The organism is Exiguobacterium sp. (assembly GCF_020832205.1).
Taxonomy (GTDB): Bacteria; Bacillota; Bacilli; order Exiguobacteriales; family Exiguobacteriaceae; genus Exiguobacterium.
Genome location: NZ_JAFIFD010000049.1, coordinates 1 through 52273 on the forward strand (window position 1 = coordinate 1; position 52273 = coordinate 52273).

At 50.7% G+C, this 52273-nt stretch carries 72 protein-coding genes, 2 tRNA genes and 2 rRNA genes; 52 read left to right on the forward strand and 24 right to left on the reverse strand.

Features of this window, described 5'->3' with window-relative positions; all coding sequences use genetic code 11:
* Positions 1 to 25 precede the first annotated feature (25 nt).
* The 3 genes from rrf (JJU47_RS13060) to JJU47_RS13070 all read left to right on the forward strand — a co-directional run bounded on the left by rrf (JJU47_RS13060) (position 26) and on the right by JJU47_RS13070 (position 1438).
* Positions 26 to 141: ribosomal RNA gene (gene rrf, locus JJU47_RS13060) — 5S ribosomal RNA — on the forward strand.
* Between the two features lie 108 nt (positions 142 to 249).
* Positions 250 to 365: ribosomal RNA gene (gene rrf, locus JJU47_RS13065) — 5S ribosomal RNA — on the forward strand.
* 134 nt (positions 366 to 499) lie between these two features.
* Positions 500 to 1438 (forward strand): hypothetical protein, encoded by a 939-nt coding sequence (locus JJU47_RS13070; protein WP_228620240.1) that lies wholly within the window; start codon positions 500 to 502, stop codon positions 1436 to 1438.
* Positions 1439 to 1447: 9 nt separating this feature from the next.
* On the opposite strand, the gene JJU47_RS13075 is transcribed toward JJU47_RS13070, so the two are convergent.
* Positions 1448 to 1825 (reverse strand): HIT family protein, encoded by a 378-nt coding sequence (locus tag JJU47_RS13075; protein WP_228620242.1) that lies wholly within the window; start codon positions 1823 to 1825, stop codon positions 1448 to 1450.
* 51 nt (positions 1826 to 1876) lie between these two features.
* Here JJU47_RS13075 and JJU47_RS13080 point away from each other — a divergent pair, with 51 nt between their 5' ends.
* Positions 1877 to 2506: a uridine kinase family protein gene (locus JJU47_RS13080; RefSeq protein ID WP_228620244.1), complete on the forward strand. Its 630-nt coding sequence runs from the start codon at positions 1877 to 1879 to the stop codon at positions 2504 to 2506.
* Between the two features lie 221 nt (positions 2507 to 2727).
* On the opposite strand, the gene JJU47_RS13085 is transcribed toward JJU47_RS13080, so the two are convergent.
* A complete protein-coding gene (locus JJU47_RS13085) occupies positions 2728 to 3510 on the reverse strand; it encodes a sporulation protein (RefSeq protein WP_228620246.1) in 783 nt (260 codons plus the stop codon).
* 139 nt (positions 3511 to 3649) lie between these two features.
* On the opposite strand from JJU47_RS13085, the gene JJU47_RS13090 reads away from it, so the two are divergent.
* From JJU47_RS13090 to JJU47_RS13120, 7 genes are all read left to right on the forward strand, one after another.
* Positions 3650 to 3726, forward strand: a tRNA-Met gene (locus tag JJU47_RS13090).
* Positions 3727 to 3751: 25 nt separating this feature from the next.
* A tRNA-Met gene (locus JJU47_RS13095) sits at positions 3752 to 3828 on the forward strand.
* 105 nt (positions 3829 to 3933) lie between these two features.
* Entirely contained in the window at positions 3934 to 4383 is a 450-nt protein-coding gene (gene tsaE / locus JJU47_RS13100; RefSeq protein ID WP_228620248.1) for a tRNA (adenosine(37)-N6)-threonylcarbamoyltransferase complex ATPase subunit type 1 TsaE, read from the forward strand.
* A complete protein-coding gene (tsaB, locus tag JJU47_RS13105; protein WP_228620250.1) occupies positions 4380 to 5036 on the forward strand; it encodes a tRNA (adenosine(37)-N6)-threonylcarbamoyltransferase complex dimerization subunit type 1 TsaB in 657 nt (218 codons plus the stop codon). Before tsaE ends, tsaB begins: the two co-directional genes overlap by 4 nt.
* Complete coding sequence (gene rimI, locus JJU47_RS13110; protein WP_228620252.1) at positions 5029 to 5490, forward strand: ribosomal protein S18-alanine N-acetyltransferase; 462 nt, start codon at positions 5029 to 5031, stop codon at positions 5488 to 5490. The genes tsaB and rimI overlap by 8 nt, the downstream gene beginning before the upstream one ends.
* Entirely contained in the window at positions 5487 to 6509 is a 1023-nt protein-coding gene (gene tsaD / locus JJU47_RS13115; RefSeq protein ID WP_228620254.1) for a tRNA (adenosine(37)-N6)-threonylcarbamoyltransferase complex transferase subunit TsaD, read from the forward strand. Before rimI ends, tsaD begins: the two co-directional genes overlap by 4 nt.
* A gap of 14 nt (positions 6510 to 6523) precedes the next feature.
* Positions 6524 to 7090 (forward strand): hypothetical protein, encoded by a 567-nt coding sequence (locus tag JJU47_RS13120; protein ID WP_228620256.1) that lies wholly within the window; start codon positions 6524 to 6526, stop codon positions 7088 to 7090.
* Positions 7091 to 7101: 11 nt separating this feature from the next.
* On the opposite strand, the gene JJU47_RS13125 is transcribed toward JJU47_RS13120, so the two are convergent.
* The 3 genes from JJU47_RS13125 to JJU47_RS13135 form a co-directional block, all read right to left on the reverse strand.
* Positions 7102 to 7575, reverse strand: a complete 474-nt coding sequence (locus tag JJU47_RS13125) for a flavodoxin (RefSeq protein WP_228620259.1) — start codon at positions 7573 to 7575, stop codon at positions 7102 to 7104.
* 78 nt (positions 7576 to 7653) lie between these two features.
* Positions 7654 to 8079, reverse strand: coding sequence for a hypothetical protein (locus tag JJU47_RS13130; RefSeq protein WP_228620261.1), 426 nt, complete (start codon positions 8077 to 8079; stop codon positions 7654 to 7656).
* Positions 8076 to 9977 carry an ABC-F family ATP-binding cassette domain-containing protein gene (locus JJU47_RS13135; RefSeq protein WP_228620263.1) on the reverse strand — a complete coding sequence of 634 codons (1902 nt, stop codon included), beginning with the start codon at positions 9975 to 9977 and terminating at the stop codon, positions 8076 to 8078. The genes JJU47_RS13130 and JJU47_RS13135 overlap by 4 nt, the downstream gene beginning before the upstream one ends.
* A 149-nt stretch (positions 9978 to 10126) precedes the next feature.
* Between JJU47_RS13135 and JJU47_RS13140 the strand changes: the two genes are divergently transcribed.
* The 5 genes from JJU47_RS13140 (at position 10127) to JJU47_RS13160 (ending at position 13712) form a co-directional block, all read left to right on the forward strand.
* The gene (locus JJU47_RS13140; protein WP_029596207.1) at positions 10127 to 10783 is read left to right on the forward strand and encodes a redox-sensing transcriptional repressor Rex; all 657 of its coding nucleotides are present in this window, start codon (positions 10127 to 10129) and stop codon (positions 10781 to 10783) included.
* Positions 10783 to 11001 (forward strand): twin-arginine translocase TatA/TatE family subunit, encoded by a 219-nt coding sequence (locus tag JJU47_RS13145; RefSeq protein ID WP_300997935.1) that lies wholly within the window; start codon positions 10783 to 10785, stop codon positions 10999 to 11001. The genes JJU47_RS13140 and JJU47_RS13145 overlap by 1 nt, the downstream gene beginning before the upstream one ends.
* A gap of 2 nt (positions 11002 to 11003) precedes the next feature.
* Positions 11004 to 11792 (forward strand): twin-arginine translocase subunit TatC, encoded by a 789-nt coding sequence (gene tatC / locus JJU47_RS13150; protein WP_228620265.1) that lies wholly within the window; start codon positions 11004 to 11006, stop codon positions 11790 to 11792.
* A gap of 98 nt (positions 11793 to 11890) precedes the next feature.
* Positions 11891 to 12178, forward strand: coding sequence for a YesK family protein (locus JJU47_RS13155; protein WP_228620267.1), 288 nt, complete (start codon positions 11891 to 11893; stop codon positions 12176 to 12178).
* A 187-nt stretch (positions 12179 to 12365) separates the two neighbouring features.
* Positions 12366 to 13712, forward strand: coding sequence for an FAD-dependent oxidoreductase (locus tag JJU47_RS13160; RefSeq protein WP_228620269.1), 1347 nt, complete (start codon positions 12366 to 12368; stop codon positions 13710 to 13712).
* Between the two features lie 32 nt (positions 13713 to 13744).
* Here JJU47_RS13160 and JJU47_RS13165 read toward each other — a convergent pair whose 3' ends face one another.
* Positions 13745 to 13927 (reverse strand): PspC domain-containing protein, encoded by a 183-nt coding sequence (locus JJU47_RS13165; protein WP_029333745.1) that lies wholly within the window; start codon positions 13925 to 13927, stop codon positions 13745 to 13747.
* A 160-nt stretch (positions 13928 to 14087) separates the two neighbouring features.
* Between JJU47_RS13165 and JJU47_RS13170 the strand changes: the two genes are divergently transcribed.
* Together JJU47_RS13170 and JJU47_RS13175 are read left to right on the forward strand one after the other, a co-directional pair.
* A complete protein-coding gene (locus JJU47_RS13170; protein ID WP_228620271.1) occupies positions 14088 to 14561 on the forward strand; it encodes a hypothetical protein in 474 nt (157 codons plus the stop codon).
* 13 nt (positions 14562 to 14574) lie between these two features.
* A complete protein-coding gene (locus JJU47_RS13175; RefSeq protein WP_228620273.1) occupies positions 14575 to 15159 on the forward strand; it encodes an NADPH-dependent F420 reductase in 585 nt (194 codons plus the stop codon).
* A 39-nt stretch (positions 15160 to 15198) separates the two neighbouring features.
* On the opposite strand, the gene JJU47_RS13180 is transcribed toward JJU47_RS13175, so the two are convergent.
* On the reverse strand, positions 15199 to 15558 hold the full coding sequence (locus JJU47_RS13180) for a TM2 domain-containing protein (RefSeq protein ID WP_228620275.1): 360 nt from the start codon (positions 15556 to 15558) through the stop codon (positions 15199 to 15201).
* Positions 15559 to 15675: 117 nt separating this feature from the next.
* Between JJU47_RS13180 and JJU47_RS13185 the strand changes: the two genes are divergently transcribed.
* Entirely contained in the window at positions 15676 to 15834 is a 159-nt protein-coding gene (locus tag JJU47_RS13185) for a hypothetical protein (RefSeq protein ID WP_024372064.1), read from the forward strand.
* 143 nt (positions 15835 to 15977) lie between these two features.
* The gene (bsh, locus tag JJU47_RS13190; RefSeq protein WP_228620277.1) at positions 15978 to 16952 is read left to right on the forward strand and encodes a choloylglycine hydrolase; all 975 of its coding nucleotides are present in this window, start codon (positions 15978 to 15980) and stop codon (positions 16950 to 16952) included.
* Positions 16953 to 16985: 33 nt separating this feature from the next.
* On the opposite strand, the gene JJU47_RS13195 is transcribed toward bsh, so the two are convergent.
* Positions 16986 to 17264 (reverse strand): hypothetical protein, encoded by a 279-nt coding sequence (locus JJU47_RS13195; protein ID WP_228620280.1) that lies wholly within the window; start codon positions 17262 to 17264, stop codon positions 16986 to 16988.
* 118 nt (positions 17265 to 17382) lie between these two features.
* Here JJU47_RS13195 and JJU47_RS13200 point away from each other — a divergent pair, with 118 nt between their 5' ends.
* Both JJU47_RS13200 and JJU47_RS13205 read left to right on the forward strand, forming a co-directional pair.
* The gene (locus JJU47_RS13200; RefSeq protein WP_228620282.1) at positions 17383 to 17748 is read left to right on the forward strand and encodes a hypothetical protein; all 366 of its coding nucleotides are present in this window, start codon (positions 17383 to 17385) and stop codon (positions 17746 to 17748) included.
* Positions 17741 to 18097 carry a hypothetical protein gene (locus tag JJU47_RS13205; RefSeq protein ID WP_228620284.1) on the forward strand — a complete coding sequence of 119 codons (357 nt, stop codon included), beginning with the start codon at positions 17741 to 17743 and terminating at the stop codon, positions 18095 to 18097. Before JJU47_RS13200 ends, JJU47_RS13205 begins: the two co-directional genes overlap by 8 nt.
* Before the next feature lie 52 nt (positions 18098 to 18149).
* Here JJU47_RS13205 and JJU47_RS13210 read toward each other — a convergent pair whose 3' ends face one another.
* The gene (locus JJU47_RS13210; protein ID WP_228620286.1) at positions 18150 to 18359 is read right to left on the reverse strand and encodes a YdiK family protein; all 210 of its coding nucleotides are present in this window, start codon (positions 18357 to 18359) and stop codon (positions 18150 to 18152) included.
* 16 nt (positions 18360 to 18375) lie between these two features.
* On the reverse strand, positions 18376 to 19071 hold the full coding sequence (locus JJU47_RS13215; RefSeq protein WP_228620288.1) for a CPBP family intramembrane glutamic endopeptidase: 696 nt from the start codon (positions 19069 to 19071) through the stop codon (positions 18376 to 18378).
* 214 nt (positions 19072 to 19285) lie between these two features.
* Here JJU47_RS13215 and groES point away from each other — a divergent pair, with 214 nt between their 5' ends.
* Positions 19286 to 19570 carry a co-chaperone GroES gene (gene groES / locus JJU47_RS13220; RefSeq protein ID WP_047374210.1) on the forward strand — a complete coding sequence of 95 codons (285 nt, stop codon included), beginning with the start codon at positions 19286 to 19288 and terminating at the stop codon, positions 19568 to 19570.
* 39 nt (positions 19571 to 19609) lie between these two features.
* Positions 19610 to 21250, forward strand: a complete 1641-nt coding sequence (gene groL, locus JJU47_RS13225) for a chaperonin GroEL (RefSeq protein WP_228620290.1) — start codon at positions 19610 to 19612, stop codon at positions 21248 to 21250.
* A gap of 123 nt (positions 21251 to 21373) precedes the next feature.
* Here groL and JJU47_RS13230 read toward each other — a convergent pair whose 3' ends face one another.
* Positions 21374 to 22876 carry an RNA-directed DNA polymerase gene (locus JJU47_RS13230; RefSeq protein ID WP_228620292.1) on the reverse strand — a complete coding sequence of 501 codons (1503 nt, stop codon included), beginning with the start codon at positions 22874 to 22876 and terminating at the stop codon, positions 21374 to 21376.
* Between the two features lie 79 nt (positions 22877 to 22955).
* On the opposite strand from JJU47_RS13230, the gene JJU47_RS13235 reads away from it, so the two are divergent.
* Positions 22956 to 23321, forward strand: coding sequence for a DUF3775 domain-containing protein (locus JJU47_RS13235; RefSeq protein WP_228620294.1), 366 nt, complete (start codon positions 22956 to 22958; stop codon positions 23319 to 23321).
* 61 nt (positions 23322 to 23382) lie between these two features.
* On the opposite strand, the gene JJU47_RS13240 is transcribed toward JJU47_RS13235, so the two are convergent.
* From JJU47_RS13240 to JJU47_RS14715, 3 genes are all read right to left on the reverse strand, one after another.
* On the reverse strand, positions 23383 to 24090 hold the full coding sequence (locus JJU47_RS13240) for an ABC transporter permease (protein ID WP_228620296.1): 708 nt from the start codon (positions 24088 to 24090) through the stop codon (positions 23383 to 23385).
* The gene (locus JJU47_RS13245; RefSeq protein ID WP_228620299.1) at positions 24087 to 24935 is read right to left on the reverse strand and encodes an ABC transporter ATP-binding protein; all 849 of its coding nucleotides are present in this window, start codon (positions 24933 to 24935) and stop codon (positions 24087 to 24089) included. The genes JJU47_RS13240 and JJU47_RS13245 overlap by 4 nt, the downstream gene beginning before the upstream one ends.
* A 130-nt stretch (positions 24936 to 25065) precedes the next feature.
* The gene (locus JJU47_RS14715) at positions 25066 to 26052 is read right to left on the reverse strand and encodes a LytTR family transcriptional regulator DNA-binding domain-containing protein (protein ID WP_228620301.1); all 987 of its coding nucleotides are present in this window, start codon (positions 26050 to 26052) and stop codon (positions 25066 to 25068) included.
* A 133-nt stretch (positions 26053 to 26185) separates the two neighbouring features.
* On the opposite strand from JJU47_RS14715, the gene JJU47_RS13255 reads away from it, so the two are divergent.
* The 3 genes from JJU47_RS13255 to JJU47_RS13265 are packed head-to-tail and all read left to right on the forward strand — an operon-like array spanning position 26186 to position 27131.
* Complete coding sequence (locus JJU47_RS13255) at positions 26186 to 26494, forward strand: nucleotide pyrophosphohydrolase (RefSeq protein ID WP_228620303.1); 309 nt, start codon at positions 26186 to 26188, stop codon at positions 26492 to 26494.
* On the forward strand, positions 26491 to 26922 hold the full coding sequence (locus JJU47_RS13260) for a hypothetical protein (protein ID WP_228620305.1): 432 nt from the start codon (positions 26491 to 26493) through the stop codon (positions 26920 to 26922). The genes JJU47_RS13255 and JJU47_RS13260 overlap by 4 nt, the downstream gene beginning before the upstream one ends.
* Entirely contained in the window at positions 26919 to 27131 is a 213-nt protein-coding gene (locus JJU47_RS13265) for a hypothetical protein (RefSeq protein ID WP_228620307.1), read from the forward strand. The genes JJU47_RS13260 and JJU47_RS13265 overlap by 4 nt, the downstream gene beginning before the upstream one ends.
* A 158-nt stretch (positions 27132 to 27289) precedes the next feature.
* Here JJU47_RS13265 and JJU47_RS13270 read toward each other — a convergent pair whose 3' ends face one another.
* Positions 27290 to 27718: a DUF4279 domain-containing protein gene (locus JJU47_RS13270; protein WP_228620309.1), complete on the reverse strand. Its 429-nt coding sequence runs from the start codon at positions 27716 to 27718 to the stop codon at positions 27290 to 27292.
* 72 nt (positions 27719 to 27790) lie between these two features.
* Here JJU47_RS13270 and JJU47_RS13275 point away from each other — a divergent pair, with 72 nt between their 5' ends.
* On the forward strand, positions 27791 to 28255 hold the full coding sequence (locus JJU47_RS13275) for a hypothetical protein (protein WP_228620311.1): 465 nt from the start codon (positions 27791 to 27793) through the stop codon (positions 28253 to 28255).
* A 43-nt stretch (positions 28256 to 28298) separates the two neighbouring features.
* Here JJU47_RS13275 and JJU47_RS13280 read toward each other — a convergent pair whose 3' ends face one another.
* The gene (locus tag JJU47_RS13280; RefSeq protein WP_228620313.1) at positions 28299 to 28577 is read right to left on the reverse strand and encodes a two-component system regulatory protein YycI; all 279 of its coding nucleotides are present in this window, start codon (positions 28575 to 28577) and stop codon (positions 28299 to 28301) included.
* A gap of 233 nt (positions 28578 to 28810) precedes the next feature.
* Entirely contained in the window at positions 28811 to 29038 is a 228-nt protein-coding gene (locus tag JJU47_RS13285; protein WP_228620315.1) for a hypothetical protein, read from the reverse strand.
* A 133-nt stretch (positions 29039 to 29171) separates the two neighbouring features.
* Here JJU47_RS13285 and JJU47_RS13290 point away from each other — a divergent pair, with 133 nt between their 5' ends.
* The 3 genes from JJU47_RS13290 (at position 29172) to JJU47_RS13300 (ending at position 32162) form a co-directional block, all read left to right on the forward strand.
* Positions 29172 to 29705, forward strand: coding sequence for a DUF3841 domain-containing protein (locus JJU47_RS13290; RefSeq protein ID WP_228620317.1), 534 nt, complete (start codon positions 29172 to 29174; stop codon positions 29703 to 29705).
* On the forward strand, positions 29705 to 30457 hold the full coding sequence (locus tag JJU47_RS13295; protein WP_228620319.1) for a nucleotidyltransferase domain-containing protein: 753 nt from the start codon (positions 29705 to 29707) through the stop codon (positions 30455 to 30457). Before JJU47_RS13290 ends, JJU47_RS13295 begins: the two co-directional genes overlap by 1 nt.
* A gap of 664 nt (positions 30458 to 31121) precedes the next feature.
* Entirely contained in the window at positions 31122 to 32162 is a 1041-nt protein-coding gene (locus JJU47_RS13300; RefSeq protein ID WP_300997936.1) for a flavin monoamine oxidase family protein, read from the forward strand.
* A 43-nt stretch (positions 32163 to 32205) separates the two neighbouring features.
* Here JJU47_RS13300 and JJU47_RS13305 read toward each other — a convergent pair whose 3' ends face one another.
* Together JJU47_RS13305 and JJU47_RS13310 are read right to left on the reverse strand one after the other, a co-directional pair.
* Entirely contained in the window at positions 32206 to 32637 is a 432-nt protein-coding gene (locus JJU47_RS13305) for a MarR family winged helix-turn-helix transcriptional regulator (protein ID WP_228620321.1), read from the reverse strand.
* 14 nt (positions 32638 to 32651) lie between these two features.
* Entirely contained in the window at positions 32652 to 33857 is a 1206-nt protein-coding gene (locus tag JJU47_RS13310) for an MFS transporter (RefSeq protein ID WP_228620323.1), read from the reverse strand.
* A 182-nt stretch (positions 33858 to 34039) separates the two neighbouring features.
* Between JJU47_RS13310 and JJU47_RS13315 the strand changes: the two genes are divergently transcribed.
* The 13 genes from JJU47_RS13315 (at position 34040) to JJU47_RS13375 (ending at position 41160) form a co-directional block, all read left to right on the forward strand.
* On the forward strand, positions 34040 to 34489 hold the full coding sequence (locus JJU47_RS13315; protein WP_228620325.1) for a hypothetical protein: 450 nt from the start codon (positions 34040 to 34042) through the stop codon (positions 34487 to 34489).
* A gap of 9 nt (positions 34490 to 34498) precedes the next feature.
* On the forward strand, positions 34499 to 34960 hold the full coding sequence (locus JJU47_RS13320) for a hypothetical protein (RefSeq protein WP_228620327.1): 462 nt from the start codon (positions 34499 to 34501) through the stop codon (positions 34958 to 34960).
* Positions 34961 to 34970: 10 nt separating this feature from the next.
* A complete protein-coding gene (locus JJU47_RS13325) occupies positions 34971 to 35468 on the forward strand; it encodes a hypothetical protein (protein WP_228620330.1) in 498 nt (165 codons plus the stop codon).
* 2 nt (positions 35469 to 35470) lie between these two features.
* Positions 35471 to 35959, forward strand: coding sequence for a hypothetical protein (locus JJU47_RS13330; protein ID WP_228620332.1), 489 nt, complete (start codon positions 35471 to 35473; stop codon positions 35957 to 35959).
* Entirely contained in the window at positions 35934 to 36416 is a 483-nt protein-coding gene (locus tag JJU47_RS13335; RefSeq protein ID WP_228620334.1) for a hypothetical protein, read from the forward strand. Before JJU47_RS13330 ends, JJU47_RS13335 begins: the two co-directional genes overlap by 26 nt.
* 92 nt (positions 36417 to 36508) lie before the next feature.
* Positions 36509 to 36934: a DMT family transporter gene (locus JJU47_RS13340; RefSeq protein ID WP_228620336.1), complete on the forward strand. Its 426-nt coding sequence runs from the start codon at positions 36509 to 36511 to the stop codon at positions 36932 to 36934.
* An 11-nt stretch (positions 36935 to 36945) separates the two neighbouring features.
* Positions 36946 to 37605, forward strand: coding sequence for a Crp/Fnr family transcriptional regulator (locus JJU47_RS13345; RefSeq protein ID WP_228620338.1), 660 nt, complete (start codon positions 36946 to 36948; stop codon positions 37603 to 37605).
* 12 nt (positions 37606 to 37617) lie between these two features.
* Positions 37618 to 38091 (forward strand): DMT family transporter, encoded by a 474-nt coding sequence (locus JJU47_RS13350; protein WP_228620340.1) that lies wholly within the window; start codon positions 37618 to 37620, stop codon positions 38089 to 38091.
* Between the two features lie 286 nt (positions 38092 to 38377).
* Positions 38378 to 38866 (forward strand): hypothetical protein, encoded by a 489-nt coding sequence (locus tag JJU47_RS13355; RefSeq protein WP_228620342.1) that lies wholly within the window; start codon positions 38378 to 38380, stop codon positions 38864 to 38866.
* A gap of 55 nt (positions 38867 to 38921) precedes the next feature.
* A complete protein-coding gene (locus JJU47_RS13360) occupies positions 38922 to 39716 on the forward strand; it encodes an SMI1/KNR4 family protein (RefSeq protein ID WP_228620344.1) in 795 nt (264 codons plus the stop codon).
* 58 nt (positions 39717 to 39774) lie between these two features.
* Entirely contained in the window at positions 39775 to 40254 is a 480-nt protein-coding gene (locus JJU47_RS13365; protein WP_228620346.1) for a hypothetical protein, read from the forward strand.
* A 15-nt stretch (positions 40255 to 40269) separates the two neighbouring features.
* Positions 40270 to 40755 carry a hypothetical protein gene (locus JJU47_RS13370; RefSeq protein WP_228620347.1) on the forward strand — a complete coding sequence of 162 codons (486 nt, stop codon included), beginning with the start codon at positions 40270 to 40272 and terminating at the stop codon, positions 40753 to 40755.
* 15 nt (positions 40756 to 40770) lie between these two features.
* A complete protein-coding gene (locus JJU47_RS13375; RefSeq protein ID WP_228620349.1) occupies positions 40771 to 41160 on the forward strand; it encodes a hypothetical protein in 390 nt (129 codons plus the stop codon).
* A 137-nt stretch (positions 41161 to 41297) separates the two neighbouring features.
* Here JJU47_RS13375 and JJU47_RS13380 read toward each other — a convergent pair whose 3' ends face one another.
* The 3 genes from JJU47_RS13380 to JJU47_RS13390 all read right to left on the reverse strand — a co-directional run bounded on the left by JJU47_RS13380 (position 41298) and on the right by JJU47_RS13390 (position 44380).
* A complete protein-coding gene (locus tag JJU47_RS13380; RefSeq protein WP_228620352.1) occupies positions 41298 to 42026 on the reverse strand; it encodes an ATP-binding cassette domain-containing protein in 729 nt (242 codons plus the stop codon).
* Between the two features lie 9 nt (positions 42027 to 42035).
* Complete coding sequence (locus JJU47_RS13385; protein ID WP_228620354.1) at positions 42036 to 42761, reverse strand: hypothetical protein; 726 nt, start codon at positions 42759 to 42761, stop codon at positions 42036 to 42038.
* Positions 42762 to 42877: 116 nt separating this feature from the next.
* Positions 42878 to 44380: a phytoene desaturase family protein gene (locus JJU47_RS13390; RefSeq protein WP_228620356.1), complete on the reverse strand. Its 1503-nt coding sequence runs from the start codon at positions 44378 to 44380 to the stop codon at positions 42878 to 42880.
* Between the two features lie 209 nt (positions 44381 to 44589).
* Between JJU47_RS13390 and JJU47_RS13395 the strand changes: the two genes are divergently transcribed.
* The 5 genes from JJU47_RS13395 to JJU47_RS13415 are packed head-to-tail and all read left to right on the forward strand — an operon-like array spanning position 44590 to position 49051.
* Positions 44590 to 45228, forward strand: a complete 639-nt coding sequence (locus JJU47_RS13395; protein ID WP_228620358.1) for an efflux RND transporter periplasmic adaptor subunit — start codon at positions 44590 to 44592, stop codon at positions 45226 to 45228.
* Positions 45225 to 45911 (forward strand): ABC transporter ATP-binding protein, encoded by a 687-nt coding sequence (locus tag JJU47_RS13400; protein ID WP_228620360.1) that lies wholly within the window; start codon positions 45225 to 45227, stop codon positions 45909 to 45911. Before JJU47_RS13395 ends, JJU47_RS13400 begins: the two co-directional genes overlap by 4 nt.
* Positions 45908 to 47059, forward strand: a complete 1152-nt coding sequence (locus JJU47_RS13405; RefSeq protein WP_228620362.1) for an ABC transporter permease — start codon at positions 45908 to 45910, stop codon at positions 47057 to 47059. Before JJU47_RS13400 ends, JJU47_RS13405 begins: the two co-directional genes overlap by 4 nt.
* A 16-nt stretch (positions 47060 to 47075) precedes the next feature.
* Positions 47076 to 47750: a response regulator transcription factor gene (locus JJU47_RS13410; RefSeq protein WP_047374236.1), complete on the forward strand. Its 675-nt coding sequence runs from the start codon at positions 47076 to 47078 to the stop codon at positions 47748 to 47750.
* Positions 47747 to 49051: a HAMP domain-containing sensor histidine kinase gene (locus JJU47_RS13415; RefSeq protein WP_228620364.1), complete on the forward strand. Its 1305-nt coding sequence runs from the start codon at positions 47747 to 47749 to the stop codon at positions 49049 to 49051. Before JJU47_RS13410 ends, JJU47_RS13415 begins: the two co-directional genes overlap by 4 nt.
* 12 nt (positions 49052 to 49063) lie before the next feature.
* Here the strand turns inward: JJU47_RS13415 and JJU47_RS13420 are convergent, their stop codons facing one another.
* Positions 49064 to 49663 (reverse strand): TetR/AcrR family transcriptional regulator, encoded by a 600-nt coding sequence (locus tag JJU47_RS13420; RefSeq protein ID WP_228620366.1) that lies wholly within the window; start codon positions 49661 to 49663, stop codon positions 49064 to 49066.
* A 171-nt stretch (positions 49664 to 49834) separates the two neighbouring features.
* Between JJU47_RS13420 and JJU47_RS13425 the strand changes: the two genes are divergently transcribed.
* Complete coding sequence (locus JJU47_RS13425; RefSeq protein ID WP_228620368.1) at positions 49835 to 50563, forward strand: ABC transporter ATP-binding protein; 729 nt, start codon at positions 49835 to 49837, stop codon at positions 50561 to 50563.
* Entirely contained in the window at positions 50556 to 51569 is a 1014-nt protein-coding gene (locus JJU47_RS13430; RefSeq protein ID WP_228620370.1) for an ABC transporter permease, read from the forward strand. Before JJU47_RS13425 ends, JJU47_RS13430 begins: the two co-directional genes overlap by 8 nt.
* Positions 51570 to 51584: 15 nt before the next feature.
* On the opposite strand, the gene JJU47_RS13435 is transcribed toward JJU47_RS13430, so the two are convergent.
* On the reverse strand, positions 51585 to 52196 hold the full coding sequence (locus JJU47_RS13435; RefSeq protein ID WP_228620372.1) for an SAM-dependent methyltransferase: 612 nt from the start codon (positions 52194 to 52196) through the stop codon (positions 51585 to 51587).
* Positions 52197 to 52273 lie beyond the last annotated feature (77 nt).

Below are 52273 nucleotides of genomic sequence, written 5' to 3' on the forward strand. Positions count from 1 at the left end.
TTTCAGGGAACAAGCCCTGAATATGTCTGGTGGCGATAGCGAAGCGGCCACACCCGTTCCCATGCCGAACACGGAAGTTAAGCGCTTCAGCGCCGAAAGTAGTTGGGGGTCTCCCCCTGTGAGGATAGGACGTTGCCAGGCCAACGCAGAGACGATCAAGCACATGCTTGGTCGTTTTTCTTATTTCTTCTGACAAACATGTGTAAAAAGTCTTGCCGTATCACACATAGTATGCTAATATAATAATTGTCTAGTGGCGATAGCGAAGTGGTCACACCCGTTCCCATGCCGAACACGGAAGTTAAGTACTTCAGCGCCGAAAGTAGTTGGGGGTCTCCCCCTGTGAGGATAGGACGTTGCTAGGCAATATGAGACGATCAAGCGGATGCTTGGTCGTCTTTTTTGTGGTTTAAAGCGAAACTTTCGCGACGTTGTTTCGTATAGAAGAGGGAAAGATAACAAACGAATCCTTCTCAGAAAGCGAAAGGAGAACGTATACATGACCGATTTTCATTCACAACAACTCGACTTACAACAACGGATGGCAGAACGGGACCGACTCGGTCGTAAATTAAAAACTCTCGACACACAAATTGCTGAACATGAAGCTATACGAAAGCAACTTCTTAATTCGTTTACAAAAGAACAGCGCGATGTCTATGACTTAGATTCATTCTCGCTCGTCAATGCATGGCGTAAGCTAAGGGGAACATTCAACGAACAAAAAACGATTGAATTAGAAGAGGCGGCCCGTGCCGAATTGAAGTTACGAGAACACGAGGCGATGGTGGATGAGTTAGCGCTTGAGCGTCGCGACTTATATGAGACGTTTGAAACCTATAATGGAATTGACGCGGAATGGGAGACGTTCATAAAAGAGAAGGAAACTGATTTGAAGCAAGATGCTACTGTTAGGGAAGAGTTATATCGACTCACGGATCAACAAGTGAAAATGAATGAGGTGCTTGTTGAATATAAGGAAGCCATCGTAGCTGGAAATGCAGCACGAGCTGCAATCGCTAAGACGCTCAAACATCTCGACAGTGCGAAAGGGTGGTCGACGTATGACACGTTCTTTGGAGGTGGCTTGATTGCGACAGTAATGAAACATGACGCGATCGATGCTTCGGAACGGAAGATGCATGACCTTCAAGCTGCGCTTGAGCGCTTCTCACGAGAATTGGCTGATGTGAAAGGAGTCGTCAGCGGCCTACACATTGAACGCGGTTCGCTCATTCAATTCGCTGACTACTTCCTCGACGATATCTTTTCCGAGTGGACGATGCATGGACGAATCAATGATTCACTCGACAAGGTAAAAGGCCTCGATCGTGAAATAACTCACCTCATCGATAAAATGACAAGAGAAGTCGAACGGCTGGAGCGACAACTTGAAGAAACCGAAACGAAACGAAAACAGCTCATCCTCACACGATGAGCTGTTTGGTCATTCTGGTCGTTTCAACCAATGGCGCAGTCCCTTCCCAGCGTGGGGTCCCGCCGCATAGCGCGGAATGACGTGAAAATGGGCGTGAGGAACGGTCTGATTCGAGGCTTCGCCGACGTTCCAGCCGAGCGTATAGCCGTCTGGATGATGCGTTTCATCGAGGAACCGTCTCGCTTCGTGCAACAGGTCATATGTATCGCGCCATTCGTCAGGCGTTAAGTCAAACGTCGTCGCCCGGTGCTCTTTCGGGACGATGACACCGGAACCGACAAGCACGTCCTGTTCACGGTCGTGCATCAAGAAGTAGCACGTCTCGTTTTCAGCGACGATGGATTGCGCGTGGTCATCGTGTGGATGACAGAATGGACAAGTCGACATCAGATTGCTACACTTCCTTTCTACATATAATTGTATCAAAAGGAGGAGCCTATGAACGAATGGATTGAACAGCTCGTCTCGAGCGTGCGGCAGAAGGGGAAGTGCATCATTTTGATTACTGGACACGGCGGCGCCGGGAAGACGACGCTCGCGCAAAGGTTGATGGAACGTTTCGAAGAAGTGAACTACGTGAATACGGATCCCTATATCACCGACTCAACTTTACGGAAAAGCGCGATCCTTGATTATACGGTGGAGGGGGTAGTGCATCGTTATAAGATGACGGCCTGCCATCCAGCGGCACATCATTTGCTGTCACTTGAACGTGATGTTCGCATGATTCGTGAGGGTATCGGCTTTTACACGATTGACGTGCCTTATCTCGAACGAACGTGGATCGACCCCGAGAAACCGGTCACCATCATTGAAGGGATGAGTGTTGCCTTCTTGCAGCCCGATGAACAGGACGTCTCCATTTACTTGTACACGGACGGGGATACGGAATTTCGTCGCCGTGCGGTTCGAGACGTCAAGCACCGGGGGGTGGCGCTCGATTACTTGAGAGCGTCCCATGAAGAGCGCCGGCTTCAATATGAGCAGTTTATGCATCCCCATCGTAAGAAGTTCCAGACGATTGTGAATACAAGTGGAGATGAATGGAAGGATGGTGAGACATTGTGAGGAGACCATTAAGATGGGTGACAAGTAGCGTGATTGTGGTCTTTTTATTGTTGGGCACGCAATTATTATTTCCGATTACTTTTCAGGAATTTATCGCTATATTCTTTGTATCTGTTGTTTTAGGCACGATCGTCGGTATAATTGCTTCAGTTTTACATCGGTTGATAGTCACTAGAAAAGAGAACGCCAAGTAATGTATAAGAGATACGTAGAAAAACCGCTCATGAAGAGCGGTGGCTGCGTAACGTCTCTTGGATTCCAAGCCCGAGCCGGTCTTGCTCGTGTTCGAGTTGGTCCCAGGTGAGCGATCGATGGCGTAACGTGACGTCATTAGCGATAGAATCAAGCGTGCGCTGTTTCTCGATGTTGTCGAGCCAGTAGTAGACATCGACCCCGTCCTCGTCGATGCGCCAAAACGATTTCACGACTTCGAATTCATCGGCCCAGTCGCCGACAGGTTTGAACCCGTACTTCTCGACGAATGGATAAGGCTGCTCTTCGCCGAGCGGATCAATGACGTTGCGGACGAACATGAGCTCGAGACCGGCGTGCTCGGTCGCTTCGAGTAGCCGCTTTAGCTCGGGTAGCGGCTCGACTTCGACGTTCTCGATCACGTCGAACCAAATCCGCTTGCCGTTCTTGTCCCAAACCGTCGCTTCGACACTGTACGGCGCGCCGGCAGTTGAAGGGGCATACATCGTCAAGTCGAACGTGAACGGGATATGTTCTTCCGCCCCCGGTTCAATAGTAGCCGATAAAGCGATTGGCACTTCTTGAAGATCGGCCTCCCGGTTGAACTCATTTCCTTCGAGCGTGATGTCTTTAAACGTTGTAAGGAAGTTGAGCGTCAATTCATGCAGCCGAATCACTTTAGAGGTCGGATTCATGACGCGAAGCGTTCCGTGAACGGTCTGTCTCGGGACGAACGGAACAGTATGGAAATAGACGGAGGCATCTAGCTCAGAAAAGAACCATTTTTTAAACCGGTTTCCCCATTTCGACATGTCGGTCGCGCTCCTTTTCTCTTTTGGATTACACTCCTTTAAGTGTTCCCGAATCCAAATCACAAAAAACATAGAGAAAAAGGTTGCATATTATAACTACTTCGCTTATTATAGAGGATGTCGAAAGAATTCACATTATCGCGGGGTGGAGCAGTCTGGTAGCTCGTTGGGCTCATAACCCAAAGGTCGTTGGTTCAAATCCAGCCCCCGCAACCAATTTTTATTTAATTTCATATGTCGTCGCGGGGTGGAGCAGTCTGGTAGCTCGTCGGGCTCATAACCCGAAGGTCGTTGGTTCAAATCCAGCCCCCGCAACCAATTTTTAAATGAGATAGCGAAACGATAACGTTTCGTGTTTTTTTTTGCGTAAAATGGAGTGTACAATGAGGACGTATCGCGACAACCACTAAAGGAGAAACATTCATGTATACATTGATTACCCATTCTGCGGCCGAGACGCAAGCGGTGGCGGAAAAACTCGCCACACTCGTCAAAGCCGGGACGGTCATAACATTGAACGGGGACCTCGGCGCCGGCAAGACGACGTTCACGCAAGGGTTCGGCAAAGGACTCGGCGTGAAACGTAACGTCAATAGCCCGACGTTCACAATCATGAAGCAATACCAAGGGCGTCTGCCGCTCTATCATATGGACGTCTATCGTCTCGAAGACACCGGGGACGACATCGGACTCGAGGAATATATCGGCGGAGATGGGGTCGCCATCGTCGAGTGGTCTGATTTGATCGAATCGTCGCTTCCGGTAGAACGTCTCGCCATCACGATCGAGCGAATCGGGGACGAGGAGCGTCAACTGACGTTCGTCCCAATCGGTGAGACGTATGAGACGCTCGTCAAGGAGGTGCTCGCATGAAGCAGTTGATGATCGATACATCGACGACACGTCTGTCTGTCGCTCTCAGCGAGCAAGGGACGATTCAAGCCGAGACGACGGTCATGGTGTCGAAGAACCATGCCGTCACGCTCATGCCGATGATCGAGCAGCTCATGGCTGCCGTCAAATGGACGCCGACAGAGCTGGAGCGCATCGTCGTGACAACAGGTCCGGGGTCTTACACAGGCATCCGCATCGGCGTGACGACGGCGAAGACGCTCGCCTATACGCTTCAAATCCCGCTTATCGGCGTTTCGGCGCTCCGTCTCATGGCGGCAGCCCCGAACACCGAGCTCCCGGTCGTGTCACTTATCGATGCCCGGCGCGGGAATGCCTATATCGGACATTATCAACAAAACGATCCGCTCACTCCGGACGCCCATGCGTCCGTCGAGGCGTGGCTTGAGACACATATCAAAGGAGAGTTTGTCGTTGTCGGTGACGTCGAACCGTTCCGAGACGTCTTATCGAACTACTCTTATAAAGAAGCGCCGCCCGCCCATTGTTATGGCCGCGCGAGCGATCTCGTCGCATTAGGCGAAGAGACGCGTGACGTGCATGCGTTTGAGCCGGAATACCTTCGTCTCGCTGAGGCCGAGGCGAAGTGGCTCGAGGGACAAAACAATGGCTGATATTAAAATCCGGCGCATGAATTGGCTCGACGTCGAGGAAGTGACGAAAGTCGAAGAGGCATCGTTCGCCATTCCGTGGACGAAAGATGCGTTCATGAACGAGATGCTCCGCAATGAGCAGGCCGTCTATTTCGTCGCTGTCCATGAACGTCGCGTCATCGGCTTCGTCGGCGTCTGGCAAATCGTTGATGAAGGACACATCACGAACATCGCCGTCTTACCTGAATATCGCGGGCAAGGCATCGGGAATCTGCTGTTGACGCAACTCGTTGAATTCGCCCGCTCGAAGTCACTGGCCGCGCTCACGCTCGAAGTGCGCGTCTCGAACATCGGGGCGCAAAAGCTTTACGAGCAGTTCGGATTTGAGTGTGCTGGGCGACGGAAACGTTACTACCAAGACAATAACGAAGACGCCTTCATCTATTGGGCGAAGTTAGGAAGTGAAACCGAATGAACACATCACTCATCCTTGCGATTGAGTCGAGTTGTGACGAGACGTCGGGCGCCCTCGTGCAGGACGGCAAGACGCTCTTATCAAACGTCGTCTCGTCGCAGATTGAAAGCCATAAACGGTTCGGCGGGGTCGTGCCCGAGGTCGCCTCGCGCCACCACGTCGAGCGGATCACATACGTCATCGATGACGCCCTCAGTGAAGCGGGCGTCACGATGAAAGACGTCGACGCCGTCGCGGTCACCCAAGGTCCGGGACTCGTCGGTGCGCTACTCGTCGGCATCAGTGCTGCGAAGGCACTCGCCTTCGCTCACAGTAAGCCGCTCATCGGCGTCCATCACATCGCGGGTCACATTTACGCGAATGAACTCGTCGAAGAGATGGACTTCCCGCTCGTCTGTCTCGTCGTATCGGGCGGTCACACCGAACTCGTCTTCATGCCGGAGCACGGCGTGTTCGAAGTCATCGGTGAGACGCGCGACGACGCGGCCGGTGAGGCGTACGACAAAGTCGCCCGGACGCTCAGCCTTCCTTACCCGGGCGGTCCGGCCATCGACCGGTTAGCAGCTGACGGGGAGGACACGTACAAGTTCCCACGCGTCCGGCTTGAACCAGGCAGCTTCGATTTCAGTTTCAGCGGCCTCAAGTCGTCGGTCATCAACGCCGTCCATAACGCCGAACAACGGGGCGAGACGGTGATCCCAGAAAACTTGGCGGCGAGCTTTCAAGCGAGCGTCGTCGAAGTGCTCGTCGAGAAAGCGATTCGTGCTGTGAAAGAGAAAGGGGCGAAGCAATTGCTCGTCGCTGGAGGGGTTGCGGCGAACCGGGGACTCCGGGCCGCGTTACAAGAAGCGACCGACAAAGAAGGCATCCGCCTCGTCATTCCACCGCTTGACCTTTGCGGCGACAACGCCGGGATGATCGGTGTGGCGGCGCATCATGCGTATGTGCGCGGAAAGCGCGATACACTAGCGATGAATGCGGTTCCTGGGTTATCCTTAGAAGAGAGCATGACAGTCTAGGGGGAAATAGAGATATGACGAAACGCATCATCATTGGAGGACTCGTCGTACTGCTCGTCGTTGCGACGTTTTTGCAAGTACGAGAGATCATCCGCGCTTATAATATCGCGTATCAAGAAGAAATCGTACCGGAAGCGACACGTGTACGCTCGCTCACAGGCGCCGAGTCGCTCGAAGGCATCAGCCGGGTCACGGGGGAGAACACCCTCGTCGAGGCGCTGTACGGTTATAAGAACATGGATGACCAAGATATCGAGAGCGTCCTCGTCGTCGACCGCAACTTAGGCGTTCAGCCGAAAGCGAGTGATGCGTACTACGAGATCTTCCCGGGACGCGAGGCGACCGAGGAAGAAGCGGCGAAGTTTGAGACGCTCGTCACCGAGTTCGATGAACAGCAACTGTTCGCCCAAGTCATCTCGACACATGAGGCGAAGTATGTGACGAACCGTGAAGAGACGCTGACGTTCTACAAAGTGTTCGTCCGTGATGTCGATACGAATGAATACGTGTTCTTTATCACGGAAGACGGCACGAAGCTCGACTTCCATACGCGCGGGTTCCAGCCGTTGCGCTATTTCTAACACAAAAAAGTTCAGCCCCTCGGCTGAACTTTTTTGTGTTTTTCGAGTCGTTCCATAAATGTGGTTGCGAACGAGACACACGCCTCACGTTTCGCTTCGGTGTTCGGGTCAAACTCAATCTTCAAAGGGGGAGCGGCAATCATCCCACTCGCAGATTGAAGCGCGTCTTCAATCGTGTCGACGGCAGCACAATATTTCGGGTAATCGGTATCACCGGAACCAAACACCGCACAAGGCAGTGCGTCTAAGTCTGCGTCATATAAATCGTCTACAAAACCTTCCGCCTCGTATGGTACATCGCCGTCACCCCATGTGTAGGCGCCGAGTAGGACGCCATCGTATTCCAATAGCGAATCGATGGAAAGTGACTCTAAATCGTCCGACATTACTACCGTATATCCTGCCGTGGTCAATGTATGTTGTAACAAGTGGGCGATGTCTTCTGTGTTACCGGACATGCTCACGTATGCAATCAAAATCGTCATGAATATCACCTCAAGACCACCTTAAATGAAAATGATTATCATTGTCAATGGTTGAATAAAAAAACACCACGTCCGATTTCATGAGGACATGGTGTCTGAAGATTTAGGGCGACGATACGTCTCGCGATGCCACGTATTGAGGCGGCTCACCGCGAAAACGAGAAAAGCGAGCACCCACATGAACAGCGTCTCTCGATAAAAATGGCCCCACACTGACCCAGGCGCATAAAAGCTATGCACCGTGACGTCGACCGGCCAGATGACGAGACGGATGAAGAGCGTGCTCATGAAGAGGCCGCTGAGCAGGCTGATGATGATCCCGCCCCACGTCTGGACGATGAACCCGATGACGACCGGAAGGAAGTAAAACAAAATCGTCGGGACGACGGTAGACTCTCCGCGGATGAGCTCTGACACGTATTCGGTCCCGGTCGGCACGATGAAGGCGAGTCCGGTCAAAAACGCGTGAAGCCAGTCGATCCGCAGCGCACGGGAGCGCATCATGAATGAAGTTCCTCCCATTCCGCATACAGTGCCGTGATTGATTCTTTTGTCGCATCCGATTCGGTCGACAGTTCTTGCGCCCGCGCGAAATCGTTGAACACGTCCGGCTCACAAAGGAGCTGCTCGATTTCCTCGAGTCGCATCTCGTGTTGCTCGATGGTGAGCTCGATCTCTTCGATGCGTTGCTTCATCCGACGCTCTTCGCGTTGTTGTTCTTTATCGGCGCGTTGTTTCTTGACGACGACTTCTTTCGTCTCAACGCGTGCGAGCCGGGCGAGTTCCTCGAGCTCTTCTTTCTTCTCGACATAATACGAGTAGTCGCCGAGGTACTCGTCGATCCCGTTCGGTGTGATCTCTAACACGCGCGTCGCGAGCCGGTCGATGAAGTACCGGTCGTGCGAGACGAAGAGAATCGTGCCGGGGTAGTCGAGGAGTGCGTTCTCGAGGATCATCTTCGAGTCGAGGTCCAAGTGGTTCGTCGGCTCATCCAAGATGAGCAAGTTCGGTTGTTCGAGCTTCAGCTTGGCGAGCGTCAGCCGGGCCCGTTCGCCGCCTGACAGTTCGTGGACACGCTTCATGACGTCGTCGCCGCTAAAGAGGAACTGACCGAGCAGGCTCCGCACTTCTTGCTCGCGCATGAGCGGCCAGTCGTTCCAAATCTCGTCGATGACGCGGTTTTTATCCGACAAGTTCTGTTGCTCCTGGTCGTAATAGCCGATTTCGACGCCGGTGCCGTAACGGATATCCCCGGTGAGCGCCGGTTGTTGCTTCGTCAGTACTTTCAAAAGCGTCGACTTGCCGACCCCGTTCGGACCGACGAGGGCGACCGATTCGCCGCGTTGCAGTTGGAAACGCAAGTTCTGTGCGATCGGCTCTTCATATCCGATGGCGAGGTCGCTTCCGCTCAACACGTCGTTCCCGCTCTGGCGCTTGATCGAGAAGGAGAGCACGGCGCTGCGTTCATCGCCGTCAGGCACTTCGAGACGGTCGACTTTCTCAAGACGCTTGCGCACACTTTGGGCCCGTTTCGTCGTCGTCGCCCGGGCGATGTTCCGTTGGATAAAGTCTTGCATCTTGGCAATCTCTTCTTGTTGCGATTCGAACTGCTTCTTCTCTTGTTCGTAAAGAGCGGCCTTTTGCTCGAGATACTTCGTATAGTTCCCGACGAAACGGCGGCTTCGATGACGTGACAACTCGTACACGACCGAGACGACCCGGTCGAGGAAGTAGCGGTCGTGGGAGACGATGAGGACAGCGCCTTTATAACCGCTCAAGTACTTCTCGAGCCAGGCGAGCGTCTCGATGTCCAAATGGTTCGTCGGCTCGTCCAAGATGAGCAGGTCCGGACTTTGCAGGAGCATTTTCGCCAAGGCGAGACGCGTCCGCTGTCCGCCCGAGAGCGTGTCGATTTGACGTTCGAAGTCGTCCGGGTAAAACCGCATTCCGTGAAGCACCGAACGGATCGTCGCTTCATATTGATAGCCGCCTCGGTCTTTGAACGTATGCTGCTCTTCGTCATATGTCGAAAGCAGACGTTCATAGGCGGCAGGATCGTTCAAGATGCGCTCCGACCCCATGTCTTGCTCCATCTGGCGGAGCGTCTTCTCTTGCTCGATCAAGTCAGTGAAGACGGTGAGCATCTCATTCCAAATCGTCTCGTTCGATTCTAGCCCTGAGTCTTGGGCGAGGTAACCGATCGTCACGTCTTTTGGTTTCATGATGTCGCCAGAGTCGTAGTTGTATTCACCGGCGATGACTTTTAAGAGCGTCGACTTGCCGGCGCCGTTGCGGCCGACGAGAGCGACGCGTTCCCCTTCTTGAATCTCGAGTTTGACGTTCTCTAAAATCGGCTCGACGCCGAATGATTTTGATAAGTTATTGACTTGCAATAGGATCAAGTGAAAAAACCCCTTTCTCTCTGTTTAGTATACTTTATTTCTTCCCCTTTTCAGGTATATTCATTGAGTGCTTATGTGAATTCGTTTACAATCAAGGTGTATGAAATCAGATTCGTTTGAAACGCGTCGTAAAAAGGAGGCTCTTTCCGTTGAGTCAAAACGAACCAAAGATTCCGCAAGCGACAGCCAAACGGTTGCCACTATACTATCGGTTTATTCAAAGCCTGCATTCGTCAGGTAAACAACGTGTCTCTTCTGCTGAACTGAGTGAGGCGGTCAAAGTCGATTCGGCGACGATTCGCCGGGACTTCTCGTACTTCGGTGCGCTCGGTAAAAAGGGATATGGCTATAACGTACAGTATCTGTTAGACTTTTTCCGAAAGACGTTGAACCAAGACGAAATCACGAACGTCGCCTTAGTCGGTGTCGGTCATCTCGGGACAGCTTTCGTCAACTATAACTTCCTTAAAAACAATAACACACATATCGTCGTCGGGTTTGACGCAGACGAGACAAAAGTCGGCACGACGATGTCCGGTGTCCCGATTCATCACGTCGATGAGATGGAACAGATCATGAAGCAAAACAAAATCGATGTCGCCATTCTCACGGTCCCGTCCGCCTATGCGCAGCCGGTCGCTGACGACTTGGTCCGCTTTGGCATCAAAGGGATTTTGAACTTCACGCCGGCGCGTTTGACGGTGCCGGATACGGTGCGTGTCCATCATATCGACTTGTCGATCGAACTCCAGTCGCTCATTTACTTTATGCAACATTATCCATCAGCTGAGGGGGTCCATCAATAATGGAATTTCTATTATCATCACTCGTCGTCGGTATTCCAGGGGGAGCAAGTTTGTTTTTCATCGCGCTCATCGCGCTCATCATCTTCGGACCGAAGAAATTGCCTGAGTTCGGCCGTGCCGCCGGACAGACGCTCCGCGAGTTCAAAAATGCCACGAACGGCATGATGAAAGAGCATGACGAGAGCGACAAGAAAGATTCTGAGAAGAAAGAGCAGTAATCATGACCCATCAAACTGATCAAGAGCGGGCGCTGTCCGACCACTTGACAGAGCTGCGGAGACGACTGATGCTGTCGGCATTTGTCGTCTTTGCCTTCTTTTTGATGGCTTTGCCGAGTGTCAAATACGTGCTCGCCTACTTGCAGGCGGACCTCGTTGAACGAGGACTTGAGCTGAACGCCTTTGGGGTCGCGGACCCGCTTATGATTTACTTGAATTTGGCGCTCGTCATCGGTCTCGTCGCGTCCAGTCCGTTTCTACTGTATCAACTGTGGGCGTTTGTCGCACCTGGTCTGCATCCGAACGAGCGGAAAGGGACGCTCGCCTATATCCCGATCATCTTCGTGTTGTTCCTCGTCGGGCTCGCGTTCGCCTATTACTGGTTGTTCCCGCTCGTCCTCGACATCTCGACGAACTTAGGACAAGACCTCGGGCTGACGCAAATCATCGGGGCCTCGAACTACTTCACGTTCTTGTTGCAGCTGACGATCCCGTTCGGCCTGTTGTTCCAGTTACCGGTCGTGACGATGTTCTTGACGCGCATCGGGGTCGTGACGCCGTACTTCTTATCCTCGATTCGGAAATATGCGTACTTCGCCTTGTTCGTCGTCGCCGCGTTCATCACACCGCCGGACTTGACGTCGCACCTCATGGTGTCGTTGCCGCTCTTCTTCCTCTATGAGATCAGCTTGTCGATCTCACGCATCACGTACCGGGGTGTACTCCGCCGGGAGAAAGAAGCGATGGTGAAAGAACAGATGGATTTGATGAAGCAAATGAATGAGAAGTGAGCATCGCGTTCTTTTACGCGATGTTTTTTTTGAACGAGTAAGTGTGACGACACCGTGGTAAGATAAGGGAACCATCAACAAATCGGGGAGGACAGGTCATGTGGGAATATTACGGGGACGCGCTCATCGCGGTCGGCGTCTTGACGACGGCGTTGCTCGTCTGCGCGCTTCACTTTTTACGTTCGTCACGTAAACGAAGACTGACGCCCCCGCTTCTGATTGCAGGTGTCGGCTATGCGTTGTTCCTCATCGGTCTCGTCTTCGTCCGAGGCTGGGACGGGCTAGGGTGGAGCTTGGTTGGATTTAGTCTGTATGCGCTTGGGTTTCTTATCTATATCGCCGTCGCCACGTATCTTTGGTTTCAACAGCGGCGCCTCGAATCGTGACCATCCTGTCCATAGGGTGGTCTTTTTTGTGTCACAATACGTGTTCAAACTTTCGACATAATTACGTGAAAAACTGAGCAAAGGGATTGTCAAATCTTCTTGTGAAATAGTACACTAAGTTTAGAAATCGAATGTGATATTTATCACAATCATAAACTTGCCAACTACTCAAAGGAGAGACTACCATATGAAAATCGCAGTCATCGGATGTACACACGCAGGAACAGCAGCAGTTAAAGGCTTACTCGCCAAGCATGACAATCTCGACATCACTGTCTACGAGCGGAACGACAACGTCAGCTTCCTATCGTGTGGGATCGCCCTCCACGTCGGCGGCGTCGTCAAACGCGCTGAAGAATTGTTTTACTCGTCACCGACCGAGCTTGAAGAACTCGGTGCGCATATGCGCATGAAGCACGATGTGTTGAACATCGATACGGAAGCGAAGACGGTCCACGCCAAAAACCTTGAGACAGGCGAAGACGTGTATGACACGTTCGACCGCTTAATCATGACGACAGGTTCATGGCCGATCGTCCCGACGCTTCCTGGCATCGAGATGACTGGGATTGAGCTCTGTAAAAACTACGCGCACGCCCAGCGCATCATCGAGCGGGCAACGGATGCGACGAATATCGCCGTCATCGGTGCCGGCTATATCGGCGTCGAACTCGTCGAGGCGTTCGAAGTGTATGGCAAGCACGTCACGTTCATCGACAGTGCTGACCGCATCTTGAACAAGTACCTCGACAAGTCGTTCACGGATCAACTCGAAGCGGACATGACGTCACGCGGCATCGACCTCGAGCTCGGTCAGACGGTCGAAGCGTTCCGTGGAATCGACGGCAACGTCACGCACGTCGTGACGGACAAAGGTGAGTTCGAGGCCGACCTCGTCATCTTATGTGTCGGTTTCCGCCCGAACACAGGGTTACTTGAAGGCCAAGTCGACATGCTCGGCAACGGCGCCATCGTCGTCGACGAATATATGCGAACAAGCAACCCGGACGTCTTCGCAGCAGGAGACAGCTGTGCCGTCTACTACAACCCGGCGCGCACACACGCCTACATTCCGCTCGCGACGAACGCCGTCCGCATGGGGACGCTCGTCGCTGAGAACCTCGTCGCGCCGCGTGTCCGCTACCAAGGCACCCAAGGGACGTCAGGCCTTCGCCTCTACGACTGGAACATCGCCTCGTCAGGTCTCACGGAAGAAGCGGCCGGTCTATTCGGTCTCGACGTCGAGAGCGTCGTGATCGAGGATGCGTACCGTCCGGAGTTCATGCCGACGGCGGAACCGGTCCAGTTCAAACTTGTCTATGAAGTCGGCACGCATCGCGTCGTCGGGGGACAAGTGCTCTCGAAAGCGGACATGACGCAAGCGGTGAACACACTCTCGCTCGCGATCCAAAACGAGATGACGGTCGAAGAGCTCGCCTACGTCGACTTCTTCTTCCAACCGCACTACAATAAGCCATGGCACTTCATCAACAGCGGGGCGCTCGCAGCGATGAAAGACAAAGTAAATGCTTAAAAAAACTCGGGAGCCGCGGCTTCCGAGTTTTTTTATAGATAGCGCGGGGCGTCCTTCATCGAGTTTGCCAAGATGATATAGACGAGGACGTTCCCGGGCATGATGAGGAACAGCAGACGGACACCGAGCGAGGACAAGCCGAAGTATTCGGCGATGCCGCCGCAGACACCGGAAAGCGAGCGATCGGTGACAGATTTACGGAGGGTACGTTGCATAAGCGTGGCTCCTATCTTCATTGTGATATGAAAATTTTACCATATCGAATGGCGGTAAGCTGCATTTATCCTATCATCGGACTAGGTTTTTTTTCGCCTGAAGCCGGGGAAGGGTAAGAGAAAGTATGTGTCACCTGGTCCTGTCAAAGGAGGAGCCGATATGGCGAAGAAGGAAAAGCAGTCCTACCACATCGTCACGTTCACGTTTCCAGAAGAGTCACTCTCATACCAAGCGTTCAGCAAGTTGAAGAAGTATCACGCCGAAGGGCTAATCGGATTCGAACAGCTTGTCGTCATCAAGCGTGAAGACAATGGAGCTTTCTCGTTCGAGGACGCCGTTCAACTGACACCGACGAACAAATCGACGAAAGGTGCCTTGATCGGGATGGCAGTCGGGATTCTCGGGGGACCGTTCGGGATTTTATTCGGGACGCTCACGGGTGGATTGATTGGCGGGACGAAAGATTTAAAACACGTCCAAAGCATTCAAGAGACGTTCAAGCGTACTGTCGGCAACATTGAGCCCGGACAGACGGGTGTGATGGGTATCGGTGAAGAGTTCGACCATTCGGTGCTCGACGGACTTGCCGCTGAGCTCGGTGGAACGGTGACACGGACGGACGAAGAACTGTAAAGGGGAGTTGTGTATGAAAATCGGGATATTAGGGGCAGGGAAAGTCGGGCGGACGCTCGGCCGCAAGTTCGAAGATGTCGGATATGAAGTGTTATACGGGACACGATCGGAGCGAGAAGGGACGATGCCGCTTCAAGAGGTAGCCTCGAACGCGCAGATTCTATTGTTGACGACACCGTTTGCGGCCGCGGTCGACTTGGTTCAGTCGCTGCGTGATTTAGACGACAAGATCGTCATCGACGTGACGAATCCGATCGCCAAAGAGTTTAACGCGATTGAGCGGCCGGAAGGGAAATCTGGGGCCGAGCACCTGCAAGAGCTCGCCCCACACGTCCGTATCGTCAAGGCGTTCAATCAGACCGGGGTCGAAAACTTGGAGAACCCGAACATGTCGATGATGTTCATCGCTGGGGACGAGCAGGAGTCGGTGCGGGCCGTCCAAGACCTCGCCTCGAAAATCGGCTTTGACGCCCATACGCTCAGACACTTAAAACTGGCGCGTGAGCTCGAGTCACTCGCCTGGTTATGGATTCATTACGCGACGAAAGAACGGAAGCATCGGAACTTCGCGTTCTACTTGAAAGAGAATAGTTTTTAACAGAAAAGACGGTCACGCGTTGGCGTGGCCGTCTAATGGTTAAAAGGCTGCTTGTTGCTCAGAGCGAGTTTTCAAAGAAGCAATCGTTTCGCTTTCGATCGCCTCGACTTCACGTTGTTGCCAGCCTGGTATGAGGAATGCGTCGACGAGCGCCCAAATACCTGCGACGAACAACCCGACAAAACCAATCAATACAACTGTCAGGACGATTGAACCAACCGTGAGAGCAAGCATTGCGAGGGCGCTACCTGTCTTCTGAAAGTAGAAACGGTGGGCGCCGAACGCCCCGAGGAAGAACCAGAGCAAGTAGGCGACGACGAGGTTGCGTTTCCGTTTTTCGACCTCGCTGTTGACGAGGAGCATTTCCTCTGTCGTTAAATCGGTACGTGAATAATTCATGATGGGATGTGCCTTCTTTCTGAGAATTGATATAATGAATGCAGTCTTTATTGTATAGGGGAAACGGATGAATTCCCATGATTTTCTATTTATTTTTTGGAAGCGAGGAACAACCGAATGGGTTTTGCCATCTTAACGTTTATCGTCGCGTTTATTCACGTCATCGCGGGAGCGGTCGTCTTACATAAATACCCGCAGTATAAAACAATCGCCATCAGTGTCATCGTGCTCGGTTTCATGTACGGACTGTTGACGGTCGGGTTCATCGTGTTATAGAAGAAGTCAAGGACATGAAGACCGGTGAGGCGAAAGCCTGACCGGTCTTTTCTGTGTGAGGGACTGTGGTTTAAGTCATCGGATAACGTGAATAGAACAAAGAATGTTGTTATTGTTTGCATTGGAATGGAAGGAGTCTAATTATGTGTACCGCAATCACGTATGCGCCGCACGCCCACTATTTCGGCAGAAACCTAGACCTGAATGTGTCTTATAACGAGCAAGTGACGATCACGCCTCGACACTATCCGTTCAACTTTAGACGAATGGGTGAGCAGACCGACCATTACGCGATGATCGGGATGGCGACCGTCGTCCAAGATTACCCGCTCTATTACGAAGCGACGAACGAGAAAGGCCTCAGCATGGCGGGGCTGAACTTCCCTGGGAATGCCGTATTCCAGCCGGAGGTCGACGGACGAGATAACGTCTCTCCGTTCGAGTTTATTCCGTGGATTCTCGGGCAGTGCGCGACCGTCGAGGAAGCGAAAGAACGACTTGCGACAATCCATTTGGTCAACTTGAACTTCAGCACCGCGCTCCCGCTTCATCCACTACACTGGATCGTCGCCGACAAGGACACGTCAATTGTCGTCGAACCGATGGCAGGCGGGCTACGCGTGTACGACAATCCGGTCGGAGTCTTGACGAACAATCCGTCGTTCGAATATCAGCTGTTCAATCTGAACGATTATCGGCACGTTTCGACGAAACTGCCGGCCAATACGTTCGCACCGACATTGAATCTCGATGCCTATTGTCTTGGGTTAGGAGGACAGGGCCTGCCGGGTGACTTATCGTCAACATCACGCTTCGTCCGGGCGACGTTCGCCACATTCAACTCGGTCTGTGAACCGACCGAGGCGTCCGCAGTCGGACAATTTTTCAAACTGTTGGATACGGTGCTCCAAGTGCGGGGATTGAACGAGGCGGGGGATGGGACGTACGAGTACACGATCTATTCCTCGTGCTGCAACGTCGACGATGGCATCTATTATTACCGGACGTATGACAACAACCAAATCACGGCTGTATCGCTGTTCAATGAACAGTTGGATAGTGAGCGGTTAATCACGTATCGCCTCCAACATGACCAACAGATCCATTATGAGAATTGAACAGAGCCCTCTTCGCGTGAAGAGGGCTCTGTCTTATAGCGTACCGTTATACAGTGGCGGCGCATCGTCCTTGCTGATGACTTTCAAATGACGCTCATCTTTTACGTAGACGCTCTTATAAGCCACACGTCCATTCTCATAGAACAGGATAACGCGGCTGCCGTCGTTATCAGTCTCGACTTTCGGTTCGTACTTCGCGACGTCAATCGTCTCCTCGAGCACACCATACTCTTCGTATGTAGCCAACTCGTCGGCATCCGTACAGGCGACGAGAAAAACGGAAGCGAGGATAGCAAAGATCGCTTTCTTCATCATATCTCTCCTTTTTGATAGTTCATCTATCAAATATACCGTAAGACGATTTCGTTTTCAAAGCGAGTGAAACTTGTCGCAGACTTCTTCGTATAGATGGGGAGAGGAGGTGAATGATATGAGCGGACGGAAGCTGGCCATTGGCGTCGGAATTGGCTTGGTGATTGCGGGCACCGTCTTCGGTGTGTCGACGTATCTATTGTTTCTCATCGCGAGCGTGTTGTTTTATCGGCGGCAACGCCTAAAAGCGGGAGGATATACGACCTCAGTTAAGGAGCGTCTGTTTTGGCGTTCGAGTGAAAAGACGTGGCTCGTCGCCATTCTCATGTTCATTGTGATGTACTTGATCGGATTTGGTGCGACGCAGGTGACAGTACCGACTCAGCACCTTGCCTTGACCGCTTTGACCTATTTATTTGCGACAAAAGGGCTGTTTTTGATGAATGAGCTTCATGCGTACAAGCGGGAGGAGAAAGATGAGTAAGAACTTATTCAAAATATTATTAGTGATGTGGCTGGCGCTGATTGGCCTCGACCTTTGGCTCGAAGAATACGCGCTCATCGCCGTCACGGGTCTCGGTATCACGATTTATTCATATTATAGCCAACGATTGAAGCGACTTTCGGATGAGGTCGAAGCGAGAATCATGAACAAATTAAACAAGAAGACCGTGTCGTTCGTCGTCTTGTCTTTCCTTATCCTCTTAATCGTCGGGTTTTGGTTTAACGTGCATACATTTCCTACTGCCGAGACGGTGTACATCGCGCTCGGTGGCTTGTTCGTGTATCGAGGCTTGACGATTCGTCGTTCTATGGTGACCGAGACGAACTGATTGATTCAATACGACTATGAAAAAATCCCAAGCGACGTCGCTTGGGATTTTCTTATGCTGATTTATCGTTGTTTTCTTTTTTCGCTTTTCGGGCGAGCGTCAAAATTTGATACACCTTGAAGAAGTCATACGCGGCTACGGCGATGATGAAGTACGTCCAGAAGCTGAACCCGTACTCCTGCACCGAGTAGTAGGCGAGGACGGTGAACAAAATCCCGAAGGATAGGCTGAACATCAGCATGACTTTTAAGTGTCGCGGCATACGTGCCACCTCATTTCTACATCAATAATAAAGCGATCATGACGAGCGCGTTGTTAAACGCGTGAATCGCGATCGGGACGATCAAGCGACGCGTCTTCGCATAAGCGACCGTGAAGGCAAAGCTCATCGCGATATACACGAGGAATCGGTTGTCGTCGTGGATGAGCGCGAATAAGACAGAGCTGACCGCGAAGGCGATCCAAAATCCGAACCGGGCGCTCAAGTTACCGAACAAGATATGGCGGAAGAGAATCTCTTCAATAATCGGTCCGAGCAAAACGACCGATAGCGTCATGACCGGGACGAGTCGAACGATCTCCGCGATGCGTTCTGTGTTCTCGGAAGAGACCATCTCACCGGAAATCGATGTTTCAATCAAGCTGGCGACGATGACGAGCCCATACTGCATGAGAATCCCGAGCCCGATCCATTTGACCGTATCGTTCAAGTTCGACTGGATGCCTTGCTGTTTATACAGCTTCAAGTCCGGCCAGAGCAAGAAGAACGAGATGATGATCGTCAAGCTGAAGCCGATGGCGAACCAAAGTCCGGTGAACGTCGTCGTGATCCACTCCGGACGCACTTCACTGATCAGGAGCGGAAAAAATTGAACGAAAGCGTATAAGAGGATCGGGATGATGTGCCGGATCCGAATGTTAGGCGCCATCGAAAAACGGGTATTTATCGATTGGTTTGAGTTTAGTGTAGCCAATTCAACACGTCCTTAATCACAAGAGTTAACGTTCCTTTTGACTATTGTATCAAATAAGGTCTCTTGACCGCGAGTGGAAGCAATTTTCCGATGTTCCCCCTTGCATTTTGAGGCATCTCATACTACACTAATCAGTGTTAGCACTCCTTTTTACTGAGTGCTAATAACTTACGATTCAACGATACATCATTCATATTCGGAGGAGGTTTTTTCTATGTTAAAACCACTAGGCGATCGCGTCATCATCGAAGTCGTGGAGAAAGAAGAAAAGACGATCGGAGGCATCGTCCTTCCTGACACGGCGAAAGAAAAGCCACAACAAGGACGTGTCCTTGCAGTCGGTACTGGGCGTGTGACGGACCAAGGCGAGCGAATCGCGCTTGACGTCAAAGAAAATGATTTGGTCATCTACTCGAAATACGCGGGTACCGAAGTGAAACATGATGGCAAAGAATACTTAATCGTTCGCGAGAGCGACATTCTAGCAATCGTAGGCTAAGCACCATTCTTCAAAAACTTTTCTAGGGGGAAATGAACAATGGCTAAAGAAATTAAATTCTCAGAAGACGCACGTCACGCGATGCTTCGCGGTGTCGACGCACTCGCTGACGCGGTAAAAGTCACAATCGGACCGAAAGGACGTAACGTCGTCCTTGAGAAGAAGTTCGGCTCACCGCTCATCACGAATGACGGTGTGACGATCGCGAAAGAAATCGAACTTGAAGACCACTTCGAAAACATGGGCGCGAAGCTCGTTGCCGAAGTCGCGTCGAAGACGAACGAAGTCGCAGGGGACGGTACGACAACAGCGACAGTCCTCGCTCAAGCGATGATCCGTGAAGGTCTCAAGAACGTGACAGCGGGCGCGAACCCGATGATCCTTCGTAAAGGAATCGACAAAGCCGTTCGCCGTGCGCTCGAAGAGTTAAAAGAAATCTCAAAACCGATCGAGTCGAAAGAAGCGATCGCACAAGTCGCGGCCATCTCAGCAGCGGACGAAGAAGTCGGCGAGTTGATCGCGGAAGCGATGGAGCGCGTCGGCAACGACGGCGTCATCACGATTGAAGAGTCACGCGGCTTCACGACGGAACTCGACGTCGTTGAAGGGATGCAGTTCGACCGCGGATATCTTTCACCATACATGATCTCAGACTCAGACAAGATGGAAGCGGTGCTCGACAACCCGTTCATCTTGATCACCGATAAGAAGATCTCGAACATCCAAGAAATCATCCCAGTGCTCGAGCAAGTCGTGCAACAAGGGAAACCGATCTTGATCGTCGCAGAAGACATCGAAGGCGATGCGCTCGCGACACTCGTCTTGAACAAACTCCGTGGTACGTTCAACGCGGTCGCAGTCAAGGCACCAGGCTTCGGCGATCGTCGTAAAGCGATGCTCGAAGACCTCGCGACGCTCACAGGCGGCCAAGTCATCACAGAAGACCTCGGCCTCGAGCTCAAGTCAGCATCACTCCAACAGCTCGGCCGCGCATCGAAAGTCGTCGTCACGAAAGACACGACAACGATCGTCGAAGGTGCTGGAGACGAAGCAACGATCAAAGCACGCGTTCAAACGATTCGCAACCAGATCGAAGAGACATCGTCTGACTTCGACCGTGAGAAACTCCAAGAGCGTCTCGCGAAACTCGCAGGCGGCGTAGCTGTCGTCAAAGTCGGCGCAGCGACAGAGACTGAACTCAAAGAGCGTAAGCTCCGCATCGAAGACGCGCTCAACGCGACACGCGCAGCGGTCGAAGAAGGCATCGTCGCAGGTGGTGGTACGGCGTTCATCAACGTTATCCCAGCCGTTCGTGCGTTGCTCGGAGAAGTAACAGCGGATGAAGCGACAGGTGTGAAACTCGTCCTTCGTGCCCTCGAGTCACCAGTCCGTCAAATCGCGGAAAACGCGGGTGAAGAAGGCTCGGTCATCGTCGAGAAGCTCAAGAACGAATCGGTCGGCATCGGTTACAACGCCGCAACTGGCGAGTACGTCGACATGATCGCACACGGTATCGTCGATCCGGCGAAAGTGACGCGCTCCGCGCTTCAAAACGCAGCATCTGTCTCAGCTATGTTCCTCACTACAGAAGCGGTGATCGCAGACAAGCCAGAACCAGCAGGCGCTGGTGGCGGCATGCCTGACATGGGCGGTATGGGTGGAATGGGCGGCATGATGTAAGTCATACCCTCTAACGAAAACCATTCATCAGCGAAAGCTGGTGGCAATAAAAAGGAGTATTCAGAACCATAGCATGGTATTTGAATACTCCTTTTTAGTCATAATATTTTCAAAAGAAAAAGTTCATATATTTACAAATGAAACATTTGCTTGTTTTAATTTTTTCCAATCACCTTTTAGTGATCCAAAAGGTAAAGCTTCGAAAATAAACAACCAATTTTGTTGTAGTTCGTCATCATTTTTTTGTAAATCTCTAGCGTGAGCTTTAAAATTCTTAATTTGAGCATTATCTTTTTGTCTTACAGCGTACAAAAAGCTTAACAAAAGCAATATACAGTTATTACTTTCTTTTGAAACTACATAATCTAAATTCTCTATCATGAAATTATATTTTAAACTGAAATATATCGCATAACAAATTATTTCATGGTTATTTTGTCGGACTCCTTCTTCGTACAGAAGATTTGTGAAAGGGTAAATATCATTTTGATTTATTCTAAATGGAATAAACAGATGATCCTCGACTAAAGAAATTAAGTAGGGATAAATAATGACCAAATGAAAAACACTATTTTTAAGATAATCAACAGCATTCTTAGTCAATGTTTGTTTAGATATAACTTTTATAGCATAGTTTAATATAGAAGCATTATATTGATTTTCAGCCATTAAACTTATAGCTAAGTCTAAATATGCTTGTACATCTTTGTAATCCATATAATTTTTATGATTTCTATTTGAATATAAGTTTAATTTTCTTACCCAATCTTCAGTCGAAGCTATTGGGAGTGGGAGGATTTTAGTTTTTTTATGATTAAGGACTAATTTAAACTTTCTCAATTCAGTTGCTAAACTAATTAGAAATTTTTGACCTTCTTCATAACTAGAAGTATAGCAAGTATAATCATCAATATTTCTAATGAATTTCCATCCTTGCTGAACTAATGTCTGGTCAATACACACCAAAACAATTTCTGCTATAAGGTTTGAAGAATGGGGTCCGATTAAAATTCCATGTGTTTCCCCATGAGTTGTGTTTCTCAAATTAAAGTCAATTTGATCGTACCACGCTGTAGAGTTTGATTTACTTTGTTTAGCTAAATCTTTCCCAACCAAAGCCCAAGGTACAGAATGTGAGTAAATACTTGGAAAGCATGTTGAGATATCTGCATTAACAACATATTTATTTCCGATAACTAAATAGTCGGTAGGAGTATCATCTGTTTTATAGCTTTTATAGTTCATTTCAAATAAAGAATGTGATTTTTTTTTCTTTCTTAAATGTATTCTGCTAGTTTTATGTATTTCGTTTTGAGTTTTTTCTCGGAAATGTAATTGGATTCCTCCCCAGTTATCAGCAAGCGATTTACAGAGTTTATAGTATGACATAGGAGTAGGTATCCCCATTCCTCGAGGAATATTTATATTACGCATCGCCTCATAATATATGAATGATTGCTTTGGAGAAGTATTTGAAAAAGTTGGGTTAGTTGATTTGCAGAAGTCTAAAAAGGGAATAGATGTAAACATGGGAGGTAGCTTCTCGTTAAACATTCCATATCCAAGTAGTCCATCAAATAGCTCAGTATCGTCAATTTCATCAAAAAAATCTGAGTAACGTTTCATTTAAAAATGCCTCCTGATTTAAAAACATGTCTTCCATTTAACGTGGTAATATTATCATAAAAAAGGGAGAGATTAATTTATGGAAGTGCAATTAAGCGAAAAAATATTTATCGTTATTGAAAAGTTAATAGGTTTATCACATCAAAGGGAAGAAACTTATCAATTAAATAAACATGCTGAGGTTGAAAACTTAAGAGGCCAATTAGAATCTATTCTAAATGATTTAACTTTAGATGAAATTATGATGATTCAAACTATAATGTATATGGGTCGAGACCAAGATTATGATGATACTAAAAGTAGATTAGAAAATTATGAAATTAAACTAAAAGAACTTACTCCGGCGAAAAGAAAAGATATTGAAATCTATCAGATAGTTTCAAAAATGCCATTAGGGGTCTATTTAACAAATGGTATATCGATTATCCGTAACGAAAAGTTTTAGAAATATCCAATATTCAGACGAATGTCGAACCAAATCATAAAAAGTGATTTGGTTCGTTTTTTTAATCCGTCTGTTTCCGGTTATACATCACAATACTTCCGACGAACACAACGAGCGCCCAGGCTGACAGAATCACAAGCTCCACCCATGTAGAGCCGAGTCCAGCCCCCGCCTCGATTTGATGCGCGAGGTCAATCAAGACGACGTTCGGCAAGTACTTGAGGAGACCGATGATGGAGAAGCGGTCCTCGTACACCGACAACATCGGTGAGAACGAGAAGAAGAAAAACGCCGGCATGACAATCAGCGAGGCTTCCATGACCGTCTTCGTCATCAATCCGAGAATCGTCCCAATCCCGATATAAAAGAACGTCGAGACGATGAGTGCGAGTGAGATGACGAGCAGGTTCGCAGGTCTGTATCCCATGATGAAGGCGCACGCTGCAATCAAGACGAGTGTCGTTACGAACGTGAGCGCACTCTTCCCAAGCAGGATATCGAGCGTGCTGGCCGGCGACAGCATCAACCCTCGGAGTGTATTCCTTTCTTTCTCTTCGGCAATCAACGCGCACTGGACGAACGTCGCGACGAGACTGAACGTGATGTTGATGACGAAGTACGTCACGTCGATGCCTCCTCCACCGAGCTGTGAATAGAAGACGGCGAAGAACAGCGGCATGATCAATGTCGAGGAGACGAACAAGTTCCGCGACAAGTCTTTATAGTCTTTCTGGAAAATGGCAAGTGCCCGTTTCATTGAAAATGTCATGATAATTTCCTCCCCGTCACTTCGATAAAGATGTCCCCGAGCGTAGGCTCGTTCGAATGGATGGCCGCGATATTTTGGTCGCGCATCTGTGCATGGAGCCAGTCGGCACCGTCTTTTCCTTGTTTCAAGTCAACCGTTTCCCCGTCATGCAGTTCGACGCGCATCGAGCCGTTCGCATATTTTCGGCGCAATTGTTTTGGGGCGTCGAGCAATTGAACCTCCCCTTGATGCAAGAACGCGACGCGGTCGCACAGTTCCTCAGCCTCGTTCATATCGTGCGTCGTCAAGAAAATCGTCGTCCCTTTTGCCTTCAACCGTTCGATGCCTTTATAAATATGACGCGAGTTGACCGGGTCAAGCGCGGAAGTCGGCTCATCTAAAAACAACAGTTCGGGTTCATGCAACAACGCCCGAGCCAGTGTCACCCGTTGTAGCATCCCGCGTGAGAGCGCCGTGATGCGTTTTTTGCGTTCGCCGGCCAAATTCACCATCTGGAGTACGTCATCGATTCGTGAACGCGGTTCGTCATACAGGTCACAATAAAGCTGCAGATTCTCTTCAATCGAGAGGCGCGTGTATAGGCCGCTGTTATCGGTCAATACGCCGATCCGCTTCCGATACTGTTCTTGTTTCAATTCAGAGACCGGGACGCCGAACACGGTGGCGTCACCTGACGTCTGGGCGAGTTGCGACGTCAAGATTTTAATGGTCGTCGTCTTCCCGGATCCACTCGGTCCGAGAAACCCGAACACCTCTCCTTTTTTAACAGAAAACGTCACGTCTCGTAGCGCCTCTTCATTGCCGAATAGCTTTTTTAATCCGTTCACTTGAATGATTGAGTCCATTCTCGTTCCTCCTCGTCGATGTCGTCTTGCTTGCTTACATCTTATCGAGAGGAAGAGTGGGGCGCATTAGAATGGCTGTAAAAGGCGCTTTTCGAGGAGCGAGTGGAGCGAATCGGGAGGTGAATGGAGGCTATTTCAGACCAATCATCGTCTTCAATTCGGCCATTTTCGTCTTCGAGAGCGGAATCGTCGTCTTCGCCGAATCATCGAGCACGAGACTGAAACTGTTCTTCGTGTACGTGATGACTTCTCGCACCCGTTGCAGGTTGACGATGTACGATCGATGGCAACGGAAGAAACCATATGGAGTCAGACGGGTCTCAAGCTCGTTCATCGTGAAGACGCTCGGGAACTGTTCGGACTGACTGTGCAGCACGGATTGTCCGTCTTGGCTTTCGATATAGTCGATTTCCGGTGGATCGAGCAAGACGATCTTCTCGTTCACTTTCGTCGGAATCTTCTCGAAGCGGACGTGCATGACCTCTGGCGTAACGTCTTCATTTGTATCCGGTTCATCTGGTTCAACGTCGAGTAAGCGCAACTGTCGATGGTCGATGCGATAGACGGTCGACGTGACGAACAGGGCGCTCTCCATGTTGCTCGTCAGGAACAGGATGGCTTTTTGTTGTTGCTTTAGTTGCATTAAGACGGTCGAGAACAAGTGCCGTGTCTCTTGATCGACGTTTTGATCCGGTTCTTCGAGGACGTAGATGTCGCGATTCTGTAGCAGCAGTGCCGCGTATTGAACGCGCCGGACGAGTGACAGGTTGAGTCGGTTCAAGCGTGTATTCCGATATGGGGTGAGTTGAACGGTTTGAAGGACATCATCCATCGATTCCATCGATTCGTAAAGCGTATGTGTGAAACGCAAGTACTCCTCTACCGTCAGCCGGTCATATAACCCATCGCGGATGGAGAAGACTGAGAGCGTACGATTCGCTGTATCGATGGTCCCAGAGTAGTTTGCGTGCGCGTTCGTCAATAATGCGAACAATATTTCCCGGGAAGTAACGCCGCAATGAATGGCTGCGATTTCACCCGGATTGATGATGAAGGAGATATTTTCAAGTATGAGCGTGTCTTGTTGGCGAACAGAGACGTTGTCAAAAGTAAGCACCGAATCCCTCCCTTTTTAGTTGGAGTATACCATTGATGCAGGAAAGACTTGAGTAATGAATTGGAATAAGGCTATGCTAAACTGGAGATAATTTGAAATTGAGAAAAACGTATTCAAGGGAGCGAACGTGGAGATGAACGAAGTACAACGACTGATGGACAAAGTGATTGAATTCCGAGATGAGCGCGATTGGGCGTTCCATCATAACCCGAAAGACTTGGCGTTATCGTTATCGCTTGAGGCAAGTGAACTGTTGGAATTGTTCCAATGGGTATCGAGCGAAGAAGCGCTCGAGACGAAACACTTCGAGATGAAAGAAGAACTCGCGGATGTCCTCATCTATGCGCTGACGTTCGCTCATGCGGCAGGGATCGATGTGTCGCAGGCGATTGAAGAGAAACTCGAGAAGAATGCGGTGAAGTATCCGAGTCCACAATCATGAGTGAAACGCTCGAAAGGTATCCTCCAGATCAATTTATGATTCCTTGCCATATCGTCGGAAAGAATTTCTCACCTCGCGTCGCATCGGAGAAAACAGGCATTCAATTTTACAAACAAACAGAAGTCGGAGAGATGGAGCGCATAGGAAAACAGATTGCTACGGTCGGTCATGCGTCGTTTGAACCACCACTTGAAGTTCAACAAGTGGAAAATCCTTATATCGGACTTTTTTGGATGATCGACACTCTTACGAAACATATCGATACCCTTCGTTCTTGTGGAGCCGATGATATCTATATCGATTTAGGTGTCGTCTATCATGGAGATTTGAAACTAGAGTTCGAATCTGATTTCTTAATGAAACTTGCGAACTTAAAGATTCCATTTTTGATTAGTGGTTATGAAGAGAAAGGGGAAAACTCACAATGAGAACGAAGCATCAACGTCTGTTCTTCCTGTATCTCGGTGCAGGTCTATTGAATATCGGTCTTTTGCTTATGATGCTGTTTTCTCAAATCGAGAGTTCGACATGGATGTTCGTCATGTTTCCGGTATTGACTATCATTTGGTTTGCGAATGCGTTTGTGCAGTGGAAACAAATGAAAAAAATTGCGGATGAACATAGTAAAGTTGTATGAGACAAATCAAAAGGAGACCAATTGAACGAATGCAGAAGCCAAAATGTGTGACGGGCCCGCTATTCTTCACGGAACGATGGGCTTGTTCGTTCCTCTAATCGGACTCCTTTTGTCACGTATGATTGTACCGTTACTGCTGTGCTGTTTTCAGATGAAGTCTAACAATCCTCATCCTGATACGGGTTCGCATACAAATCGATGTCAAACTCGGCTCTGATCCGATGGGCGAATTGAATCGTCTCCAAATCAAAGACGAGCGACGGTGTTTGGCCATTTTCTATCACGATCACGATGATGAACCGTGCCTGCATGTCGTCATACGTGTCATAGATGGCATCTAAAATCGTTTCTTTTCCACGAAGTTGCGTCATGATGTGTTGTAGTTGATCGTTCACATCAAACGAAGGCTGATAGCCTGTACCAAGTGACCAAGAAGTATATTCGCGAGGACGAGAAGAATTGCCTTTCTCCTCTCGTTTGTAGGTTTCGGTAGGGGTTAGTCCGAGCCGATGCGTCACGTCTTCGATTGAGAAATCGTCAGCGAGCAGTCGGAAGTAGACCAAGACTTCAGTTTGTGCAGGAGTCATGCGCATCCTCTTTTCTTTGTATGAGAGTCTATTTGAATATAACCGAAGCGATTTATAGAAAGGAATACTGATATGACCCAACGCGTACGATTTGATCACTTATACGAGGCGGGGAAACGTTCTACCCGCCAAGCGATTCTTCTTGGATTGTTCATCGTCTTACTCGGCCTCATCTTTTGGTTCACGGGCGAGCGTCGACTCGCCGAACTAGTATGGTTCGTCTTCTTTGTTCCGGCTATCGGGTTCGTCAAAATATGGACACGAACGAAGACGTTGCTCACGTTCAATGACGTACCTGACTATCGGCGGCTCGTCTGGTATGAATATTGTAGCGGGATGGCGGTCATCGTAATTTTTTGTATGTTGATTGTATCGTTGCTACTCCGTCCGGAACAAGCGAATGTTTTGATTCTCGTGGTCGCGCTCAATCTGTTTGCATGGATATCCTCTTCAAAATTGGATCAAAAGCTCGCGAACGTCGATCCGGAACATGTCACACATCAAGTCTATGAACGCGGGAAAGTCGGTTTCTTTTAGAATTAAAGGGCATAAAAAAGGAGTAGCCCGCGCTACTCCTCTTTTATGAAAGGGATCGACCCGTAATACGGTCAACAAGTCGTTTTGCTTCAAGTAAAGACATGTCATGAGTCTCCCGTAAAAATTTGATAGCCGTTATGACTCCATCCGTATCTATTTTTTCTTTTATGGACGCGGTTAAAGTATCGTCCGGAACGATTGGTTCGGTACGGATTAGCTTTCGGCGAAGTGTACTTATACCCTTTGCTTGTTCGATGACAATATTAAGTAAAAAGCCATTCAAAAGCAGAGAGCCAATTAAGAGAATGACGCTCCAATCCATATAAACCCTCCTTTTACTCTAGTTTCGAACAATGGTAAAGCTATATGCGTTCGTAAGAGGGTTATGGATGATTAACTCATAGCTGAGTTGTTGTTCATCGGCCTTATCGACCAATAGATTGATCTCTGACATATTGAAGGCGCGTTGACTGGCGACTGTCGTGACGAACAACACACCGCCAAGGATAGTTGTGAGTATGAGACGTTTCGTCCAAACCGTAAAGGATGATGACATTAAGGACGTACCTCTATCTTTTCCTCGATTCGTTCGAGGCGTTCCACTAGGACGTCGAACTGTTGTTGTTGATGAGCCGTGGTTTGGCGCTCCAGCTCGAGTCGTGCGTCCGCTCGCTTCTCATAACGACCGATAAATCGAACGATCAATACGATGATCGTGATGATTAACGTGAGTGGGACAATCATTACGAATAAGCTAAATAGAAACATGAGTAAAACTTCCATTCTAATTCCTCCTTGCACCTGTAATCCTAAACTAGTATACTTCCAAATTCATACAAAAAGAAAGGAGGAATATTTATCTATCGTTAATCATTTCATTATGTACGCTATATTTATAAGGAAAAGGAGCTGACTTATGGCAATCTACTATACATACCAACACGCAGGCGCTTGGAAAGCAGCAAACGAGAGAGGGTATTTATTCGGCGATCCGAACTTTGGTATCTTTCAAGACGAGGACTACACATACCATCGACCTGCCTATGACTGGCTCGCGGGGCAGTATGAACAGCGAACCGGCATCTCCCTTCATGGAAATTATCCCGTCTGGCTGAGCGAAACCCGTCCTGACATCGCACGAGGCGGTTACTTAGAGCCTGGAGAGCCGGGTGTAGTGCTAACGGTTGAGTTACTGGACTCACACGTACTCGAACTCGAGGCTGGCTATTGGATGTTCGCGTTGAATCGATGGTTCCTCTCATTTGAAGACCGAGAAGCGAAAGACGAGAAAGAGTTGAAGGAATCTTGGGAGAAGATGTTCGATCGCGACTGGTGCGAGTCGATCGTCGAGGCGTATCCGGGGACGAACACGAAGTATCACTATCTCGTCGACCGGATTGATGTCGGGCAAGTGCTCGACGTGGTGACGTTTACTGAGGTAGGTGTGTGATGGAGCTACCGACACGACTTGGGACAAACGAGGCGGGTTACATCATCAATCAAACAGACGTGACACAGATTCAACCGATGTTTCGACCACTGCTTGATAAAGTGATTCAGCTGCTGCGAGAAGAGCTTGCAGAAGCGCTACATAGCGTATATGTATACGGTAGCATCGGGCGCGGGACGGCTATAGCCGAACAGTCGGATTTAGACGTGACAGTCATCCTTAGCCGGGAGGTGGACATTGATGGATTGAAGTCACGGACCATGCTACTGTTACAGGAACATCCAGAAGTGATTAAAATCGATTACGATATCGGACTATTGCATACGGCGCTCGACCCTACCAATCATTTTGAATGGGGGTTTTGGTTACGTCATATGTGCGCATGCGTTCATGGGACGGACTTGTCTCACCGCTTTCCACATATGAAACCGGATGAGCGAATTAGTCGAGCGTTAAATCGAGATTTGTTCAATCAGTTGCGAGACGCACAAGAAAAATTGAAAGCAAGACGTATGACAGAAAAGGAAAAGAAGTCACTGATTAAACGGATGATTCGGGGCGCGTATTTGACAATCAACGTCGAAGATCAGAGTTTTGTATCGACGATTGCAGATAGTCTGTTTGTGTTGCGCCTCTACTTTCCGAGCAGCGAAATCATAGATGACTTAGAGCGAGGCATGGAGTCAGAAGTAGTTCAGGATGACTGGTTGGGTAAGTTGATTGCACAGTATGAATCGTTGTTCCTTCCATGATAATAGCCGTCTATCAAAGCGACTCCTTTCGTTCTAAATTATCAAAGTGATTATCGACATAAAGCATTCCTACCAAAACGTAGAATTGAATCAATGACTTGAGCAAAACGGGAATGTAGATGATTTCAAAAAACAATAAGCCCTCGAATACGAACATACATAGCAAGGTAAGAAAATACATGAACGTTTTACCTCTTTTGAATCGAGAAAATAGGCGAATGCCTACGAGAAATGGATAAAGTAGCGTCTTGACTCTATTGGACATGTTGGTAAATCCTTTCTAAACACGTTATCGTGCCTTGCGTGGGATATCGTCTGGTTTTGCGTGCCCTCGCCGGACATCCGATTCAAAATAAAACATCGGGGCAAACAGTCCTGCCAATAGGTAAAGTACACTGACAATTTCTAGGAAGAGCGATTCTGAAATACCATATCCAATGATGAGGATATGGACAGGGACAAAGCACAGTAAAAAGATATTGGACATGACAGCTTCCGTTTTAATAAACCGAGATAACCCTCGCATGAACAAGATGTATGGGAACAAAAGATAATAAAAAAATCGTTTCATATCTAACGCCTTTCCCGAGCGATTCGCTCAAATCATGTATATACATCTTTTTCAGTATAATGGGAGCACCACGTATATAAAAGGAGTATTTACATGACGCAATCCATCGCCATCATCGGAGCGGGTGTGAGCGGACTATATGCCGCGGCCCTCCTCATCGAAAAAGGATATGACGTCACTGTTTTCGAGGCGCGCGACCGCATCGGGGGACGGGTGTTAAGCCATGACGGGTTCGATCTCGGCCCGACCTGGTATTGGCCAGAGACGGAGACGACGATCACGCAACTCATCGAACGACTCGGTCTCCCGACGTTTTCACAATATGCGGCCGGTGACTTGATGCTCGAGCGTCAATTTGGAGTCATCGAGCGTCATACGCTTCCACCAGGCCGTGTGGTCCCATCGATGAGACTCGGCGGCGGCATGGCTAGCTTGACGACCGCGCTCGCAGCAACCTTACCACCCAATACGATTCAACTTCAGTCGACGGTCATCTCGATTAAACAGGTCGAGCGTGGAGTGGCCATCGGACTCGAAACAGGTGAGACCCAAACGTTCACTCACATCATCCTGGCCATCCCACCCCGGCTCGTCTCAGGCATCGTGTTTCAACCGGAACTGTCTGAAACGACGAAGGCGAAGCTAGCGTCTACCCCGACTTGGATGGCCGGTCAGGCGAAAGTGCTCGCCGTCTATGACCGGCCGTTCTGGCAAGACAAGGGCCTATCCGGACAAGGGATGAGCTGGGCCGGAGTGCTACAGGAGATCCATGATGCCTCGCAACCGGATGGACTTGCGGCGCTATTCGGCTTCTTCCGATTGTCCGCTGCCGAACGCGCGGTGCTCGACCGGGACGAGCTGAACCGGCGCGTCATCAATCAACTCGTCCGCCTGTTCGGGGAAGAGGCGCGTCATCCGTGTGACGTCTTATACGTCGATTGGTCGAGTGACCGGCATACGGCTGCGGTCGAAGATACAGCACCGCTGACGGAGTTTCCTGTGTATAGCCCAATCCCGATTGACGCCGGTTGGGAAAAGCAGCTCTCTTTCGCCGGGACAGAGACCGACGCCCTGTTCGGCGGTCATATCGAAGGGGCACTTCGGTCAGCCATCCGTGTCGTCGACCCACTCTGACCAAAAATGCGTATCATCCCGGCTCAGGGACGATACGCATTTTTCATTTGAACTTTTGAATCATCAACGCGAGCGAGCGGTTGATCATCGTCATTTCCTCGTCCTCGAGGACGGAGAACATCTCTTCGGCGAGCCGTTCCTCGATGGCATCGATTTGCTTCGAGTATTCGTGGCCGACCGGACCGAGCCGGATAAAGCTTTCACGCAAGTTGTCCGGGTTCTTCTCTTTCTGAACGAACTCACGCTGTTCGAGCACCTTCAGTACTTGGCTGACGGCGCTTTTCGAGATATTCATCTTCGTCGCGATCTCCGTCGTCGTCCACGTCTCTTGTCGTTTAAAGAGGAGTAGCATCTGTTCTTGCTGATAGCTAAGTTGGAACTCGTTCAAGTCGGTGAAGTATTTAGTGAACAATAAGTCGAGCTCGTCGATTTGACGATACATCTCGATGACTTGTTGTTTGCGTGTCTCGTTCAAAGGTCGTTCTCCTTTCATCGTGTGTGACGGAACGTCTGGCTCCGTACGAATAAGAGGGCACTAAGCGCCAATCCGATTATACCAAACGTGATGAGTAACGTTTGGATCGGTACGGCGAGCGCGACGAGCACAGACAAGACGGCGAAGGCTACCGGCTCAAGGCCGGACGCGGCGAGCGCCATGATGCTCATGACACGACCGATCTTGTCTTGGTCGCTATGCTCCTGCATGAGTGTGACCGCCGGCAAGTAGACGAGCATCAACATGAAGCCGCTCAGTGCCGCCGTCAACGCGAGCATTGGAATCGATTGGGCTTGCGTATACAAGAGGAACGCGGCAATCGTCAGCAACAAGGCACGGAAGACAAACCGACCGCGATGGACCGAACGCATCAGCAAGACGAGGAAACTCGCGACGAACGTCCCGACGGCGAGACCGCCTTCGATGACGCTCAAGTCAAACGCCGTACCGCCACGCTCGCCGACGAGAATCGGGATACTCATGATGAGCGGTCCCATGACGAACAAGTTGACGATGGCGATGGAGAGCGTTCCGCTCCGTAAAATCGGGGTATGCGAAACGTAACGAATCCCTTCTTTTAAGTCGACGATGACGTGAGCCAAGGACATGACGTGTGCCGCCGGGATTCGGTCTTGAATCAGGCGGGGCATGATCAGCAGGGCGGCGAGGAAGATGAGTCCTGCCGCCGTCCCGAAACTGAGTCCGAATCCGCCCCATGTCAACAGGAGTCCCGCTAAAAAAGGACCGATGACAAACATGAGCTCGAGCGAGCCTTGGAACAACGAGTTGGCTCGTTGCAACTCATGCTGTTTGACGAGGGACGGGATGAGGGACGAGAGTGCGGGATACGACATGCCGTCCAAAATCCCGAAGATGACGGAAATGCCGATGAGTGCCGCGACCGAGTATAAGTCGAGCAGGTGGAGGCTCAAGACAGCCAACATGAGTGCGGCCTGACCGAGGTTCGTCAAAAATAAGAGCCTACTCTTTTGGAAGCGGTCGGCGAAGACGCCGCCGAACACCATCATCACGACACGCGGAAGCGAGACGGCGGTCAAAATGATTCCGAGTAATGCCGGTTGTCCTAACACATCGATTGTGAGCCACGACACGCTCAAGAAGAAGATGGAGAAGCCGAGTGTCAACGTCATCCCGGACAGCCAAGTGAAGACGAATCGTGGATTGTGGAGCAAGTTCATGATTAAACCTCATGCTTTCTTTATTAAAGTTAAGTTAACTAAACTATATAATCATATTGATCATTTGGCAAGTTTGAAGACTTCTAATAAAAAATTGTAAAATAACGGAACTTTAATAGTGGGTTTCACGTATAGTTTTATAAAGAGGAAAACAGACATCTACATGAATCGAGGAATGATATATGGATAAACAACAGCGTTTGAGACAAATGAAGCAAGAAAACCGAAAGTGGTTCTTTCTCCGTGTATCCTTTGCGATTCCCGTCGGTATATTGGTCTTTTTACTGTTACAGACAAATACGCAGGAATTCCTATACGGCGGCCTGCTCGTCTTAACGACATTCCTGTATGGCTATGCCCTTCGACGTGAATATCGATTCATGAGCAGTTTCACAGAACGCACTCGTGCGAAGCGTTTCATCTCACTTCAATATACGTTTGATTATGTGTTGATTCTCTTTGTCGGGCTCGTGTTTCCGTGGCTCATGAAATCAGAGACAGCCACGTGGTTGCCATTCATCGGCTTCACGATCGGTATTTTCATTCTTTCGGTTTCAGAACGAATGATAGATGAGAAAGTGAAACAAAGCGATTCGGAGCAACCGACACGTCGTGAAGTGAGAGGTTGGTGAGCTAAGTAGATGACAAAGCAAGAACGCATCAATGCCATCTATAGATCGAATATGAAGCTGGCAGTCCCACAAGGGCTCATCACGTTTCCAATGACGTTTTTTACGGTCGGATTGATTCGCTCAGATTCATGGAACGGATGGTACGTGTTCGGTGTCGCTGTTTGCTTGTTGTTGCTTGGTGGTTCCTTTTTTAAAGCGAATCAAATCGAGACGAATATGACTGAACGCGAAGGGGCCAAGCAAATCATCACACGGCGGAACGGATTCCTATTCGGGGTATTCGTCATGTCTATTCTATCGGTTGCACTGACGCTCAAACTCGGCTGGACATACGCGTGGATTTTGATTGTGACCGGTGGGATTCTCTACGGCGGATACCGCTTGATTCGAAAACAAGACGAGCGATTGTCTGCGATCGATCCGGAGCATCCGTTGTTTCGTGAGATGCGACTCGATCACGTGAGAGATTAGGAGGGATATGATGGAACGGGAAGCCAGGCTATCTAAACTAGTGACCATCAAGAAACGATACCATCGCTTCATTATCGCGAGCACACTCTTTATTTTGGGGGCATCCTTATACTTCATGATGGATTTGAAGTATTCCGGTGCGCTCGCTGTCATCAGTCTCGTCCCGATGATGTGGGTCGAGTGGAGACAGACACGCGCCTATCTCACGTTGAATGATGATCGTTTGTACCGGCGTCTCATCCGGCTGAATTTTGCGATTCTCTGTTTCACGTTCGTCTTGCTGTTTAGCCTGGTCGCTTTGCTTTTGACCGGAAACATTCACCGAGACGGTCTTATGTGGGCGATGATCATCGGGGGTCCACCATCAGTCTTATGGCCGTTCTGGCTGGACCGAAAGTTGCTTCAAATCGATCCAGAGCACGTGACATCGGGTATGGTGACGAAAGCAAACCGTGCGAAGTCGAAGCATCAACTTGATGAGGGAAACGAATTAAAAAGGACAAGATAAATATGAAGAAACAAGAACGGATTCAAGCGTTAGGCAAGTATCGAGAACAAGATCAACGCAGTAGCCTTTGGCTGATAATAGCGCTCATCTTCTTCAATTCCTTCATGTTAGGGTTTGAGGACTTCTGGTGGGTATGGGGGATTGGATCCCTACTCGTATCAATCGGTCTGGTGCGCATCATGCTCCGTGAGGGGAAGAACGCGATGACGCTTACGACCGGACGAGGCGTGTTGCTCACAAAACGGTTGTTTCAGATGTATCCTCTTTGGATTGTGTGGATCACAGCGGCGATTTTTCTCAGTCGTCTGGGCGTCCCGGTCATCGGATGGATTCTCTATAGTGTTTGTTCGGCGATGTTAGGGTGGCATCATTACACGACACGTCAACAGCTCAAGCAAGTTGACCCGAATCAACCGACCCGAAACGATATCTCGCGGTTATACCGCTCGTACGAGAGGAGTACATATGGTAGCAAAAGAAATGCGGGTTAAACAGTTGTTGGAACAAGATGACGTCCATTGGCGCTGGCGTTGGGGCGTTTGGTTTGTCGGGCTCGTCGTGACGATCTTTGTCAGCGGAGCCTCGCCGCGATGGGTGCCGTTCAGTACGCTCGTCCTCTTTTTCCCATACCTCTGCTTGGAGTGGCGGAAGACGAAACTGTTACTGACGTTCAATGAGGATGAACGATACAGCCGGCTCGTCTACTTCGAGTTTGCATCCCTCTGGCTCCAATTCATCATCTACCTCGGTCTCGTGATCGGATATATTACGGAAACTCTGTCGCTGCCATGGCTGCTTGGCATCATCGGTGGCGTCTCGACGTTGACGTTCGGGATCTCGCGTTTTATGCAACGGCGCCTCCGTCTGATTGATCCGGCACATGTCACGAACAAACAGCTATCGGTCGCGAAAGAAGAGCGATTGGAAGCATATCGAGCAGGCCTATGATTCGTCAGGGCCTTTTTTTATTGGTTCAGGACATCTGTCCTTTATCGAGGATGTCCGTTATTGTTAACTAAAGAATAAAGGAGGAGATGGAGATGCGCGGTGTATTGTTCGCCATTAGCGGCGGATTCTTTTTGACCTTACAAAGTGTGGCCAATGCCAATATCAGTTCTGCAATCGGCACGTGGCAGGCGGCGACGCTCACCCAGTTGACCGGTTTTGTCGTGGCGCTTCTCATCATGCTTCTCGTCCGCGACCGGACGTACCGTGAGATGCGACACGTGAAGCCACTCTATCTGTCAGGCGGAGCCTTCGCGGCGCTCATCTTGTTCAGCAACATGACGGCCGTGCATACGCTCGGCGTCACGCTCACGATTTCATTATTTTTAATCGCCCAGCTCGCGCTCGCCCTCGTCATTGACGGACGTGGCTGGTTCGGGATGGTGCGGCGTCGCTTGAACGTCACGCAACTTCTCGGCGTGGCGATGATGGTTGCTGGGGTGGTGTTGTTGAAATGGTAGGAAAAGATCGATTGGAGCAATTCATGAGACAAGTCGGGCTTTATGAGGTGTTGCCTCGCGCGGCGTGGTCGGACTTGACGCTCGTCCGTTACGAGCCCGGTGCGACAATTTGTACGCAAGGTGATCCGGCACGGGTGCTTCGTTTCCTCGTCAACGGCAAGATTCGCGTCTCCCACACGTCAGCAGCCGGGAAGCGGCTCGTCTTGTCGTTTAAGCAACCGCTCGACTTGATTGGGGACATCGAATATGTGCAACGGACGCCGTATTTGAACACGGTCGAGGCGGTGACGACCGTCGAGATGCTCGTCATTCGGTTCGATGATTTGGCCCGACACGCAGCGGACGATGTGGCGTGGCTCCATTATCTGTTAGAAGAAATCACAAGAAAGTTCGAGAGAAAGTCGCAATCGATGAGCTTCAACTTGTTTTACCCAGTCGATGTTCGGCTCGCAAGTTACTTGTTGTCGATGACGCCGGAGATGAAAACGCTCGGCTCGACGGTCGATGAGTTGACCGACATCGCCGATTTGATCGGGACGAGCTATCGCCACGTCAACCGAACGCTCAAACGATTCGTCGAGGACGGGTTGATTGAGCGGGACAGACGGTCGATCACGGTCGTCGACCGGGAGCGCTTGATCGATGTGGCAGGAGAGAGCATTTATGAGTGAGGAGGGAGACGTATGGCCATTGGAATGATGCTTGCCGTGTTCGGCGGGATGCTCGTCTGCATTCAAAACACGTTCAATGCAAACGTGAAGCGACGTGTCGGCGCGTGGGCGACGACGACGCTCGTCCTCGGGCTCGGTTTTCTCGCTTCGCTCGTCGCTGGCTTGATTCGTGACGGGACCGCCTTGTTTGCGGTCGCGGGAATGGAGACGTGGTATTGGTTCAGTGGCATCATCGGGGTCGGGGTCGTCATGAGCGTGACGCAAAGCGTCGAGCGGCTCGGACCGAGTTACGCCATCTCGATCGTCATGGTGTCGCAAATCCTGTTCGCGCTCCTATGGGACACGCTCGGTTGGTTTGGGCTCGAGGCGATCCCGTTCACGTGGAAGACAGTCGTCGGCATCGTCTTGATTGTCGGCGGGGTACTCCTGTTTCAGTTGAGCGGGAAAGAAAAAGTAGTGAACGAGCGTGTCCGACGCGTCGGATGACATTAAAATGATTTACCGCAACTATGACAAGTCTGCCCGTGTTCCTGCCTTCTGACAGAGGTTTGGCAATGCGGGCATGTTGTCGTTTGGGACTCTCTCGGATAGAACGTGGAACGTTGCTCGAAAGGAGAGCGGTGATGGGGTTTCCAGCTGAAGAGGATGAACACGACGGCAACGAGTAAAGCGATTAGAATGAGGATATCCATATGAAAGCCTCCTAATTATTGGTATGCTATTCTTATGTACGCAATTCGCAAGCATTTGGTTTCAGGGGGGAATGAAATAAATGACACGTGAAGAACGAATCGAACAGTTATACATACGAAACCGAACGGGAATCGTGATGTTAATCGGCACATTCTTAATCGGGCTCGCTGGCGGGCTATGGCTTTTTACGGGAGGCGCATATGAACAGATCGCCGCATTCGTTTTCTTTTTCGTCGTCGCGTTGCCGCTCGGTTTCGTGGCTTGGCGGAAGACACGGACGCTATTGACGTTCAATGAGGATCAACGCTATCGGCGCTGGATTCGCTTCAAAGGGCTTTTGAATATAATCTTATTGTTTGGCATGATGGGGATGATGTCGCTCTTTGCATCAGGGTTCGTCCCGTTATCGTTGTTCACAGGGACTATAGTGAGCTTGGCGATCGGCTATTTGTTTATCGAGATGGTGGTGGACCGACGCTTGCTTCAAATCGATGACGAGCATGTCGTCGACAGTCTGCTCGGATTGACGAAACGGGAGCGGATGAAACGGCATTGGGAGGAAGAGTGAGAGTCTCACATCAAGAACTACGGAAGCAGAGAAGACTAATGAAAGTAGGGAAACGATGAATATATGGAGACAAGACCCGGACGACCCGAATCGGTTGCCCGAATTGACAGACGATGTATTGGCAGAAGTCGAGGGACGCCTTGGTGTGAAGCTCCCGGACGACTACCTTGAAGCGATTCGCATCCAAAACGGTGGTGGTGTCGAACCGCGGGACTTGCCGATTGTGTGGAACGGACAAGACGACATCGCACTCGTCGACTCGATTGCCGGCGTCGGTCTATCGGACGGCTTGATTCAATCGAAGGCGCTATTGGCCGAGTGGGGCGTCGAGGATGACCGATTGATTGCCTTCGCGGGCGATGGACACTTCTTCCTCGCGTTCGACTATCGCGAGAGCGCGACGCCAAAGATTGCGTATATCGACACGGACAGCGAACAGATTGATGTCCTGTTCGACTCATTCAGAGCATTCACCGAAGCGCTCACGACGGTCGAGTTCGAGCCGTTCACGGGACTCGCCGAGGGAGAGGCGTTTATCGATTATGCGCGACGCCAACTGTACAGCACCGATAAGAGTGAGAAGGCTAAGGGGGCAAATACGTGGTCGAACGGGGTCGACATGCTTGGTGCAGACGAGCTCATCACGGAATTGCTGACGTGGATGAAAGATGAGACGCTCCGGGTCACGGCAATCTGTACGATGCAACATTTGATTCTCATGCGGAAGATTGAAGATGACGCATCGATCAAGGCCTTCTTGGAGGCACTTCGACAGAACGACGACTCGTTCAGTAAACAAAGTTATGAGGAGACGAAGTACATCGTCGAGAATGACATTCCGTTTGAGTGAAACCTTTTGCACGATTAATTCGTAAAAGAAGGAAATGAGATTTAGCTAGGAGGATTGGATGATTGACCATACAGTAAGGCTAGAACGCATGATTGAGAACGACCGCAAACGACAAAAGCAGACGCTCTATCCGACATTCGGGTTCATCGCGCTGTTCATCATCTATTTTATGACGACGGACGTCCTGCTCCTGTTGCCCATTATCTTGGTCGGACAGTTCCCGATGCTCTATAAAAGTTGGCATCGGATGAAGTTGTTGCTTACGTTCAATGATGATGCCCGCTACCAAGAAAAAGTACGGTCTGAGTTTGGCTTGGCTGTCGGGAACCTTGTCTTCCTCTTGTTGTTGATCACGAGCTCAATCCTCGGGTGGATCACGTTACTCACGTTCATCATCGTCGTACTCGTTGGCTTGATCACGTTCATCGTGCTCGGCTATCGCATCGACCGCGAGTTGAAAACGATTGACCCGCAGCACGTGACCGGGACAGAGCTCAGCAAGGCGCAACTCGAGCGTCAAAAACGAAAGACATCATGATGGGGGAAATTCAATATGGTTGAAAAAGAACAACGCGTCAAACAAATGGTCGAGAACGACCGCAACGTGAACAAGACGGCGCTCTTGCTCACGTTCATGATTTTAGGGATCGCCTTTTTCTTTATCTTTACGCAAGAAATCTCGCTCGCGACGTTCGCCGTCATCATTATGGCGACGCAGTTGCCGAGCCTATACCGGGCGTGGCACCGGATGAAACTGCTCAAGACGTTCAATGACGAGGCGCGCTATCAAAAATACGTCCGTCTCGAATTTGGGATCGTGCTCGCGAACGTCATCCTGCTCGGTCTGTTTATCGCCATCGCCTGGTCGATCGAAGGATCGCTCGTCGTGTTTGCGGTCATGTTGCTCGCGCTGTTCATCCCGTTCATTGTTTTGTCGGTGTGGGTGAACCGGAAGCTCGAGCTGATCGATCCGAACCATGTGAACAATCACGAGCTTCGGATGGCACATCGGGAAGCAGCGAAAAATCGACTCAGCTGACAAGGAGGAAGATGGATGAAACGGAAACTGCTCGCCTGTTTATTCGCTCCGCTCCTACTGCTCGCCGCATGCGGCGAACAAGGGCGAGAGCTCGTCGTCGGCACGTACAAAAATGAAGAGACGGTCGTCTTCTCGGAGACGTCGGTTCAAGATGAAGCCGACATCAACCGCTTCATCGAGATTGTGGAGGCGAGTGCTCCGATTGAAACTCAGATGGAAGGTCTTCCCGACTATGTCGTGACGATCAACAACCCGGCGGAGTCGACGATGGAGTTGATGGTGAACATTTGGATCGATGAAGAAGGGGACATGCAGTTCACGAGAGGGCTCGCTGGAGAAGACGCGTTTGAGATGAGTCCTGCCGATGCCGAAGAAGTCCGTGACCTCCTTCAGATAGAAGAATAAGCAAATGAAATTTAAAACCCCAGCCTCTGGTTCGTCAGAAGCTGGGGTTTCTTATGAAAACATTCCAATCAAACAGCCACAGATGACCATGCCGGCTGTATAGAACTTGAAGCGATGCCGTTCCCAAAACGAGTCGTTCATGTTGTCACCACCGTTTCAACCCGACCGCCCTCGACCATCTGGACGAACGCCTCGTCCGGGTCAGTCGTCCCAGACGTCTTGAGCCAGTCCTGGAAGTCGCCTTCATATAAAATCCGCCCTGCATGCAAGAAGATGACGTGGGCATCGAGCTGAGCAAGGTCGTGTAACTGATGGGTCGAGATGAGACACGTCCGGCCGTCTTGGACGAGTCGCTGGATTCGGCGCATGATATGGATGCGTGACGCCGGATCGACCCCGCTCGTCGGTTCGTCGAACAAGTAAAGCGCACGCTTCACCGACGACAAGAGCGTGACGAATAGCCATTTGCGTTCACCGACCGACATCTTGCCGAGCTTCATCTTCCACAAATGTTCGAACAGTTCTTGTTCTAGAGCGCTCGAAAGCCCATTCATGTACGTCTCGAGACGTTTAAAGTCCGGACGCTTCGTGAGGCGACCGATGAAATACGTCAAATCTTTTCCAGTCAACTCATTATGATACATCATGTGTTGGGTCAAATAGAGCATGTCCGTCGATGGGACGAGCTGAAGCGTGTCCGCTTCGACTGGGAGCGTCCCGGTCATGCAGTCGAATAGTGTCGTTTTCCCGGCTCCGTTCAGCCCAATCAAGACGTTCAGTTTATGCGAATGAAGTGTGAACGAGACGCCATCGAGCACGGGACGTGTCGCTTTTGGATACGTATAGCGTAACTGTTGAATGTACATGATTTCCTCCTAGCGTGTGACCGATGAGACGAGATTGAAGCGCCTGATGGCGAATAGCCCGACAGATACGTAACCAACGAGGGCGAGTAGAGTCATCATAAGATTGAACGACACATCGACTCGGGCGACGGTATGGACGATGGCAAGCGATAGTTGGAGTAATGCGTAAAACGGGTTCGCATAACCGAACCAGACGTCGGGTTGTTTGATTGCCAAATAGAACAACGGATAGGCGAGCAGGTTCGCGAATCGCATCAAGCTTGATACTTTGACTGGGAGAAGCGTGAACGCGACGCTACCGAGCGCGAACGGGATACTCCCGAGTAAGAGCATAAGCGGGGCGACGAGATAGCTAAACGCGAACTGGCCGTGGACGAGCGTGACGACAATCGTGAAGAGCGACAAACTCACGGAGACGAATACGAGTTGGGTCAACAAGATGGCCAGTATGTATGTATACTTGTTGCCTGAAATCATGACGTACGTCTTCATGAGGCCATACTCCCGCATCCGGGCGAGCTCGAGGGCGATTCCGTTCAAGTATGTCGCGAGGATGATGTATGCCCAAAAGTAAGACAAGTACGTGGCGTAATCCGACGCGGCCATCGTTCGAACGTCCGGCGGGCTATACAAGAGGGCGATGCCAAGCGGGATGCCCATCGTCAACACGAACGGGACTTTATCCGTTAGGACGATTTTGATGTACATAAAGAAATAACTTGAAATCTGATGCATAAGACACCTCATTGTCATTACAAGATTTTAACAAGTTATACGTTTGTTAAATGTAAAAAGTTTCAAAAAACCCCCTTTGGAACAGCACAATCTGTTCCAAAGGGGGTTTGGCTTGATTAACGTGTCATCACACCATCACGCTTCGCGATTTTGTCGCTCACTTGCTGGCCGCTGAGCGTGACCATCGGCATCCCGCTGCCCGGGTTGACCGTACCGCCGACGAAGTAGAGGTTCTCATACAGCTCACTTTGCTTTTTATGTTTGAACCCGCCGTTCTGGTTCTTGTCCGACACGGTGCCATAAATCGCACCGCGGTCCGATCCGTACATCCGCTCGATGTCGTGCGGGGTCCAGACGTTCCGGGTGACGATATTGTCTCGCAGGCCATCCATACCCATCCGTTCGAGCTTATCGAGCACCCGTTCTTCAAACGCCGCGTAGTCGGCTTCGGTGAACGGGTTTTCTTGAATGTACGGGATGTGCGGCAAGATTTTGATGTTCTCATGTCCCGCCGGTGCTTGGGTCGGATCGGTCTTGTTGACGTTCACCAAATAGATGGTCGGGTCATCTGGCAACTCGTGTCTGTCAAAAATCTTCTCCATCTGTTCCTGCAAGTTTTCTGAGAAGAAGAAGTTGTGATGTGCGAGTGCCGGGTATTCTTTTTTGACGCCGAGATGGAGCACGAAGCCGGAGCTGGCCGGTTCGTATTTATCGACGAGCTTGTCGACGAACGCCTTTTCGACATCGACCATCTTTTGATAGAACGGGATGACTTCCATGTTCGAGACGTAGTAATCGGCGGAACGGAGCCGTCCGTCCTCGAGTTCGATGGCCGAGATTTTCCCGTTGAGCGTATGGGCCCGGACGACGCCTTGCCCGGTGTTTAGCTTCACGCCGATCTCTTCGGCGAGTGTCGTCAAGCCTTCGGCGAGTTTATGCGTCCCGCCTTCGACGTACCAGCACCCTTGCGCGTGTTGCATGTAAATCATCATGTTGAGGACGGCAGGGGCGCTATAGGGCGACGACCCGACATATTTGACGTAATACGACAGCATCGTCCGCAGGTGCGGGTTGCTGATTCGTTTCGAGATGGCGCTGTACATCGTCGACGCCAAATCGAAGCCCATGAGCGTCGCGAGCGGACCGATTTGTGTGACCGCCTCGAGCGGCGACTCGAATCCTTCTTTTAAGTAACTGCGCTCCGTCGTGTTATAAATGCGCTTAGCGTAGTTTAACAGCTTGCGATACTCGTTGATATCTTTCTTCGAGAGCGACGGGTTCGCGCTCGCCATCACATCGAGGTCGTGATACAGATCGAGTACCGTGCCGTCCGGGAAGAACGAACGCCATTCGAGGTCTAACCGCTTGATCGGCACGTAGTCTTCCATCCGTTTGCCGCTCCCGGTGAACAACTTCTCGAAAATTTGCGGCATCGTCAAAATCGACGGACCGAGGTCGAATCCGAACCCGTCTTGCTCGAGCCGGTTCACTTTCCCTCCGATATGGTCGTTCTTTTCATATAAAGCCACGTCATAGCCTTTTTGTTTGAGCGAGATGGCTGCCGAAATCCCACCTAGCCCGCCACCGATGACAATCACTGACTTGTTCACGTTTTGCATACACGTACCGCCTCTTTCCGACATGATTTATGAAACGCTTGCTGAAGTTTTTATTCCTATTTGATTCATTTGCCACTATTGCCTTTATTCCCTGCACGCACACTTCTGAACATTCGTTTTCAGCACATTGGCAGAACAATTATGCCGTTTAAACTTTGTTTACATCTTCTGTTTATCCTAAGGCTATCATCAAAAGGAGGAACAACAGAATGAAGAAAACATGGAAATGGGTACTCGGTGCGGTCGTTCTCGTCATCACACTCGGAGCAGGTGTCGCGTTCATGCCGCAAGCAACAAACTATAAAACAGAAAACGTGTCGGTCGAGACGATCGAGAATCAATATTCGTTCACCGGACAAGTCATCGATGCGGAAGCGGCTACGGGCCGACTCTTCGTCGATGAGCGAGATCTTGGAAAAGTCGAGGAAGGCGGTACGCTCACCGTCTATGTGAGTGCGCTTGACCTTGAACTCGAGGGGACGATTGATACGATTGCCGATGAAGCGGAAGCGATGACGATGCCAGGTGCATCCGCGCGTTATGCGATGAACGTCGACTTGAATGAGACAGACGGTTTGCGCAACGGGATGACGCTTGAAGGGATCATCGTCGCGGAACGAGTCGAAAACACGAAGACGTTATCGCTCGACAGCATTACGTTCGAGAACGAAGACGCCTACGTCTATATCGAAGGCGAGGATGGTCCAGTAAAGCAACAAGTCGAGCTCGGGATCACTGATGGAAGCCGTGTCGAAGTGAAGGATGGATTGGAGGCGGATCGTGTGTTGTTACTCGATGAAGCGACAGGCGGCGGAATCATGCCTCCACGAATCGGAGGTGGCCAATGAGTACGCTTATCGACGTGCAGTCGCTCACGAAAACGTACGGCTCGGGCGACAACGTGCAGACCGTCTTAAACGAAATCGACCTTGAAGTGAAGGAAGGTGAATTCGTCGCCATCCTCGGGCCATCCGGTTCAGGCAAGTCGACGCTCATGAACATACTCGGCTGTTTGGATGGCTATACGAGCGGGCGCTATCGATTCGGACAAAAAGATGTGACCGGTCTATCGGAAGCAGAGCTGTCGCTGTTTCGAAACAAACAAATCGGGTTCATCTTTCAACAGTTCAACTTGTTGCCGCGCTTATCCGCTCGCGCGAATGTCGAACTCCCGTTGATCTATCAGCGTCTCTCAAAAACGGATCGACTTAAGCGAACGAGCGAGATGCTGGCGCGTGTCGGTCTCGAAGACAAGCTGGACCATTTTCCGAACCAGCTGTCGGGTGGGCAGCAACAACGCGTCGCCATCGCCCGAGCGCTCGTGACGAACCCGTCCTTGCTGCTCGCCGACGAACCGACCGGCGCGCTCGACCAAGCGAACGGTCGTCAAATTATTGAACTGTTTCACGAGTTACATGCAGAAGGAAAAACCATCATTATGATCACACACGACATCGACATCGCAAAAGAAGCGACGCGCATCGTCCATGTGCGCGATGGCCGCATTGAAAAGGAGGAACGGGTGCGATGATTCGAGAAAATATACGCATGGCCTGGTTAACGGTCATCAGCCATAAGATGCGATCGTTTTTGACGATTCTCGGGATTGTTATCGGGACGGCGTCCATCATTACGTTGATGACGGTCATCACCGGGGTCACCGACTCCATCAATGAAGAAGTCGCGACGTTCGGGGCAGACCGGATGACCGTTCAAATCGAAGATGGGATGAAGAATGGTGTCAGTAGCGCGGAGCTTGAACGGCTCGAAGCGATTGAGGGAGTCGAGTCCATCTCGCCGACAACGACCCAATCCGTCGACGTCTCGTTCTCTAACCAGACCGCGATGAAAACGGTGCTCGGAAAGAGCGACGCTTATTTTACCGACTCTACGGTCGCGGATGGGCGGAGTATCACTCCACTCGACGTCACGAGTCGGACGCAGGTCGCTTTGATTGGGGATACGCTTGCGAAAAATGCGTTCCCGACAACTTCACCGCTCGGGGAGACGATGACGATCGGTGGCGCCCGATACACGATTATCGGCACGCTCGCTCCGTCGTCTGAGTTTTCGATGTCGACGGATGACGCGGTCGTCATTCCTGTCACGACGGCTCTCCATCAATTTCACCAAAACACCATCGCTTCGTTTGACTTATACACGGAAGCAGGTCAATCGGAATCCGTGAACGAAGAAGTGACACGGCAATTGACGACGGCGTTCAACGGACGTGACGCGTTTACCGTGACGAGTTTCGAAGACGCGCTCGCCTCAATCGACCAAATCAATGCGCTACTCAGCATGCTATTGATTGGAATTGCCTCGATTTCGTTATTCGTCGGAGGCATCGGGATCATGAACATGATGCTCGTCTCCGTGACGGAACGAACGAGTGAGATCGGGTTACGGAAAGCGCTCGGCGCGACGCCAGGCAAGATTCGTCAACAGTTCTTATTCGAGTCGGTCTTGCTTTCTGTCTTAGGTGGCGTCGTCGGTGTCCTATTCGGAGCAATTCTCGCGCTCGGTTTGACGATGGTGATGGGTGTCCCGTTCACCCTTGCTGCTACAACAGTCGGGCTTGCCCTGGGCCTCTCGGTCGTCATCGGCGTCATCTTTGGCTATATTCCAGCCCGGAAAGCCTCGAACTTACAACCAATTGAAGCGTTGCGAAACGCATGAAGAAAGAAGGATGATCATGGTCACGTTACTGCTCGTAGAAGACGACCCGACGCTCGGGGGGCTGTTAGCCGAATATTTGACGACGGCGGGCTATCACGTCCTTCACGCAAAGGATGGGGAGGAGGCACTTGATTACCTCGACAACGAACCAATCGACGTCATCGTCACGGACATCATGATGCCACGTCTTGACGGGCGTGAGTTGACCGAGCAGCTGCGCGGCGCCGGCTACTCGATGCCGATTCTTATGTTGACGGCACTTGAGATGATTTCGGATAAAAAGAAGGGGTTTCGAGCGGGAGCGGACGATTATCTCGTTAAACCGGTTGACCTCGAAGAACTAGAACTCCGGCTTGAAGCCCTCCTTCGTCGGGCGAACATCCATCGTAACCATCAGATTCAGCTGAAGGACTGTTTGCTCGACGAGACGGCGCTCACGTTGAAGACGCCGGAGGAGACGATTGAGTTGCCGCGTAAAGAGTTTGAGCTACTCTACTACATGGCGACTCATTTGAATCAAGTGTTCACCCGTCAGCAATTGCTCGATCGGATTTGGGGCTACGACACGGAAAGCGATACGCGGACGATTGACGTGCATGTGAATCGGCTCCGCAGCCGCTTGAAGCATGTGACGGCGTTCCAAATCAATACGATATGGGGACTTGGCTACCGGTTGGAGTTGAGCGAATGAAGCGATTCTTTAGCTCGATTTACGGTCGTTTTATCGTCATTTTCTTCGGATTGTTACTCATTCCGGTCCTCTTGACGCTGACGTTGTTTTTAACCTTCCAATTCAACACGCTCACGACACAAGTCGAAGCGATGCTCGTTGAACGTGCGGACAGCATGGTCCGGGCGTCTGAACAATATGGGCTCAGCGCCGAAGAGGCAGTCGATTTGTTTTCCGATGCGACACTCGTGACACGGACGGAACGGTACGAACGCTCTAGTTGGACAGTGGCGGAACGTACCCGTCTTGAACGGGGAGAATCGATCGCGCGCACCGAGCGTTTGCCGGAAGTCGCGTTTTTACTCGACGATACAATCGTGACGCTCGCGCCGAATGCAGACGAGAACCCGATCTCGATCTTCCGTGACGTATCACTCCAGACGCTCTTGCTGACGGCACTCGTCTCGAGCCTATTGATCTTATTCGCTGTCCGGCTCATGACGCGGCGCATCGATCGCGTGACGGAAGCAGTCAATCACGTCGCGACGGGCGACTTGACCGTCCGGGTGAACGACTCGAGCGATGACGAAATCGGCAAGCTCGCCCAACAGTTCAATCAAATGGCAGAGGCGCTCGAGACGAATGAAGCGAAAAACGAAGAGCTCACGTCTGTCATGGCCCACGAGTTCAAAACACCGGTCGCTTCAATTTTAGGGTATGCGACGATGTTGAAGAAAGACGTGGCGTCAGAAAAGCGAATCCATTATGCGTTAATGATTGAGCGTGAAGGGAAGCGGCTGTCGCGATTATCACGAGATTTATTGCGATTGTCCAAGCTCGACCATACCGTCGTCGGATTAGATGTCACCTCGTTCTCTCTCACGGAACAGCTCCGGGAGAGCATGCTCTCGTTCGAGCGGGAATCGAACCAAAAACGATTGAAATGGGCTGTGGAATTAAACGAAGTGGATATGCTTGGAGATGCAGGTCTACTACAACAAGTGTGGATGAACTTGCTTCAAAACGCGATCACCCATAGCCATGAGGAAGGAAGATTGCGCGTCCATTTGAGCCAGACGGCCGATGCAATCGTATGTGAGATTCAAGACGAAGGGGAAGGCATGACGCCGGACCAAGTGAGCCGGATTTACGAACGGTTCTACCAAGCAGATCCTTCGAGACATCAAGGCGGATCGGGGCTCGGTATGGCCATTGTTCAGAAAATCGTTGCCTTGCATCAAGGACAAATTCAGGTGGCGAGTGAAGTACACGTTGGAACGACCGTGACCGTCACGCTGCCACTTCGAAAAGACAGGGTCTGAGCCTGTCTTTTTTTATGGTTTCAGACCGCCTGCCGTCAACGGTCCTTTGAAAGTAATCGTATAGATGATGCGGGCGATGTCATCGGCGGTTTCCGGACGGTCGTTATACAACCATTCATAAATGACCCCCATATGAGCTGATGAGATATACGAAACGAGATAATCGGCTGGCACGAGCGACTTCGTCTCGTCGAAAAAGACTGTTGGCGACCGTTGAAACAACGCTGCGTGCATATACGACCGGAGTCTTGCCTGGAACTGCGGGTCCCCGTTTGGTCCGAGGAGGGGTTTCATCAAGATTTTGTTTTCTTCGATAAATTGAATGAACGGGACGAGCAGTTCATGAGCGGCTGGTCCACGCTCGTCACCGAAGACGCGTGGAATCTGTTTGATCAGTTTCTGCTCGGCCTCGTGAAAAATGACTTCAATCAACTTCTCCATCAAATCAAATTTATCCACATAATGGCTGTAGAACGTGCCACGGTTAATGCCAGCCCGTTCGGTGAGGGCTTTCACCGTGACCGCCTCGAATCCGTGCTCGTCAATCAAGTCCAAAAAGGCCGTCTTGATTAATTGTTTCGTTCGCTTGATACGTAAATCTTCATGTCCCATCTGTTTTTTCTCCTTTATCCAACACATGCGTGCGAACTGTCTGATAACCGACACGATGACCGATATTGCCGATTGTTGGGTAGTCAGGCGAGGTCTATACTGAACCTATAAACCAACACGGTGTCTGTTAGTCAAGTGTACATGAACAAGGCATCGAAAAGGAGAATCGTTATGGACATTCAACTGAACGGCGTCAGCAAATCGTTCGGTGACCAATTGGCCATCGACCACGTCGGCTTCACCATCAATTCAGGCGACATCTGTTGCCTGCTCGGGCCATCGGGGTCCGGGAAGACGACGCTCATCCGGCTCATGATTGGTGCATTGAAAGCAGATCACGGAACGATCCAGCTCGGGGAGACGGCCATGCCGAGCATGGAGATGCTTCATACAATCGGCTTCATGCCGCAAAACGACGGGCTGTACGATGACTTGTCGGCCGAGGCGAACCTTGAGTTCTTCGGTGCGATCTACAAGCTCGGCAAGACGAAGCTCCAAGCGCGCATCACGGAAGTGCTCAAGCTCGTCGATTTGACGGCCGACCGGAAGAAACTTGTCCGCAACTTCTCGGGCGGGATGAAAAAACGTCTCTCGCTCGCAATCGCCATCCTGCATCAGCCGGACGTCTTGTTTTTAGACGAGCCGACTGTCGGCATCGACCCGATTTTGCGCCGGCAGATTTGGGATCAGTTTCAGACGATCCGAGCGAGCGGGACGACGCTCATCGTCTCGACGCACGTCATGGACGAGGTGCTCGAGTGTGACCGGGCCGCGCTCATCTATAACGGGCGCTTGATCGCCTACGACACCGTCCCGCACTTATTAGACGAGACGGAGAACGGGCGGGTCGAAGAGCTGTTCCTCATCGCCGGACGAGAAGGCGGTGTGGGTCATGCGTAACTTGGCGAAACGAGTCATCTTCCAGACGCTGAACGACAAGCGGAGCGTCGCCTTGATCTTGATTGCACCGCTCCTAATCTTGACGCTCGTCTACTTTCTGCTCGGGGACTCGGATTACGTGCCGGTCGTCGTACTCGATGAATCTGCCCAAACGCAACTCGTCGAGGCGTTCGAGGCCGAGGCGCTCGACGTCCGTTTGGATACGGTCGACGATCCGTTCGGATATTTAGAGGACAATCAAGACGTCGATGCGGTGTTCGAAGCGACGCAGGCTGGGACGACGATCACGCTCCGTGAACCGTCGACGAAATCCTCGAAGGCGGTACGGGAGATTCAAGCGACGCTGTCGGCGTTGAATCCGGAGGCCGATATCGAGATGAATTATGTATACGGGGAAGAAGGACAGTCGACGTTCGACTCGTTCGGTTACGTGTTCTTATCCCTGTTCTCGTTCTTCTTCGTCTTTATCTTGTCGGCGATGGCGCTCGTGAAGGAACGGAGCGGAGGGACGCTCGAGCGTCTCCTCATGACGCCAATCAAGCGGGGACAAGTCATCCTAGGCTACACGCTCGGCTACGGTGTTTTCGCCGTCATACAGTCGGTGATTATCGTGCTCTATACGATTTACGTGCTCGGGTTGAGCTCCATCGGTAATATGGCGTGGGTCATGTTGGCGATGCTGCTCATGGCGGGAACGGCTGTCTTGTTCGGGGCGACGATTTCCGTGTTCGCCCGCTCCGAACTTCAAGTCGTCCAGATGATCCCGTTCACGATTATCCCGCAAGTGTTCTTCTCCGGACTCATCCCGCTCGATCTTATCCCGTACGGACTCGGTAACTTGAGTTACGTCATGCCGATCTTTTATGGGGCGACCGCCATCAAAGAGGTGATGGTGTACGGGAGCGGCTTTTCAGGGATTTGGCCGCATTTACTCGGACTCGTCATCTATGCGGGCGTGCTCTACTTATTGAACATGCGCGCGCTCGGGAAGTACCGAGGGCATTGATAAAAATAAGCCGAATCACATGTCGCGTGATTCGGCTCGTTTTTGCCCAATATATTGAATGACAGCGGACGGTCCTTGATGGAGCCGTCCTTCCTGTCGTTCCACGACCTCATCGAAAAAGTGAAGAGTTTCGAGTGAGTCGGCAAGGAGTTCGAAGTCGTCTGGCGTGTAGAGGAGTGCCTGATTTTTCGGTCCGCCGGTCCCAAGTTCGAGTTGCGCCTCGCTATACACCTCGGTCATGAAAATTCCTCTTGGTTTCAACGCACGCGTCACCCCTTTCAACACGGCGGTTTGCACGTCTTTCGGGAAGTGCCCGAAAATACAGACGATGACGTCATACGATTGAGCCGGCCAGTCCGCTACCGCCAAATCGACAAGGTGTGTCGTGAGCGTGATCCCGCGCCGCGCCGCTAAACGTTCGGCTTTCTCGAGACCGACACGTGAATAGTCCCACATGTCGACATGGAGCCCTTGTTCAGCGAGCCAGACGGCGTTTCGGCCTTCCCCTTCGGCAATGGCGAGCACTTTCATTCCGTCGTTTAAAAGATGACCTTGATGTCGTAAAAACTCGTTCGGCTGTTCCCCGTATACGTATTCTTCTGTATCGAACCGTTGATCCCATGACATGGTGATGTCCTCCTTAGGCAGCGTCTTTCTTTCATCATATCTGATGTAGGGAGTCGGAACAAAAAAAGCATCTGAGC

Coding starts and splice junctions, on each gene's coding strand:
- JJU47_RS13070 (WP_228620240.1), top strand. CDS start 500: ATGACCGATTTTCATTCACAACAACTCGACTTACAACAACGGATGGCA.
- JJU47_RS13075 (WP_228620242.1), bottom strand. CDS start 1,825: ATGTCGACTTGTCCATTCTGTCATCCACACGATGACCACGCGCAATCC.
- JJU47_RS13080 (WP_228620244.1), top strand. CDS start 1,877: ATGAACGAATGGATTGAACAGCTCGTCTCGAGCGTGCGGCAGAAGGGG.
- JJU47_RS13085 (WP_228620246.1), bottom strand. CDS start 3,510: ATGTCGAAATGGGGAAACCGGTTTAAAAAATGGTTCTTTTCTGAGCTA.
- tsaE (WP_228620248.1), top strand. CDS start 3,934: ATGTATACATTGATTACCCATTCTGCGGCCGAGACGCAAGCGGTGGCG.
- tsaB (WP_228620250.1), top strand. CDS start 4,380: ATGAAGCAGTTGATGATCGATACATCGACGACACGTCTGTCTGTCGCT.
- rimI (WP_228620252.1), top strand. CDS start 5,029: ATGGCTGATATTAAAATCCGGCGCATGAATTGGCTCGACGTCGAGGAA.
- tsaD (WP_228620254.1), top strand. CDS start 5,487: ATGAACACATCACTCATCCTTGCGATTGAGTCGAGTTGTGACGAGACG.
- JJU47_RS13120 (WP_228620256.1), top strand. CDS start 6,524: ATGACGAAACGCATCATCATTGGAGGACTCGTCGTACTGCTCGTCGTT.
- JJU47_RS13125 (WP_228620259.1), bottom strand. CDS start 7,575: ATGACGATTTTGATTGCATACGTGAGCATGTCCGGTAACACAGAAGAC.
- JJU47_RS13130 (WP_228620261.1), bottom strand. CDS start 8,079: ATGATGCGCTCCCGTGCGCTGCGGATCGACTGGCTTCACGCGTTTTTG.
- JJU47_RS13145 (WP_300997935.1), top strand. CDS start 10,783: ATGGAATTTCTATTATCATCACTCGTCGTCGGTATTCCAGGGGGAGCA.
- tatC (WP_228620265.1), top strand. CDS start 11,004: ATGACCCATCAAACTGATCAAGAGCGGGCGCTGTCCGACCACTTGACA.
- JJU47_RS13155 (WP_228620267.1), top strand. CDS start 11,891: ATGTGGGAATATTACGGGGACGCGCTCATCGCGGTCGGCGTCTTGACG.
- JJU47_RS13160 (WP_228620269.1), top strand. CDS start 12,366: ATGAAAATCGCAGTCATCGGATGTACACACGCAGGAACAGCAGCAGTT.
- JJU47_RS13165 (WP_029333745.1), bottom strand. CDS start 13,927: ATGCAACGTACCCTCCGTAAATCTGTCACCGATCGCTCGCTTTCCGGT.
- JJU47_RS13170 (WP_228620271.1), top strand. CDS start 14,088: ATGGCGAAGAAGGAAAAGCAGTCCTACCACATCGTCACGTTCACGTTT.
- JJU47_RS13175 (WP_228620273.1), top strand. CDS start 14,575: ATGAAAATCGGGATATTAGGGGCAGGGAAAGTCGGGCGGACGCTCGGC.
- JJU47_RS13180 (WP_228620275.1), bottom strand. CDS start 15,558: ATGAATTATTCACGTACCGATTTAACGACAGAGGAAATGCTCCTCGTC.
- JJU47_RS13185 (WP_024372064.1), top strand. CDS start 15,676: ATGGGTTTTGCCATCTTAACGTTTATCGTCGCGTTTATTCACGTCATC.
- bsh (WP_228620277.1), top strand. CDS start 15,978: ATGTGTACCGCAATCACGTATGCGCCGCACGCCCACTATTTCGGCAGA.
- JJU47_RS13195 (WP_228620280.1), bottom strand. CDS start 17,264: ATGAAGAAAGCGATCTTTGCTATCCTCGCTTCCGTTTTTCTCGTCGCC.
- JJU47_RS13200 (WP_228620282.1), top strand. CDS start 17,383: ATGAGCGGACGGAAGCTGGCCATTGGCGTCGGAATTGGCTTGGTGATT.
- JJU47_RS13205 (WP_228620284.1), top strand. CDS start 17,741: ATGAGTAAGAACTTATTCAAAATATTATTAGTGATGTGGCTGGCGCTG.
- JJU47_RS13210 (WP_228620286.1), bottom strand. CDS start 18,359: ATGCCGCGACACTTAAAAGTCATGCTGATGTTCAGCCTATCCTTCGGG.
- groES (WP_047374210.1), top strand. CDS start 19,286: ATGTTAAAACCACTAGGCGATCGCGTCATCATCGAAGTCGTGGAGAAA.
- groL (WP_228620290.1), top strand. CDS start 19,610: ATGGCTAAAGAAATTAAATTCTCAGAAGACGCACGTCACGCGATGCTT.
- JJU47_RS13230 (WP_228620292.1), bottom strand. CDS start 22,876: ATGAAACGTTACTCAGATTTTTTTGATGAAATTGACGATACTGAGCTA.
- JJU47_RS13235 (WP_228620294.1), top strand. CDS start 22,956: ATGGAAGTGCAATTAAGCGAAAAAATATTTATCGTTATTGAAAAGTTA.
- JJU47_RS13240 (WP_228620296.1), bottom strand. CDS start 24,090: ATGACATTTTCAATGAAACGGGCACTTGCCATTTTCCAGAAAGACTAT.
- JJU47_RS13245 (WP_228620299.1), bottom strand. CDS start 24,935: ATGGACTCAATCATTCAAGTGAACGGATTAAAAAAGCTATTCGGCAAT.
- JJU47_RS13255 (WP_228620303.1), top strand. CDS start 26,186: ATGAACGAAGTACAACGACTGATGGACAAAGTGATTGAATTCCGAGAT.
- JJU47_RS13260 (WP_228620305.1), top strand. CDS start 26,491: ATGAGTGAAACGCTCGAAAGGTATCCTCCAGATCAATTTATGATTCCT.
- JJU47_RS13265 (WP_228620307.1), top strand. CDS start 26,919: ATGAGAACGAAGCATCAACGTCTGTTCTTCCTGTATCTCGGTGCAGGT.
- JJU47_RS13270 (WP_228620309.1), bottom strand. CDS start 27,718: ATGACTCCTGCACAAACTGAAGTCTTGGTCTACTTCCGACTGCTCGCT.
- JJU47_RS13275 (WP_228620311.1), top strand. CDS start 27,791: ATGACCCAACGCGTACGATTTGATCACTTATACGAGGCGGGGAAACGT.
- JJU47_RS13280 (WP_228620313.1), bottom strand. CDS start 28,577: ATGGATTGGAGCGTCATTCTCTTAATTGGCTCTCTGCTTTTGAATGGC.
- JJU47_RS13285 (WP_228620315.1), bottom strand. CDS start 29,038: ATGGAAGTTTTACTCATGTTTCTATTTAGCTTATTCGTAATGATTGTC.
- JJU47_RS13290 (WP_228620317.1), top strand. CDS start 29,172: ATGGCAATCTACTATACATACCAACACGCAGGCGCTTGGAAAGCAGCA.
- JJU47_RS13295 (WP_228620319.1), top strand. CDS start 29,705: ATGGAGCTACCGACACGACTTGGGACAAACGAGGCGGGTTACATCATC.
- JJU47_RS13300 (WP_300997936.1), top strand. CDS start 31,122: ATGACGCAATCCATCGCCATCATCGGAGCGGGTGTGAGCGGACTATAT.
- JJU47_RS13310 (WP_228620323.1), bottom strand. CDS start 33,857: ATGAACTTGCTCCACAATCCACGATTCGTCTTCACTTGGCTGTCCGGG.
- JJU47_RS13315 (WP_228620325.1), top strand. CDS start 34,040: ATGGATAAACAACAGCGTTTGAGACAAATGAAGCAAGAAAACCGAAAG.
- JJU47_RS13320 (WP_228620327.1), top strand. CDS start 34,499: ATGACAAAGCAAGAACGCATCAATGCCATCTATAGATCGAATATGAAG.
- JJU47_RS13325 (WP_228620330.1), top strand. CDS start 34,971: ATGGAACGGGAAGCCAGGCTATCTAAACTAGTGACCATCAAGAAACGA.
- JJU47_RS13330 (WP_228620332.1), top strand. CDS start 35,471: ATGAAGAAACAAGAACGGATTCAAGCGTTAGGCAAGTATCGAGAACAA.
- JJU47_RS13335 (WP_228620334.1), top strand. CDS start 35,934: ATGGTAGCAAAAGAAATGCGGGTTAAACAGTTGTTGGAACAAGATGAC.
- JJU47_RS13340 (WP_228620336.1), top strand. CDS start 36,509: ATGCGCGGTGTATTGTTCGCCATTAGCGGCGGATTCTTTTTGACCTTA.
- JJU47_RS13350 (WP_228620340.1), top strand. CDS start 37,618: ATGGCCATTGGAATGATGCTTGCCGTGTTCGGCGGGATGCTCGTCTGC.
- JJU47_RS13355 (WP_228620342.1), top strand. CDS start 38,378: ATGACACGTGAAGAACGAATCGAACAGTTATACATACGAAACCGAACG.
- JJU47_RS13360 (WP_228620344.1), top strand. CDS start 38,922: ATGAATATATGGAGACAAGACCCGGACGACCCGAATCGGTTGCCCGAA.
- JJU47_RS13365 (WP_228620346.1), top strand. CDS start 39,775: ATGATTGACCATACAGTAAGGCTAGAACGCATGATTGAGAACGACCGC.
- JJU47_RS13370 (WP_228620347.1), top strand. CDS start 40,270: ATGGTTGAAAAAGAACAACGCGTCAAACAAATGGTCGAGAACGACCGC.
- JJU47_RS13375 (WP_228620349.1), top strand. CDS start 40,771: ATGAAACGGAAACTGCTCGCCTGTTTATTCGCTCCGCTCCTACTGCTC.
- JJU47_RS13380 (WP_228620352.1), bottom strand. CDS start 42,026: ATGTACATTCAACAGTTACGCTATACGTATCCAAAAGCGACACGTCCC.
- JJU47_RS13385 (WP_228620354.1), bottom strand. CDS start 42,761: ATGCATCAGATTTCAAGTTATTTCTTTATGTACATCAAAATCGTCCTA.
- JJU47_RS13390 (WP_228620356.1), bottom strand. CDS start 44,380: ATGCAAAACGTGAACAAGTCAGTGATTGTCATCGGTGGCGGGCTAGGT.
- JJU47_RS13395 (WP_228620358.1), top strand. CDS start 44,590: ATGAAGAAAACATGGAAATGGGTACTCGGTGCGGTCGTTCTCGTCATC.
- JJU47_RS13400 (WP_228620360.1), top strand. CDS start 45,225: ATGAGTACGCTTATCGACGTGCAGTCGCTCACGAAAACGTACGGCTCG.
- JJU47_RS13405 (WP_228620362.1), top strand. CDS start 45,908: ATGATTCGAGAAAATATACGCATGGCCTGGTTAACGGTCATCAGCCAT.
- JJU47_RS13410 (WP_047374236.1), top strand. CDS start 47,076: ATGGTCACGTTACTGCTCGTAGAAGACGACCCGACGCTCGGGGGGCTG.
- JJU47_RS13415 (WP_228620364.1), top strand. CDS start 47,747: ATGAAGCGATTCTTTAGCTCGATTTACGGTCGTTTTATCGTCATTTTC.
- JJU47_RS13420 (WP_228620366.1), bottom strand. CDS start 49,663: ATGGGACATGAAGATTTACGTATCAAGCGAACGAAACAATTAATCAAG.
- JJU47_RS13425 (WP_228620368.1), top strand. CDS start 49,835: ATGGACATTCAACTGAACGGCGTCAGCAAATCGTTCGGTGACCAATTG.
- JJU47_RS13430 (WP_228620370.1), top strand. CDS start 50,556: ATGCGTAACTTGGCGAAACGAGTCATCTTCCAGACGCTGAACGACAAG.
- JJU47_RS13435 (WP_228620372.1), bottom strand. CDS start 52,196: ATGTCATGGGATCAACGGTTCGATACAGAAGAATACGTATACGGGGAA.